Source organism: Streptomyces sp. NPDC107454 (assembly GCF_055582885.1).
In genome coordinates, this window is the sequence record NZ_JBVJPA010000001.1 from 11,826 (window position 1) to 69,116 (window position 57,291).

The window sequence follows — 57,291 nt, forward strand, 5'->3', positions numbered from 1 at the left end:
CCAGCCGTCCGGGGCTGTACCCATCGGCCGCCTCCGGCGGCGGGCCGGACTCCGTCCGGCGGATGGGGCGGTGTCGCGCTGATCGCCTGTCGGGGAGGCTGCCGGAGCGGGGGTCAGGGCTGCCAGGCCACCCGGTGCTCGGACCAGTGATCCCATGTGGACATCATTGCCTCCCAGCCGTCCGGGGCTGTACCCATCGGCCGCCTCCGGCGGCGGGCCGGACTCCGTCCGGCGGATGGGGCGGTGTCGCGCTGATCGCCTGTCGGGGCGGCTGCCGGAGCGGGGGTCAGGGCCGCCAGGCCACCCGGTGCTCGGACCAGTGATCCCATGTGGACATCATTGCCTCCCAGCCGTCCGGGAACTTCACCGTGACCCCCAGCTGCACCGGCTCCGTCGACGGATGGTCGTCCAGCAGATCCGTCACCCCCGCCCGGCACACCACGATGCACGCGTGCCGATGCCGCGAGGCGAGGACGCACAGCCGCCCCGTCTCCAGGTGGAACGCGGTCGCGTCGGGCCGCCCGGACAGCGGATGCAGCACCACGGTCACGTCGAACTCCCGCCCCTGAAGCCGGTTCGCCGTGTCGACGGTGACGTCCGCGACCCCGAGGTCGGCGAGCGTCGCCCGTACGGCCGCCGCCTGGTCCCGGTGCGCCGTGCCGACGGCGATCCGGTCGGCGGTCAGCGGCACCGGCTCGTCCGCCCGCTCCGAGGTGGCCGCACCGCCCCGGTCCAGCAGCCGTCGTACGACCTGGGCCACCGCCCGTACCGCCTCCGGGTCCGTACGCGGCGTATGCCGGGCGGGCAGCTCCAGCAGCCCCCAACCCGCCTCCGCCGCCTCGTCGATGACCCGGTCGGGACCCGAACCGTCCGACGCCACGGCGAACTTCAGCCGCCGGTCACCATGGCCGGTGCCGCTGCGGAACGGCGTGTACGGGTAGAACGCGTCCGAGACGAGCGGCGCCGCGGAGGCCGGCAGCCGCCAGGACACCGGAAGTCGGTGCTGCGGCAGTTCGGGGTTGTGGGCCAGCAGTGTCGTCACCGCGGACGCCGACGGGTCGTACGACAGCCCCGCCCACTGCTCCGAGCCGACGATCGCGAACGGGTCCAACTGTCCGGGGTCGCCCACGAACAGCGCCCGCTCGAAGAGCCCCGCCACGGCCAGCAGCGCGTCCGACCGCATCTGGTAGGCCTCGTCGACGATCGCGTGCCGCCACGGCTCGACCCCCTTGACGTGGGCCCACTTGGCGGCGGTCGAGATGACCACGTCCAGGCCGGCCAGATCGCCGGCCTTGGTGGACTTGCGTACGTTCGGCAGGTCGTCCAGCGCCTTGTCGTAGGGGTCGGGATCGCTGCTGTGCAAGCGCCCCACCGGCAGCTCCCCGTTCTTCTCGGCGAGCCGCAGCACCAGATCGTCGACCTGGGCGTTGGTCTGCGCGATGACCATCAACGGGCGCCCCGCGGAGGCGAGTTCGAGCGCCGCGCGGACGACGAGGGTGGATTTCCCTGCACCCGGGGGCGAGTCGACCACGATGCCGCGGTGCGTGCCGTGCAGGGTGTCGTCCAGGATCGCGTCGGTGGCGCGGCCGGCCGCGGCCGCGGGATCGAAGACCGTCGTCACAGGATGTCCTCCTCCGTCACCGGGTCCGGCCGCGGTACCGCGTCGGGCTCTCCCGGTGGTCCGCCGTGCGTCCACGGGGTCTCCTCCGGGTCGGGCAGCTTCGCGCCGCCTCGCTGCTCGTGCTCGAAGAGCGTGAAGCAGAGGAGGTCCCCCTTCTCCGGCACGGACCCGGTCTCGGGTTCCTTGCCGCGCCCCATCTTGTCGACGATCCGCAGGACCACCAGCCCGTCGCCCTCCGCCGACTCCTCGTACCCGACGAACTCGGCCGCCTGCGGCTTCCCGCCCAGCGACCGGTACACCTTCGTCCGCTCCCCGAGGTGCGGCCGGTCGTCCGTGCGCACGGTCACCAGGGGGCGGGGGCTCGGCCGCTTGCTCTCGCTGTACGCCATGACGACGTCCGTGACCTCACCCGCGAAGGCCTCCCCGACCAGCCGCCGCCCGGCCATGACGAGCGGATCGTCGAGGGCTTCCTGCGCGTCCAGGCGCGCCTGTTCGCGCTCGCGCGTGGCCAGCTTGTTCGCCGCGGTGACCGCGTCGTCACGGCGTGGCTGCGGGGGCTCGCCCGCGGTGACCCGGTCGCGGTGGCCGGTGAACGACCAGCGGTCACGGGTCCATCGGTCGGCCGCGTGGGTGCCCTCGGGGAGCGTCCGCAGCAGGTCGAGGCCGCGCCACACCGCGTCCCAGGTGGGCCGGGTGACCTGCTCGACGAGAGCGCGGATCTCCCGCTCGGCGGCGGTGAGTTCACCGAGCCGGTCGTCCGCCTCCAAGCCGTCCTCGGCGGCGGCCAGGGCGGTCCGCGCGCGGTCGTAGCGCTCGATGGCGGGAGCGAGCAGTTTGTTGTCGAAGGCGGGATCGGTGGCCGGGCCCGCGGGCGGGCACACGAGCTGTCCCCGGGCATCCCGCCGCAACTCGGCCCGCAGCGCGTCCGCCGCGCCCGACGCACCCTCCGGGGGGTCGATCCAGGCGAGCAGCGCCCCCAGGTGCTGGTCCTCCAGGCTGCTCTGGCCGGTCGCCCAGTGCCGGGACAGTACGTCGGTGAGGGCGAGCAGCAGGGCGGAGCCGGGCACCCGGGCCCGCTCCCCGAAGTGCGTCAGCCACCGCCCGAGCAACGGCACCCGAGGCGGCGCCGGATGGGGTGCCTCCGGCTCCTGCTCCGCGGTGCGCCGAAACCGCGTGGAGCGGCCGAGGAGCCGTACGAACTCCACGCCCGCGCGGCTCGGCACGATCAGCTGCGGGGCGTCCGCGCACAGTTCGACCTCGACCTTGACGCGTTTGCCGGTCTCGGGATCGGTCTCGCTGCGCTCGGCCGCCTCGACGACGTCCGCGTACGTGTCCACGTACGGCAGTACGACATCGGCCAGCTCCGCGAGGAATGCGAACCGCAGGTCGCGGTCCCGGGGCTGCGGCACGACCAGCAGGCGGGGTGCGTCCCGGTCCGTGCCCAGCAGCGCCCCGAGCGGGGCCCCGGCCTCACCCGCGGTGGTCAGCGGTACGAACACCAGGGGCCGGTCGGTGAGATGCCGGTGCCGCACGGTGGCGAGGGGCTGGGCCCGCCCGCTCTCGACGGCCTCCAGCCGGGCGAGGGTGGCGATCAGCGACAAGGGGCCACCTCCGGGAGGGCTTCGCCGGCCGGCTCCGGCCGGCCGGCGGGAGGCGTCGCGCGCCCCCGCAGGGCCTCCGCCCGCAGCGCCGCTGCCCTGCGCAGGGCCACGACCGCCGGGTCGTCGGGGTCCCCGGCCGCGCCGTGGGCCGCCGCCAGGACCTCACCGATCGTCGTCAGCCCGCCCAGTTCGGAGCGGAGCGAGCGCCCCAGGGCCGTCACCACGCCTTCGGCGCGGGAGCGGTCGCGGCAGTGGAAGGCGAGCTCGCAGGCGGCCAGGCACTCGGGGGCGTAGGTCGCGGGGACGGACTCGACGGCGGTCGTCAGGTCGGCGGACGGGAGGTCGGGGGCGAAGCAGGTGCCCTCGGGGAGGGCGTCCGCGATGTCCTCGACGCGTGTGAGGCGGTCCAGCTGGCGGCGGGTGACCGCGCGCTGCTTGCGGATGTCGACGGCGGAGGCGGTGGGCAGGTTGGAGAAGTCCTTGGGGCAGACCAGCAGGACCCGGTGGCGAACGTCGGGGACGGTGTCGCCGTCCTGGGCGCCCCGCCCCTGTGGCCCCGCGTCGAGGCGCGCGGCCACCTCCTCCAGGGCGAGCACGTAGACCGCGGACTGGCGGGCGGCGGCGCCCACCTTCGCCGGGTCCGCGGAGCCGTCCAGCATCGGGAAGGACTTGATCTCGACGACCGTCCAGCTTCCGTCGGGATGGACGACGACGGCGTCCGGCTCCAGGAAGGCGGGGGAGCCCGCGACGTCGAGGGCGAGCATGGGGTGGTCGAGCAGGGTCCAGGCGGCGGCCATGGTGGCCTCGCGCAGGGCGAGCGCCGTACGCGCCGCGCGCCCTTCCGGGCCGACCGCGCTCAGGTCAGGGACGACACCGGCCGCGGGCGGCTCGGCGCCCGGGTCCAGCTTCTCGTGCACCAGCCGCAGCAGCTCCGCGCCGCCGTCGGCCTTGACCCGCGCCTCGAACGCGTTCCCCCGCATGAAGGCGAACTGGGACTGGCCGAAGGCGGACGGCGAGCCCAGCGCGTCCGCCAGCTTCGCCTTGTCGACGCCCGCGCCGTCCAGCAGGGCGCGCCGGTCGCAGCCTGGGTTCGCGGCGAGCGCCGCGAGGGCCCGCGCGTCCAGCGCCTTGGGCGGTACGGCGGAACCGCGCAGCTCAGCGAGCCGCTGCCGCAGCACCTTCCCCGGCATCCTTGGGGGAGGCACCCGGCTCGGCTTCAGGCCCGGTTCGGGACTCGCGCTGTCGGGGAATTCGTTCACCCGTGGAAGTCTGGCATCCGCCACTGACAATCGAGGAACGTGCGCCGCGCGAGGCGCCCGCGACCCACGGGACGCGGGCACTGAGCAGCCCCCGCACGCGGTCCGCGAGCCGCAGTACGTACGGGGTCAGCAGCAGCCCGATCCCCATCACCGTGGCGCCCGCCGCAGCGTCGAGGAAGTAGTGGTTGGCGGTGCCCATCACGACGATCGTGGTCAGCAGCGGATAGGCGATGCCCGCGAGCCGGACGACGGGTGTGCGGCCGTAGCGCCACAGCATCACTCCGCACCACAGTGACCAGCCCACGTGCAGGCTGGGCATCGCCGCGTACTGGTTGGTCATGCCGCCGAGGCCGCGCGGCGCGCTCGCCTCGCCGCCCCACCAGCCGTACGAGCTGTACTGGGCCATCGTGTCGACGAAGCCGTGACCCGCGGAGAGCAGCCGGGGCGGGCAGGTCGGCATCAACGTGAAGCCGATCAGCCCGATCAGCGTGGATGTCATCAGCCAGGTGCGGGCGGCGCGGTAGCGCACGGCCCGGGAGCGGAAGAGCCAGATCAGGATCGCGGGCGTCACCAGGTAGTGCAGCGACGCGTACCAGAAGTCGGCGGGGACGCCGAGCCAGGCCTCGCGGGTGAACAGCCGGTTCAGCGGGTGCTCGGCGTTGAGGTGGAGGGCCTTCTCGATGCGCAGGATCTCCAGGCCGTGACCGACGGCGTCGTCGGTGTCGCCCCGGGCGAGCAGCCGGCCCGCCGAGTACGACGCGTACACCATCACGAGCAGCGGCAGCTCGGTCCACCAGCGCAGCCGGGTGTGCGATGCGGCGGTGCGCAGTTCGGTCCACCGGCGGAGCCGGGCGCGCGGTGCCGCCTCGGTTCGCCGTGCATCGGTCTGCGGCATCCGATCGTCCTCCCCCATCTGCTTGCGTGACCTGCGGTTGTTGCCTACGTGACCAGCCGATTGCGCTCCGATGACGCGGCCATCCGATTTTACGGTGTATGTGAACGGCTTAAGGAGGCGCCCCCTGGTCGTCAAAGACGCAGAGATCGCCCGCCGGGTTGCCCGAGGCGGGGGTGGGACATGATGGAAGGACCCATCTCTCAGGTCCGCGTGTCCTCCTCGTCCCGCACGTCCTCCACGCGCACCGGAAAGGCTTCTCTTCATGGCACCGCGCATCCTGCTGGCCCGGCACGGCCAGACGGAGTGGTCACTGTCCGGCAAGCACACCGGCAGGACCGACATCCCGCTCCTGGAAGAGGGCCGACGCGGCGCCAAGGTGCTGGGGGAGCGACTGCACCGGGCGCCCTTCGACGGGCTCTCGGGGGTCGAGGTGCGCACCAGTCCGCTGGCACGCGCGCGTGAGACGTGCGAACTGGCCGGCTTCGGCGAGCGTGCCACCACCTGGGACACGCTCATGGAGTGGGACTACGGCGCGTACGAGGGCATGACCCCGGCCGAGATCCAGGCGGTGCGCCCGGGCTGGTTCATCTGGCGCGACGGCGTTCCCGAGGGGGAGAGCCTGGAGCAGGTCACCGCGCGGGCGGACGAGGTCGTCGCCTGGGCCCGTGCGGAGGACCGGGACGTGCTGGTCTTCGCGCACGGGCACATCCTGCGCTCGATCGGCGCCCGCTGGCTCGGCCTCCCGCTCGACTTCGCGGCCCGTATCCGCCTCAGCCCGACCTCGCTGTCGGTGCTCGGCTGGGCCTACGGAGAGCCCGCGATCGAGGCGTGGAACGACTGCGGGCACCTGAGCGCGTAAGCACCGGCGGGCGGCCGGGATCACGGGATGCGCGGCAGACTCGCGTGGCGCTCGAGGAACGCCGACACACCCGAGGCCCGGCGGTGCGGCAGCAGTACGCGCGCGGTGCCCGCCAACATGGTCTGGATGCGCGACGACTGGACCTCGCCCAGCAGGTCGAGGACGCGCAGACCCGCGAGGGCGGCCTCGTCGGGGCGGCCGCCGCGCGCGAGGTCGTCGGCGAGCTCGGCCGTGTAGAGGGCGATGTTGCGAGTGAAGTGCGGGTCCTGGAGGTGCGCGGCGCGCCGGGCGTGCCGGGCCGCGCGGGTCCAGTCGCCCAGCGTCGACCAGCACTGCGCCTCCAGACCCTCCAGTTCGGCCTCTCCGTAGAAGGTCATCCACTCGGGATCGGTCTCCGAGGGGCCGCGTTCGAAGAGCGTCTGCGCGCGGACGAGCGCCTGCTCGCACCCCGGGCGGTCGGCGAGTCCGGCCCAGCCGCCCGCCTCGCGCAGCGCGAGCAGCGAGAGCAGCCGCGGGGAGCCGAGCGGGCGTGCCGCGCGCTGCGCCGCCTGCGCCGCGCGCACCGCCTCGCGCGGGCGCCCCGCGTCGCGTGCCAGGAACGCCGTGTTGCAGAAGGCGTGCGCCTCGAGGGCCGCGTCGCCGGACATTCTGGCGGTCGCCAGCGCCTCGGCGTAGTGCGAGCGCGCGTCCTCGAAGCGCCCGGAGTCGTGTGCCAACCAGCCCACCGAGATCGCCAGTTCGCCCGCCCCCGCGTACAGCCGGTCGGCGGTGGTCTGCCGGGTGGTGCCCGCGTCGAGCAGCTCGTAGGCCGTGCGCAGCGGCGCCGCGGCCCGCCGGTAGAGGCCGTCGGCCCCGTGCCGGTCGTCGAGCAGCCTGATCCGGCGGACGGCCTCTTCGAGGGCGCCCGCCTCGGACGTCCCCACCCGGTGGACCCGACGGTCCGCGGCCGCGGCCGGAGTGCCGAAGGCGACCCCGAAGGGGCCCAGTGAGGCCGCCGCCACGGTGGCGGTGCCTCCAGTCATGAATGCGCGACGTTGCACGTCGCTCTCCTCGTGGTTCTCGTGCGTGTCATACGGGTCCTGCGTGTCATACGTCTCGGGCGTCTCCTCCGTCTCACCGGTGGCGTACGTCGGGCTCGTGGTGTGGGGAGGGGGCGCCTCGTCCGTGTCGCGCGCCCCTCGGCCGCGCACGGACGAGCGGGGCGAGAAGCCCAGGTCGGTCAGCGTGCGGCCGGGGAACATGTGCAGGAACACCCGTTCGTACGCGTAGTTGGGGCAGCGGATCTCGCCTGCCTCGACCCGCCCGATGTAGCGCGCGTCACAGCTGACCCGCTCCCCGATCTCGCGCGCGGCCCTCCGTACCGTCGCGGCGAACTCGCCCGGCGAGCGCTGTCCGCGCAGCCGCCGGAAGGCGAGATTCGGCCGTGGTGGCCGGGGGGACTGGGACGAGGTCACCGCTGACGACGCCATGGCCGGGCCCTCTCTTGCGAACCGTCGAACCATGCCGGACTCAAGGCGAGTTGTCCGTGTTGCGGCGTGTGTCGCCTTGTCCCGGCGGAGCAAGAACGTACCTGCTGTGACGACGTCGCCACGCTGGGTTTGGCTACAAAACGGATATCTCATCCACGATCTGCCATGAACTGCCATCCTTTGCGGCTGTGTTGTGCCGTAGCCGTTGACGTTCTGACGCGTTGAACCCGGTGGACCGGGAGCGCACCCGAACTCCCGACCCACTCGTGCAGGAGGAGGGGTTCCGTGTTGGAGGCCGGGATGGAGAGCACCGAGTTTCGTACGCCGCTGCCGGCCGACGGGCACCGGCCGTCCCCCGAGTGCGACGCCCCACCGGAGCCGGTCGCCGACTGCGACCTCGTGACCGTTCCGGCGCGCCAGGGGCTGGAGGCGGCCGACATCCTCCGCCGCGGCTCCTGCGCCCTGGTCGGGCCCGTCCTGCTCGACGACGGCTGCGACACCCTCGGCTTCCTGGTGCCGCCCGGCACCGCGGACGCCTGGGACATGCCGGGCAGCACCTGCACCCAGACCAACGGCCGCGGCCTCGGCCTGGTGGCACCCGAGCCCCCGGTCGAGGGCTCGGACTGGCTGCTGCCGCCAGGCGACGCGGACCTCGCGACCGACCCGGCCGTGCTGCGGGCGGCGCTGGGCGAGGCGGCCCGGCTGATCGAGGCCGCGGACAACTGCCGCTGACGCCGAAGACACCGGGCGGCGCCCCCACGGGTTGCCGCTGCGCCGACCTCCCTGTACGCCCTGATAATGGCAGGATGGGAAGGTCGAGGAACAAGCGGTCCGACGACGCACAGGGCGCGGCGCGTGACGCGTCGCGCGGTTCGCGCCGCGGGCAGGCGTCGGCCGACGCCGTCGTCGAGACGGTCGAGGGCGGCCTCGCCGAGCTGATACCCGACCGGGACCGCCCGCGCGCCTGGACCCTCCTCATCGACGGCGCCCCCCAGTCCCACGTCGACCTCGACGACCCCGCCCATCTGAGCTTCGAGTACCAGCGCCGCCTCGGCCATGTCATCGACCTCGTGGCCCCGCCCGGCAAGCCCGTGCACGCCGTCCACCTCGGCGGCGGCGCACTCACCCTCGCCCGCTACACCGCCGCGACCCGCCCCCGCTCCACCCAGCAGGTCGTCGAACGCGACGGGGCCCTCGTCCAACTGGTCCGCCGCGAGCTCCCCCTGGACCCGAACGCCCGTATCCGCGTGCGCTCCCTGGACGCCCGCGAAGGCCTCGCCAAGGTCCCCGACGGCTGGGCGGACCTGGTGATAGCGGACGTGTTCAGCGGCGCCCGCACCCCCGCACACCTCACCTCGGTCGAGTTCCTCACCGACGTCCGCAGAACCGTCAGACCCGGTGGCCTGTACGCCGCCAACCTCGCCGACGGCCCCCCGCTGGCCCACCTGCGCGGCCAGATCGCCACCGCCGCGACCGTCTTCCCCGAGCTCGCCCTCATCGCCGACCCCACGGTCCTGCGCGGCAAACGCTTCGGCAACGCCGTCCTCGTGGCCTCCGGCCACCCCCTGCCCCTGGCCGAACTCACCCGCCGCGCAGCCTCGGACCCGCACCCGGCGAGACTCGAACACGGCAGACAGCTCACCGACTTCACCGGGGGAGCGCTGCCGGTGCTGGACGCGGCGGCGGTGGCATCCCCGGCCCCGCCGGCATCGGTGTTCCGCTGACAGAGGGCGACTTCGCGCCCCGGTTATTGGGCGCCCCGAAAGGGGCGCGAGGAACTGCGCGCCCAGCCACAACAAACCCGCACCCGAACCGCAAAGCCCGCGCAGCTAGTACGTGCCGATCTCCACCCGCGGCGGCCCGTCGTGCCACGTGCAGAACACCGACACCCGGTCCGCCCCCGAAGTGAACTCCACCCGAATCCACGACTCCGTCTTCCACACCTGCATCGACCACCCCGAACCAGGCGTCGCCGAGACGAGCGTCGCGGAGGTCGTGCCGAGATCGAAGACGGCCCGCCCCCCGGCGGTGTCGTAACTCTTGACCTGCCCCGCCGGTCCGGAGGCGCTCGGACCCGGGTCGGCGGAGGGCGATGCCGAGGCGACCGGCGTCGCGCTCGGCCGCGGACTCGCCGTCGGCTTCGAGGCGGCGGGGCTCGGGCTCGCCGAGGGTCGACTCGTCGACGAGGCAAGCGCCTTGGCCCCCTGCGTCGTCGCCCCGCCCGCCATGATGGGCAGCGCGCGCGGCGGATCGTAGGCCGTCCCCGTCATGACCGTGTGGACACCCCACCACGACAGCGTGACCGCCGCGCCCGTGGCGAGCGACCAAGCCAGTACGTGTACGAATCCTCGGAGCATCGCCAGCCATACTGCCTCACGCGCCCCATGGGTGTCTCCCGTCTCTCGGGACGGGACGGCGGCCCGAGTTGTCCACAGGCACCGGACCGGCATCGCACAGATGGCGTACGGTGCGGCGCATGGCAAGTGTGCTCGTGGTCGAGGACGACCAGTTCGTACGCAGCGCTCTCATCCGGCATCTGACCGAAGCCGCGCACACGGTGCGCAGTGTCGGCACCGCCCTTGAGGCGCTGCGCGAGGTTGCCCATTTCTCTTTCGACGTCGTCATCCTGGACCTCGGACTGCCCGATCTGGACGGCGCCGAGGCACTGAAGATGCTGCGCGGTATCACCGACGTCCCGGTGATCATCGCCACCGCGCGGGACGACGAGACGGAGATCGTCCGCCTGTTGAACGACGGGGCGGACGACTATCTGACCAAGCCGTTCTCGGTCGAGCACCTGTCCGCGCGGATGGCCGCCGTGCTGCGCCGCTCGCGGGCGACGGGGGACACACCCGCGTCGCCGGTCATCCGGGTCGGCGGTCTGTCCATCGACCCGCTGCGCCGCCAGGCCGAGCTGGACGGCGCCCGACTGGACCTCACCCGGCGCGAGTTCGACCTGCTCGCGTTTCTCGCCGGGCGGCCCGGTGTCGTCGTCGCGCGCAAGGAGCTGCTCGCCGAGGTGTGGCAGCAGTCGTACGGGGACGACCAGACCATCGACGTCCATCTGTCGTGGCTGCGCCGGAAGCTGGGCGAGACGGCGGCGCGGCCGCGCTATCTGCACACGCTCCGCGGGGTCGGCGTGAAGCTGGAACCACCGGGCTTGGAGCCGCCGCGATGAGGTGGGCACTGGTCAAGGTGTGCGTGGCGGTGACCACGATGGTCGTGGTGGCCTTCGCGGTCCCCCTGGGGCTCGTCATCAAGGAGATGGCCAGGGACCGCGCCTTCTCGAACGCCGAGCGGCAGGCCGCGGCCGTCGCGCCCGCGCTGTCCATCACCACCGACCGGGAGCAGCTGGAGCGGGTCGTCGCCTCCGCCGGCTCGGACGACGGGATGGCCGTGCACATACCGGCGAGCGACGGCGCCGAGGCGGTGAACATCGGGCGGCAGCGCGCCGCCGCCAAGGACATCGCGACCACACGCAGCATCGGCCGCGCCTCCACCACCGAGGTCCCCGGCGGCTCCACCCTGCTCCAGCCCACCGCGCTGAGCTCCGGCGAGATCGCGGTCGTCGAGGTGTACGTCCCCGAGTCCGAGGTCAGCAACGGGGTCGGCACCGCCTGGGCGGTGCTCGCCGCGGTCGGGGTCGCGCTCATCATCGGCTCGGTCGCGGTCGCCGACCGGCTGGGGGTACGGATGGTGCAGCCGGCACAGCGGCTGGTCGAGGGTGCGCACGAGCTGGGGGAGGGGAAGCTCGGCGCGAGGGTGCCCGAGGAGGGTCCGAACGAACTGCGGCTGGCGGCGGTGGCGTTCAACTCGATGGCGGATCAGGTCGTACAACTCCTGGCGAACGAGCGGGAGCTGGCCGCTGATCTCTCGCACCGCCTGCGTACCCCGCTGACCGTGCTGCGGCTCAACACGGCCTCGCTCGGTGACGGGCCGGCCGCCGAGCAGACGCGGGCGGCGGTGGCGCAGTTGGAGCGGGAGGTCGACACGATCATCCGGACGGCCCGGGAAGCCAAGCCGCAGACGGCGGCGACAGTCATCGGCGCGGGGTGCGACGCGTCCGAGGTCGTCCGCGAGCGGATGGACTTCTGGTCGGCGCTCGCCGAGGACGAGGGGCGCAAGGTGCGGGTCGCGGGAGTGGACCGTCCCGTACGGATACCCGTCGCCCGGGCCGACCTCGTCGCCGCCCTCGACGCACTCCTCGGGAACGTGTTCCGGCACACCCCCGAGGGCACGGCCTTCGCGGTCGACGTGCACAACAGCGAGGACGCGGTGATCGTGCTGGTGTCGGACGCGGGCCCGGGCATCGTGGACCCGGAGGCGGCGATGGCGCGCGGGAAGGGATCCGGGAGCGACGGTTCGACCGGCCTCGGCCTGGACATCGTCCGCCGGCTCGCGGAGACGACGGGCGGGGACGTGCGGATCGGTTCCTCGGTGCTGGGCGGCACCGAGGTGCGCATATGGATCCAGCTGGACGGGCGGGCTCCGGTGCGGCGCGGGCACAGGGGGTCCGTGCGGCGTCGTAGGCGGGGCGTGGGCGCGAGCCGGGTGTGAGGCGAATTGGTCTCTACCTTTAACCGTCCCCGATGCCTTCCTTAAGCGCACCATAAGATCGCCAACGGGCGTCCCGATCAGGCGTTTTGCCCGATCTCGGATCGCTAGCGTGCTGCCGCACCACACCCCCCCCGTGAACGGCGAAGGCAGGCACACGCGATGAGCACTACGCACCGGCGCAAGGTCAGTGGCAGGAACAAGGCGATAGGCGGGATCGTCGCCGCGGCCGTGGTCGGTGGTGGCGCCTTCCTGTTCTCCGGGACCGCGCTGGCGGCCGGCGTCGGTGCCGCGTACACCAAGACCAGTGACTGGTCGACGGGTTACACCGCGCAGTACGTCATCACCAACGACACCGGTCAGGCGAAGGGGGACTGGACGCTGGAGTTCGACCTGCCGTCGGGTGCCGGGCTCAGCTCGCTGTGGAACGGAACGTCGACGGTGAGCGGGCAGCACGTCACCGTCAAGCCGCCGTCCTGGGACAAGGACGGGCTGGCGGCCGGCGAGTCGGTCACCGTCGGCTTCGTCGTGAACGGCACTGCGGACCCGAAGGGCTGTGTCATCGACGGCGCCAAGTGCTCGGTGGACGACGGCGCGACGCCGGAGCCGAGCGGCCGCCCGACCCAGTCGCCGACGCCGACCCCGACACCCACCGCCACTCGGCCGCCCACGTCGACCCCCACCCCCACGTCCACCCCCACGCCCACCCCCACTCCCTCCGCCTCGCAGACCACCGGCAGTGGCACAACGACCGGCGCGGGCTTCGCGCCGTACGTCGACACCTCCCTCTACCCGGCCTTCGACCTGGTCGGCAGCGCCACGGCCACCGGTGTGAAGGACTACAACCTGGCCTTCATCACCGACGGCGGCGGCTGTACGCCGAAGTGGGGCGGGGTGACCGACCTCGCCAGTGACGGTGTGGCGTCGCAGATAGGCGCGCTGCGGGCGAAGGGCGGCGACGTCAGGGTGTCCTTCGGCGGCGCCTCGGGCTCGGAGCTGGCGACGACCTGCTCGTCGGCGGACGCGCTGGCGGCGGCGTACGGGAAGGCCGTGGACGCGTACGACCTGACCAAGGTCGACTTCGACGTCGAGGGTGGCGCGCTGCCGAACACGGCCGCGAACACGAAGCGGGCGAAGGCGATCGCGAAGCTCCAGCAGCAACACCCGAACCTGGACGTGTCCTTCACCCTCCCGGTCATGCCCGAGGGCCTGACCCAGGACGGCGTGAGCCTGCTCTCCGACGCCAGGTCGAACGGCGTGATGATCTCCGCGGTCAACATCATGGCGATGGACTACGGCCCCTCGTACAACGGTGACATGGGCACCTACGCCGAGCAGGCCGCCACCGCCACCCAGGCCCAGGTGAAGAGTGTCCTCGGGCTGTCGGACAGCGCGGCGTGGAAGTCCGTCGCCATCACCCCGATGATCGGGGTCAACGACGTCGCCGCCGAGATCTTCAAGGTCGACGACGCGACCCAACTGGTCGACTTCGCCAAGTCGAAGGGCCTCGGCTGGCTCTCCATGTGGTCCGCCGCCCGCGACAAGCAGTGCGCGGGCGGCGCGAAGAACTCCGCCGACGCGACCTGCAGCTCGATCGCGCAGGACGCGGGGGTGTTCTCGAAGGCGTTCGTCGCGTACAAGTAGCCGACACCGCCCCGGGGTTACCCGTCGTGGCGGAACAGGGCCGTCCAGAGGAAGGGCTCGCCGAAGAGCCCTGACTCGGGCGGCTCGTCGCGCATGCGGCGCAGTTCGACCTCGGTCAGGTCGGAGAAGACCCAGCGCAGAGACTCGGACGTGTAGGCGAGTCCGCCGTGCAGTGCGGACTGCTGGTAGAAGGCCTGGTCGGGGAGTTCGGAACCCATCTCGCCGGCGGCGAAGCAGGTGAGGGCGAGATGGCCGCCCGGGGCGAGGACGCGGTCGAGCAGGGCGAGGTAGCTGATGCGACGGTGCGGCGGCAGATGGTGGAAGCAGCCCGAGTCGTAGATCAGGTCGTAAGGGCCGTCCAGCTCGTCAGGGGTGAGCGCGAACGCGTCGCCGCAGTGGAAGCGGATCTCGGCCCCGGCCTCCCGCGCACGGTCCTCGGCCCAGGCGATGGCCGTCGGGGACACGTCGACCGCGTCCACCTGGAAGCCCGCGGCGGCCAGATGAAGGGCGTTGCGCCCCGGCCCGCAGCCCAGATCGAGGGCGCGGCCCGGGGCGATCAGCTTCTCGTCGAGGTATCCGGCCAGGTTCTCGTCCGGCTTCGCGACGAAGAACGGTACGGGCTTGGAGCGGTCTGCGTAGAAGCCGTCCCACCAGGCGGCGCCGCCCGCAGTCCACCGGTCGGCCTCCGGCGCGAACAGGCCGTCCAGCAGCTTCAGCACATCGTCGGTCGTGCGTATGTTCCGGTCCATCCGGTCCCCTTCCAGGATGGGGGAACGGTAGGCCAGGACTCCACGCAAGACCAGGTCAGGACAGCGGTGCGGAGGGTCGCAAAGACCTCTGTGGGAGGCGAGGGGGAGGGCATGCCCGTCCCGGCGCCGGGGCAACTTTCTGAAGGCATCGGCCCGGCTGCCCGGGAGAGATTCCTACTCGTTTGATAAATTGCTCGCATGAGTGACATCGGAGAGACGGAGACTCCGTACGGCGTCGGCGAGGGACCCGCTACCCGCGTCAGTCTTTCCCTCCCGGAGGGGACGGCCGAGGCGATCCGTCGGCGGGTCGGCAAGCGTGAGTTCTCCGCGTTCATCACCGAGGCCGTGGAGCGTGAACTGCGCGGCCAGATCCTGGATGAGTACCTGGCCGACTACGAGCGCCGCAACGGGCCGGTCTCCGAGCCCGAGCAGGAGCGGGCGCGCCGCGTCTTCGACGAGGTGTTCGCCGAGGAGGGGCAGTGGCCCGCCGCAAGCTGAGCCACGAAGGCACCCTCGTCCTCGACTGCGAAGGCCTGTCCAAGTTCGTCGGTGACCATGAGCCTGCCGTCGCGCTCATCGCCGAGGCGCGCAAGCGGGGCATGGAAGTGGTCATCAGCGCGCTCACCATCATCGAGGCGGTCCATCAGGGGACTGACAAGGCTCGGCTCGCCTGGGTGCTGTCAGGGGTTCGAGTCGTGCCTGTCGGTGACGAGGAAGCGAAGGCCGCCTCAGCCATGCTGATCAGCGCCGGGCTGCACGGCCATGAGTACGCGATCGACGCCGTAGTGGCCGAGATGGCGCTGCGGCAGCGCCGCCCGGTGGTCATGCTCACCTCGGACCTCGACGACATGGTCAAACTGTGCGGGGACAGGGTCCGCCTCGTCGCAGTGTGAGCCGACGCATTTCTGCGGGATGCCGGGCCGATATCAAGCACCTGGGGCTCAGTGACCGAGGTTTCCGGCCTTCACCGCGTGAAGCAGGTTCGCCAGGGCGTGGGATGTAGCGGTGGCGATGGTGGCGGGCGGCCGAAGACGGCCGCGGTATACAGCTCATCTCGTACGGCTCCGACGCCTGGGGCGGATGCACGCACGGGCCGGGGCCGGGCAAAGCCACCTGGTTCGAGCTCGGGCGTTGACCGGGCGGCACACGCACGCGATACGCGTCGGGGGCGCGGCACCCCCCCCAGGCGCCGCGCCCCTCCCCCCGCCCCCGGACAAAGGAACCGAATGACCTACTCGGCGTCGGCCGACGCCGCCGACGGCAGCGACCCCGTCCGTGCCACCTGCCCGTACCAGTGCGCGCTGGACTTGGGCGTACGGGCCAGGGTCGCGTAGTCGACGTACACCGCCCCGAACCGCTTGTCGTAGCCGTACGCCCACTCGAAGTTGTCCATCAGGGACCAGAGGTAGTAGCCCCGCACGTCCGCGCCGTCGGCGATCGCGCCGCGCACCGCCGCGAGATGGCCGTGCAGGTACGCGATGCGCTCGGGGTCGTGGACGCGGCCCTCCGGGTCGGGCTTGTCGTCGTAGGCCGCGCCGTTCTCCGTGATGTACAGCGGCAGACCCGGGGCCTCCCGCGAGTAGCGCATGATCAGGTCGTGCAGGCCGGTCGGGTCGATCGTCCAGCCCATCTCCGTACGCTCACCGGGGGTCTGGTGGAACGCGACATCGTCCGCACCCGGCCACGGCGAGTACGCGCTCGCCCCGTGCCCGTCCGCGCGCGGGCCGTCCGCCGACTTCTCCGCCGCCGACACCAGCGCCGGGGTGTAGTAGTTCAGACCGAGCGCGTCCAGCGGCTGCCTGATCACCGCGAGGTCGCCGTCCAGGACGTACGACCAGTCCGTGATCGAGGAGGTCTCCGCGAACAGGCCCTCCGGATAGGCGCCGTGCAGCATCGGGCCGTGGAAGACGCCGTTGGCCAGGTTGTCGATGCGCCGCACCGCCGCCAGGTCCGCCGGGGACGGGGAAAGGGGCCTGACCACCGACGAGTTCAGGCTGACCGCGACCGTGTTGCGGGCCGGCATCGCGGACCTCAGCGCGGTGGTGCCCAGGCCGTGCGCCAGGTTCAGGTGGTGGGCGGCCTTCAGCGAGGCCGCCGCGTCCGTACGTCCCGGCGCGTGCACACCCGAGCCGTAGCCCAGGAACGCGCTGCACCACGGCTCGTTCAGGGTGATCCACTGCTCCACACGGTCGCCCAGCGCCTCGCCCATGATCTGCGCGTACTCGGCGAAACGGAACGCCGTGTCGCGCTCCGGCCAGCCGCCCGCGTCCTCCAGCTCCTGCGGGAGGTCCCAGTGGTAGAGGGTGACGGCCGGCTTGATGCCGTGCGAGAGCAGCTCGTCGACGAGGTTGCGGTAGAAGTCCAGGCCGCGCTGGACCGCGGGACCACGGCCCGTCGGCTGCACCCGGGACCAGGAGACCGAGAAGCGGTACGCGGACAGGCCCAGCTCCGCCATCAGCGCCACGTCGTCCCGGTAGCGGTGGTAGTGGTCGACAGCGATGTCACCGGTCTCACCACCGGCCGTCTTGCCGGGCGTGTGGCTGAAGGTGTCCCAGATGGAGGGCGTACGGCCGTCCTCCCGTACCGCACCCTCGATCTGGTACGCGGAGGTCGCCGCGCCCCAGAGGAAGGCGGGGGGAAAGGTCACGGGCGATGCGGACTCAGGCATGGAAGCGCTCCCATAGGAGGTCGTGGAGACCGACAGTAAGAAGAAGAGGGGGAGGGGCGAGGGAGGGAGAAGAGGGGGGGAGGAGGGGCCGGGGCGGCGGTGGCCCGGCTCCCCTTCTCCCACCGGTCTCCCACCGGCGAACGAGGTCAGCCCTTGACGGCGCCCTGCATGATGCCGCCGACGATCTGCTTGCCGAACAGGGCGAAGACGAAGAGCAGCGGCAGCGTGCCGAGCAGCGCGCCCGCCATGATCAGGGACTGGTCGGGAGTGAAACCGCGGCCGAGTCCCGCGACCGCGACCTGCACGGTCGGGTTGCCGGTCTGGGTGAGCACCAGGAACGGCCACAGGAAGTCGTTCCACGTCTGCACGAACACCAGCATGCCGAGCACCGCCATGGCGGGCCGGGCGGCCGGGAACACCACGTGCCAGATCACCCGCCAGCTGCTCGCGCCGTCGACACGGGCCGCCTCGATCAGCTCGTCCGGCAGCGCCTGGATCAGGTACTGCCGCATGAAGAACACCCCGAACGCGCTCACCAGCGACGGGAAGATCACCGCCTGGAGCTGGTCCGTCCAGTCGAGCTTGGCGACCATCATGTAGAGCGGGATCACGCTGAGCTGCGGCGGCACCATCATCGTGCCGACGACGATCAGCATCAGGGCGCCCCGGCCCTTGAAGCGCAGCTTGGCGAAGGCGAACCCGGCGAGCGTCGACAGGAAGACGACGGTCACCGCGGAAACACCCGCCACGAGCGTGGTGTTGACGAAGGCCTTGCCCAGGTTGGCCTCCGTCCAGGCGACATCGAGATTGTGGAAGAGGTTCGAGCCGAACCAGAACGGCGGCGGGGACTGCGCCAGCCGGTTGGTGTCGCGGGAGGCGGCGATCGCGGTCCACACCAGCGGGCCCAGCGAGCCGATCGTGAACAGCGCGAGGATGACGTACGCGAGGGGTCCCGCGTGCATCTGCCCGCCCGCGCGCGCCGACTTGGTGCGCCGCAGACGCTTCGGCGGTTCGGGTACCGCGTCCGCCGGGGGTTTCGTCAGGGTCGTCGTCACGGCCGGTTCTCCTTAACTACTGGCGCGCAGCCGGCGCGAGATGACGTAATTGACGATCCCGATCACGATGAGGATCAGGAACATCGTCCAGGCGATCGCGGAGGCGCGGCCCAGGTGCTGGTTCACCCAGCCCTGCTCGTAGAGGTACAGGCCGAGTGTCTGGAACTGGTGCTCGGCGCCGCCGGACGCGCCCTTGTTGGCGTCGAACAGCAGCGGCTCGCCGAAGACCTGGCTCGCTCCGATGGTCGAGACGACGACGGTGAACAGGATCGTCGGCCGCAGCGACGGCAGGGTCACGTGGAAGAACTGCTGCCAGCGGTTGGCCCCGTCGAGGGCCGCCGACTCGTACAGGTCCTGCGGGATCGCCTGCATCGCCGCCAGGTAGATCAGCGCGTTGTAGCCGGTCCAGCGCCAGATGACGATCGTCGAGACGGCGATCTGCGAGGGCCACTTGTCGTTCTGCCAGTCGATCTTGTCGAAACCGATCGCGTGCAGCGCCCAGTTGATCATGCCGTAGTCGCGGCCGAACAGCAGCACGAACACGAGCGAGGCGGAGGCGATCGACGTCGCGTACGGCGCGAGCATCATGACCCGGTAGAAGATCGAGCCGCGCAGCTTGTAGTTGAGGATGTGGGCGAGGCCCATCGCCATCAGCAGCTGCGGGACGGTCGAGATGATCCCGATGGTCAGGGTGTTCTTCGCCGCGTTCCAGAAGAAGTCGTCGTCGAAGATGCGGGTGTAGTTGCGCAGGCCCGCCCACTGCATGTCGGTGGGTGCCGTCAGCTCCACCGTGTGCAGCGAGGCCCAGCCCGTGTAGATCAGCGGGAACAGGCCGAACGCGAGGAACAGCAGGAAGAACGGCGAGACGAACGCGTACGGGCTCCACCGTATGTCCCGCTGCCAGCGGCGGGACAGCCGGTTGCGGCGCCGCTGCTCCTTCTCGTCGGGTACGGCGGCGGGCGGACGGCCCGGGGCCGCGCCCCCCTCCTCGGTGGGGGGCGCGGCGGTGTCGTGCCGGGTGGCCATACCGGTCACTTCTCCAGGTTGTTGTCGATGGTCTTGGTGGCCGTCTTCCAGGCCTCAGCGGCCGACTTGCCCTTCGTGACGAGGATGACGCCGTTGTCGGTCAGACCCTGCTGGATGATCTGGTCCTTCGCGCCGATCACCTGCGTCGGGATGGCCTTGGCGGCCTCGGCGAAGACCGTGCCGATCGGGGTGTCACCGGTCATCGTGTTCTTCGCGCCGGTCACCAGGGGCAGGTTGTAGGCACCGGGTGCGCTCGGGAAGCTGCCCTGCACGCTGAAGAGCTTGGCCTGCTGGGCGGGCGCGGTCAGCCAGGTGACCAGCTTCTCGGCCTCCGTGACGTGCTTGCCGTTCTTGGGCACGGCCAGGAAGGTGCCGCCCCAGTTGCCGGACTTGGGTGGGGCGGCCACGTCCCACTTGCCGGCGGCGTCCGGCTTCGACTTGCCCTTGAGGTAGCCGAGCATCCACGGCGGGCAGGCCACCGCGGCGAACTTGCTGTTGGCGATCGTCGTGTCCCAGGCCGGCTGGAACTGCGTCTGGGCGCCGACCAGGCCCTCCGAGGCTGCCTTCGCGGTCAGGTCGAAGGCGGACTTGATGGCCGGGTTCGTCTTGTAGACGACCTTGCCGGAGGAGTCGTAGAACTTCTCCTGGTTGCTGCTGATGATCGCGTTGAGCAGACCACCGGGGGAGTCCATGAAGGTGGTGCCGCTGGGCGCCTTCTTCTTGTACGTCTCACCCGCGGCGACGAGCTTGTTCCAGTCGCCCGCCCACAGCTGCCCGACCTTGTCGCGGTCGGTGGGCAGGCCGGCCTGCTGGAAGAGGTCCTTTCGGTAGCAGATCGCCATCGGGCCGATGTCGGTGCCGAGTCCGATCGTCTGGCCGTCCTGGGTCGTGGCCTGCTGCCACTTCCAGTCCAGCCAGTTGGTCTTGCTCACACCCGAGACCTTGGACAGGTCGACGAGCTTGCTCGCCTGAGTCTGTACGACCTCGGCGATGTTGCCGACTTCGACGGCCTGCACGTCCTGCAGGCCGCTGTTGGTGGTGAGGTGGTTGACGAGCGCCGGGTAGTAGTTCTCGTTGCGCTCGACGACGTTCTCGGCGATCTTGATGTTCGGGTTGAGCTTCTCGTACTCGGCGTAGAGACCGGCCTCCTTGAATCCCTGCGTACCGAAGAGACCCAAGGTGATCGTGGTCTTGCCCTTGCCTCCGCCCGTGCCGCTGCTGCTCCCATCGCTGCTTCCACCACTGTCGTCGGCACAGCCGGCCAGCAGCCCTGTGGTCAGCGCGGCGACGGCCGCGAGGGCCCCCAGACTGCGGGACCGGCGGGTGATCGTGCGCATTGCGTCCTCCTGTTGCCTGACGTGCCGACCCCCCGGCCAACTGCACTGTTGGGCCCGTTGTTTCTCGCTGCGGCTCGGGCGGGGAACGTGCGGGATGTGTATGTGTCAGGTACCGTGGGAGCGCTCCCACAGGTGATGTGTTGAAGAGTCGTCGGTTCACGCGGGGGTGTCAAGGGAGCCGACGCGGAGAGATGCGTTCAGTTATCGGCCTGTTAGCTAACTCCGGGGGAGGGACGGGAGAGACATCGCGGACGGTTGAAGTGGCTCGTGTCAGTGGGGTATTGGCCCCGGCGGGACGGTCGGCCGGGGGTCCCTGGCCGGGATGGACGCAACCTCGTCCACGTACGGGTCGCCGAGGTCTGGGTGATGAACGGGACTGTTAGATTCCAGGCCAGTCGCGGAGCGCGCGACGTCGACGGGAGGCGGACCATGGCAAGCCACGGAGCGCGGGGCCGGGGAGGCGGCCGGCCGACCCTGGAAGAGGTCGCGGCGCGCGCGGGCGTGGGCCGCGGCACGGTGTCCCGGGTCATCAACGGCTCCCCGAGGGTCAGCGACGCGACCCGCGCGGCCGTCGAGGCGGCGGTCGACGAACTCGGCTACGTCCCGAACACGGCGGCACGCGCCCTCGCCGCCAACCGCACGGACGCGATCGCCCTCGTCGTCCCCGAGCCCGAGACCCGCTTCTTCGCGGAACCGTACTTCTCGGACATGCTGCGCGGCGTCGGCGCGGAGCTCTCCGAGACCGAGATGCAGCTGCTGCTGATCTTCGCGGGCAGCGACCGGGAGCGGCAGCGCCTCGCCCAGTACCTGGCCGCCCACCGCGTCGACGGCGTGCTCCTCGTCTCCGTCCACGCCGACGACCCGCTGCCCGACCTCCTCTCCCAGCTGGAGATCCCGGCCGTGATCAGCGGTCGCCGCTCGGCGGACGAGACACTGCCGTCCGTGGACTCCGACAACTACGGCGGCGGCCGCATGGCCGTCGAGCACCTGATCGCCGGGGGGCGTCGGCGGATCGTCCACCTGGCGGGGCGCCTCGACGTCTTCGGCGCCCAGCGCCGTGTCGACGGCTACCGCGAGGGCTTGCGCGCGGCCGGACACGAGGTGGACGACAGGCTGATCGTCCCGGGCGACTTCACCGAGGAGGGCGGCCGGCGCGCGATGACCGAGCTGCTGGCCCGCTGCCCGGACCTGGACGCGGTGTTCGCGGGCTCGGACGTGATGGCGGCGGGCGCCCGCCAGGTCCTGCGCGAGCTGGGCCGCCGCATACCTGACGACGTCGCCCTCGTCGGCTACGACGACTCCGCCATCGCCCGCCACATGGACCCGCCCCTGACGAGCGTGCGCCAGCCGATCGAGGAGATGGGCCGCGCCATGATCGATCTGTTGCTCGGGGAGATCGCCGACCGTCGCCCCGCGGTTTCGCGCGGTCTGGAGAAGCGGCAGGTCGTGCTGCCGTCCGAACTGGTGGTGCGGGCCTCGTCCTGACGCGCGGAAAGGCTTCGATAGTGCAATCTGATCGGTATGGTCCTCCATCCGTTGCTCGGAGTCGATGAAGTACCCGCCATGGAGCCCTACCTGGGCAGGGTGGGGGAGGTGTTCCAAGCGTTCCCGGAGCAGGACTCGGGGTGCGTGTCGTACGGTGTCCGTCTGCTCGACGGCGCGCGCTGGTTCGTCAAGGAGGCGGCGACCGACCGCGGCCGGCACTCGCTCGAACGCGCCTGGGCCTTCCACCGGGCCGTACGGCACCGGGCGATCGTCCCGCAGGTCCACCGCATCGCCGTGGGGCGCGGCGGCGCCGCGGTGGTGATGCCCTGGCGGGAGGGCGAGGTGCTGTACCCGGCCATGGTGGGTGGATGGCGCGACCGCAGGGGCCCCGGCAGCCCCATGGCCCGCTTCCGCGCCCTGCCGATCTCCCGCGTCCTCGCCGCCTTCGAACGCGTCCTCGACGCCCATCTCGCGGTGGAGGTCGCCGGGCATGTCGCGGTCGACTTCTACGACGGCGCGCTGCTCTACGACTTCGGGGGCGACGTCGTCCACCTGGTCGACCTCGACGAGTACCGGCCGGGCCCGTTCGTGGTCGAGGAGGAACGCCTGCCGGGTTCGCGCCGGTTCATGGCCCCCGAGGAGTTCGTGTGCGGGGCCGTGATCGACACCCGTACGACGGTCTTCACCCTGGGCCGCACCGCCCGGCTCCTGCTGGACGCGGGCGACGAGGAACGCGCCTGGCGCGGCACCCCGGCCCAGCAGGCGGTGATCGTCCGGGCGACCCGGTCCGACCCCGAGGAACGCTTCGAGGACGTCCACCGGTTCGCCGACGCGTGGCGGGCCGCCAATCGCCCGCACGAGGGCTGAGGTCACCGCCGTAGCGGCAAGGGGGCTGAGGTCACCGCCGCAGCGGCAGCTCCCACCGGACTTCGCCGTCCTGGTACCGGTCGGTCGGGCCCAGCCCGGCGGCCGCGGCGACGGCCGCGGAGGCCCGGTGGCCGGGGTGGACATGCGCGACGACCGTACGGACGCCGGGCTCCTCGCCCAACCGGCCGACCAGCCCCCGCGCCGCCTCCCCGGCGAACCCCCGCCCCTGCCAGGGTGTGCCCACCACCCAGGCGATCTCCGCGACCTCCCCGGTGACCGTCGCCTGGACCGTACCGACGAGACACCCCTCCTCGCGCAGCCGCAGTACCCAGTTGCACCAGACGACGGCCGGGTCGGGGGAGCCCGCGACGAGGCGTTCATAGCGTGAACGCAAGGCTTCCGGAGTGGCGGGTGCGCCGCCGATGAACGTGTGCAGCGCCGGGTCGGACAGCACCTCGGCCATGTCCCCGGCGTGTTCGACACGTAGGGGAAGGAGATCGAGACGGGCGGTGCGCAGGGTGTGGGCGGGGAGGTGGGGTGGAGGCATTGGGTGAGCCTAGGGCCTGTCCGGCGGATCATGCCGCAGACGCGGGGCTTGGCACGCCCATCTGCGGCGTTGTCGTCGGTTGCCGACGCTCCGCGTCGTCGCCCTCCTCCGCCTTGCAGCTGGACGCACCAAGCCCCGCTCACCAGCGTCGATGAAGCACCGCCGGTTTCCTGCGACTTGATCCGCCGGACAGGCCCTAGAGGGCGCGCCGGACGCGCACGGGCCCGACCGCACGGATCCACGGCAGGACCGCACGACTGAGGCCCGGTCCGCTTGTGCGGACCGGGCCTCAGTCGATCAGGGTGAGTGACGGGACTTGAACCTGTGCCCATGCCCGCCGCGTGCCGGATGGGGATCCGGAATTACCGGCGCCCGGCGCCCGGCGCCTGGCTTGAGAATGGCCGGAGTGCCGCACCCATGAGGCGGTCACGGCTTTGCCGTTGGAGGTGCGGAGGGTGCGCAGGCGCATCTCCTGAACCGGGTGTGAACAGCCGTGGCAGGCGTGGCGGAGGCTGCCCGTGTTCGGGGCGGCCTCCGCGACGGCACGTCGAACGGGGTCCCTGTCGGGGCTGTTCGCCGGCTACTCGTCAATGCTCGGTGGTGAGGTCGACGCTCACTTGGTGGCGTAGACGGCGGTGTAGCCGCCGATGAGGTGACGCGCCTCCACCTTGGCGAAGCCGGCGGCCCGGAGCCACTGGGTGGCATCCGCGACCGTGTACTCTGATCCGCCCTCGGTGTCGATGAGCATGTTGAGCGACAGCATCAGGCCGTAGGTGTTGTGGCGGCGCTCGTCGTCGATGATGGCGTCGTAGACGATGAGGGTGCCACCCTCGGGCAGGGCGTCGTAGGCCTTCTTGAGCAGGAACTGGCGCTGCTCCAGGTTCCAGTCGTGGAGGATCTGCCCCATGACGTAGACGTCGGCCTCGGGCAGCGGGTCGGAGAAGAAGTCCCCGCCGTGGAAGGTGAGGCGGTCGGTCAGGCCGTGGGCGGCGACGAACTCCTCGAACACCGGGCCGACGGGGGGAAGCTCGAAGACGGCTCCGGTGATGTCCGGGTGGGTGCGCAGGACGGCGGCGGGCACGGCGCCGAGGGCTCCGCCAAGGTCGATGACGTGGCGGCGGCCGGTCCAGTCGAAGTCGGCGGCCAGTGCGGCGGCGAGGGGCGTGCTGACTCCGTTCATGCCGTTGAGGAAGTTGCGCCAGGCGACCGGGTCCTGGCTGAGCGTCGCGAAGAACGGGGCGCCGCTGTGCGCGACCTCGTTCTGCGGGGCGCCGGTCCGCAGCGCGTCGGTGAGGTTGTTCCAGAAGCCGAAGAGACGCGTGTTGGCCATCTCGAGGATGCCGCCCACGTACGACGGCTTGGCCCGGTCCAGGAACACGTCCGCGGCGGGGGTGTTGCGGTAGGTGCCCTCCTCGTCGCGGGTCAGCACGTCGAGCGACACCAGGGCGTCGAGGAAGTCCGCGGAGGACCTGGGGTGCAGGCCCACCTCGGAGGCGATGGACTCACGGTCACGGCCGCCGTTGGCCAGCGCGGTGAAGACTCCCAGCTCCACTGCGCTCAGAAGAGTCTTGGAAGCCATGAAGCCCAGACCGAGTTGAAGAAGCGGCTCAGGGGTGATCGTGTCGTTGACCGACATTTCTCTCTCCACTTGATTGAAAGTTGAATGGTAAACAGTTTTTGGCCCATGGCCATCTGTGGGACTGGCGTGGGTGTGATGGCGGAGTGAATGGCGGGGGAGCGCCCTTCCGGCCGCCCGAGTCGCCCTTTCGGGCGCTGTCCTGCGGCCCGGGCCGGCCTCGTCGCGGTGCGGGGAGGCGCCGGCCGTCTCGTTCCCGGACGGCCGCCGATGGCGGGGCGGTCGCGGGTCGGCCGGCCGGAGGCTGGGTGGCGGCATCCGGCGTGATCGGTGATCGGGTCCGGTCCGGTCTGCTCCGGCCTGCTCCGGTCTGCTCCGGTCCGGTTTGCTCCGGTCCGGTCCAGTCCGGTCCGCTTCGTATCGCGGAGTGCGGCCCGTCTCCTGCCCGGCGGCCTTGAGGTGCGGGTGCCGTGCGTCGGCCTCAGAGCGTCTTGGTCTGGCCACCGTCGATGAGGGTCTCCGTTCCGGTGATGTTCGCGGCGAGGGGTGAGGCGAGGAACAGGGTGAGGTCGGCGACTTCGTGCGCCTCGCTGATGCGTCCGGACGTGATGCCCATGCTCTGCGGCACGAGGACGTCCAGCGCTTCCTGCGCGGTGGTCCCGGCGGCCGCGGCGGTGGCGTCGGCGAAACCGCCCGGTGCGGTCCAGAACGGCGTGCGGACCGGGCCCGGAGCGATGGCGTTGACGCGCACGCCCTGAGGTGCGAACTCCTCGGACAGGGACTTGTTGAGGTTGGTCAGTGCGGCCTTGGCCGCCGAGTAGTCGACCACCATGGGGAAGGGCAGCCGGGCGTTGATCGAGCTGATGTTCACGATGGCCGCGTCACCCGCTGCGATCAGATGGGGGAGGGCGGCGCGGCTGGCGCGGACGGCGCTGAAGAAGGTCAGGTCGAAGATCCGCCGCCAGTCGGCGTCGTCGACCTTGAGGAACGACTCGCGGGGTTCGGCGGCGCCGACGTTGTTGACCAGGATGTCCAGGCGCTGGTGTCGCTCCACGGCCTGCTGGATCAGGCTCTCCGCTCCCTCTCTGGTGGACAGGTCGACCGACACGACGGTGACGTCGTGGTCGGCTGCCAGGGCGTCCAGCTCGGGAGTGGAGGAGCGGCTGCCGGCCACGACCTTGACGCCCTCCCGGGCCAGCTTCTCGACCACGGCCAGGCCGATGCCCTTGCTGGCTCCGGTGACTACGGCGACCTTGTCCTTGAGGTGCAGTTCCATGACGGTTCCTTTCTGGATTGATCAATACATAATTAAGGTACGACGAACCGCGGATGCGGGCGCTGTGCGGGTTCTCCGCGGTGTGTCAGTCCAGTACGCGCATCGCCGTGGACAGGGCGTCCTCCATGAACTCCCTCCCCATGCGTGCTCCGCCGACGACGCGGATCCCCTGGATGAACGTGGTCAGGAACCTGGCCAATTCACTCGGGTTCTTCTCGGGGGAGATCTCCCCGCGTGCTTGTGCCCGCTCCAGGGCGCCGGCGAGCGAGGACTCGACCTGCCGGATCGCGGTGTTGACGCGGTCTGCCGCCAGGGGGTGGTCGCCGCACTCCGTGGCGGTGTTGACCACGAGACAGCCACGCGTGGGGTCGGCCAGGTCCGCCTCGATGAGGGAGGTGAGCACCCTGCGGACCGCCGGCCGGATCCCGGGCGTCTCGTCGAGGGTCGCCTCCAGGTCGCCGCCCTGGAGGGAGATGTACCGGTCGAGGGAGCGGACGTAGAGCTGCTCCTTCGAGCCGAAGGCCGCGTAGAAGCTGCCGCTGCCTATGGACAGTTCCTTCAGCAGGTCCTGCAGGGAGGTCTCGGCGTAGCCCTGGCGCCAGAACAGATCCATGGCGCGGTCTACCGCCTGGTCCGTGTCGAATTCCCTGATGCGTGCCATGGGGACAGCGTAGCGCGCTTTGTGGAATAGTCAATCCATAATCGGGGGCTTGGCTCGCTCAGCTGTATCCGTGCAGGTGAGGGCGGGTGCGCTGGGGACCTGCCGCCGTGTGCCACGCGAGAGGGGCGAGCCCTGGTCGCTTGTCGGCGATGGTGCCGGTCCGCTGCCGGAAGATCACGACGTCCACCGGTGACGGGCCGGCGCCCCGCTCAGGCGGGCACCGTGAGGTTCAGGTCCAGCACAGGAATGTCGACGCGGCCGTCGCCGTCGGTGTACCAGCGCCAGTGTGCGTCCTGCGTCTCCCCGTAGACGAGCCCGGTCCAGCCCGCACCGCCAGGACCGCACAGGGCTGCCAGTTCGGCGGCCTCCCGCCCGGTCGGTGTACCCGCCACCACGACCAGGCCCTTGACCGGCCGACGCGAGGCGGCGCCGCGCACCGTTCCTTGCGCGGGGACCGGAGTGGTCACGGGCTGGGGGGTGACCTGCGGCAATTGCTGGAGGCTCGGCGGTACGGCGAGCGGCGGAGCGTCGGCCGTTCCCCGCAGCACGGTCACCGGAGTGCCCGGGCGGGTACGGGCGATCTCCGCCAGCAGGTTCTGTACGACATCACGGGCCACCGCCTTCTCACCGGTCACGCTGAGGACGCCGTCCAGGCGGCTGAGGTCGACGAACACAGGCTTGCCGTCGGCGTTCGTGCCGGCCCGGACCAGGCAGGCCGTGGTGGGGACGGCGGGTGAGGCCATGCCGTCCCCGCCGGGGAACTGCCGGCCTGGCGCGGCAGCGGGACGACGCCAGCGCGTGCCGTCGATGCCCGTCCACGGTGCGCCGGCAGTATCGGACGCCGACAGCCACACCGTCACGCCGGCGTCGTCGACGCTCAGCGCATGCACCGGCCGCTCGGGCTCCCGGTCCGTGGCGGCGAACTCGCCGAGGGCGCCGTAGGCACGGCGCACCGAGTCGGCGTCCGCGTCGAACCTGCGGCTGGTCGCCTGCCGATGCGCCAGCCTGCGGCGACGGCGGGCGGGCTCGCCCAGCTTGTGAAGGCCCTGGCGGACGACGGCGATTCCGGCACGAACCTTCCGCCGGCCCACGATGCCCGCGGTGACCAGGGCGAGCAGGATCGCGCCGAGCAGCGCGATCGCGGCGGCCAGGGGGATGGTGAGCATGGTGGACTGCTCGCCGCCCGTGTCCGTGCCCGGCGGGGCCGTGGACCCGGAGGCCGGGGGAGTGGAGGCGCTGCCTTGGCCTCCGCTGTCCCTGGCCAGTTGTACGCCGGGTCCCGAGGCGTCCTTCGGCAGCCGCAGGATCCAGCCCGGGTGCAGTTGGTCACCGGGGCTGTCGAGGGCGCCTCCGTCCTTCTGCGTCAGACCGCGGTTGAGTTCGAAGATCTCTTCGGCCCGTGCCGCGTCTCCCAGTGTGGCCGCGGCGATCGACTGCAAGGTGGCGAGCTGTCCGCCGGTCTGCGTCGGGTCCGGGACCACGAACACCTTGATCAGGTCGTCGCCGAGAGGTGCTGCCTGTGCGGAACCGGCTGCGCCGAGTGCCATCAGGAACGCCGCCAGCAGGGCTGTCAGGGCGCACAGCAGTGCCTGCGATATGCCGTGTGCCGCGGCAGTTCTCGGCCGATGCTCGGGCACCTGGCCCGCGCCGTTGCTCATCGTGTCCACCCATGTCGTCCGGTGTTGCGTTGCACCGACTACACGGAGCCGCCGGGCCAAAACGTTCGAAGGTGAAGCGAAATTTATTGAACCTTCCATGAGCCCTGCCCCGTGTACCTCGCGATCGCACGCCTCAGACACCGGACCGGGGGAATCGCAATGGCACGTCGGCACTCGAGCCCCGAGGACTTCCAGCTTCTCGGGATGGACTCGGACCCGACGCCGGGCGACCCCGACCTCATCCAGGGCATCGTGACGCGCTACCGCGACATCGGCGACAACGCGGAGAGGGCGCTCAACCTCGTCAAGAAGGACGGGGGGATATCCACGGGCAAGGGTGCGGCGATGGACCGGCTCATCGCGAAGATCGGCGACGATCTGCCGGACAAGCTGACCAAGACGATGAGGTCGTACCACGACGCGGCGCAGGCCTACGCCGATTACATACCCCAACTGCGGGTGGCGCAGGGCGACTTCGACCAGGCCGTGGACCGGGCCCGAGCCGCCGCACCGCAGGCGAGCCAGCCCTCCCGGCAGTTGAGCGCCGACGCGACCGATGAGGAGCGGGCGCAGGCGCGCTCGACCCAGGACTCCATCGACGCCGGCCAGGCCGAGATGAGCAGGGCGCGGAGTCTGGCGGAGCAGGCGAAGACGCTGCGGGAGAGAGCGCAGCGCCGGTGCGCCGAGGTGCTGGACCGGGCGGCGGACGAGGCGATCCCGGAGCGGAACGTCTTCCAGAAGATCGCCGACTTCTTCAAGGACTTCCCCTTCGTGCAGATCCTGCTGGCCATCCTGGTGGCGGTGGTAGGGGTCTTCTTCCCCCTCGCCGGAGTCCTGCTCGGCGGCCTGCTGTTCGTCTTCAACCAAGTCGTGGCGAGTCAGACGGGCGGAATCAAGGCCGGTGACTTCGTCACCGGTCTGCTGGGCCTCATCCCCGGCGGCTCGCTGCTCAGGGTGGGCGGCCGAGCCGCGGAGGCCATCGGCTCCGCCGTGCTTCCGGCGGCGGTGAAGAACTCGGCTCTGATCGGTCGGGCCTCGGGCAGCATCAGCAGGATCGGCGAGACGCTCACCAACAGCAAGGTCGTCGGGGGCTTCCTCAGTCGTCCCATCGTCAAGAACACCGGGGAGTTCGCCGGGGAGGTCGTCGGTAACTTCGCCGCCAACACCGCCATCGAGGCGGCCTCCAAAGCCGCCAACCACGACAAGCTCACGCCTGAGGGCATCCTCGCGGGCGCCGCGGCCGGTGCCTTGGCCGGAGCGGCCTTCAAGCGCGTGGTGGGCGCTCTCGGCAAGGGCGAGAGCGGCCGGTTCGGCGACACCGCGGAGCCTGCGGTCGGTGATTCCCGCGGCAAGCAGGTGTCCGACCAGCTGGGCAGCTTCCTCGAAGAGGGCGCCACTCTCGGAACGAAGATCGGGGTCGGCGTCGCCCAGGGCGGCGACCCCAATGAGGTCGCCGCCGGCGAGATCGCCAACTCGGCTTCGAAACTCGCCGTAGGCGCGATCGGCAGAGCCGGCCTCGGCCGTGCCACCGGCAACCTCACCGACAAGATCCCCTTCAAGGGCCGCCCCCGCCCGGATGCCGAGCCGACGTCATCACCGGACGCGTCTCCGCCGCAGTCGCCGACGGGTTCCCCGCCGCGGTCGCCGATTGATGCGCGTCCTGGGTCGCCGGATGGTTCTGTGCCGCAGTCCCCGGTGGGTTCGCATCCCGCGACGCCGACGGGTTCTGTGCCGCAGTCGCCGGTGGATGTGCGTCCTGGGTCGCCGACGGGTTCTGTGCCGCAGTCGCCGGTCGATGGGCGTCCTGCGTCGCCGGATGCTCCTGTGCCGCAGTCCCCGGTGGGTTCGCATCCTGCGTCGCCGGATGCTCCTGTGCCGCAGTCCCCGGCGGGCTCGCATCCCACGTCGCCGATCGATGTGCATCCTGGGGTTTCGCCGGACGGTTCTTTGCCGGCGTCCCCGGTGGGTTCGCATCCCGCGACGCCGGTGGATGTGCGTCCCGCGTCGCCGGATGGTTCTGTGCCGCAGTCGCCGATTGATGGGCGTCCTGGGTCGCCGGGCGTTCCTGTGCCGCAGTCTCCGGTGGGTTCGCATCCCGGGGCGCCGGTGGATGGGTCTCCGCCGTCCCCGGTGGGTTCGCATCCTGGGTCGCCGGATGGTTCTGTGCCGCAGTCGCCGGTTGATGCGCGTCCTGGGACGCCGGGCGCTCCTGTGCCGCAGTCGCCGGTGGGTTCGCATTCTGGGGTGCCGGATGGTTCTGTGCCGCCGTCCCCGGTGGGTTCGCATCCTGGGTCGCCGGATGGTTCTGTGCCGCAGTCGCCGATTGATGCGCGTCCTGGGACGCCAGACGTTCCTGTGCCGCCGTCGCCGGTGGGCTCGCATCCCACGTCGCCGGTGGATGCGCATCCGGTGCCGTCGGATGTTTCCCCGCCGCAGGCCCCGGCGGGCTCGCATCCCGCGACGTCGGGCCTTTCTGTGCCGGACGATCTGGCGAGGCAGTCGGATCTGGTGGGGGCGACGAGATTCCCGAACGTCGATGAGGACAAAGTGCCCGTGTTGGGTGTGGCGATGAGGGACGCCGCGCCGGAGTCGCCGTCCTCGACAGGCTCGCATCCTGTGTCCCCGATCGACGTCCCCCCGCGTCCTCCGACACCGGTGGACCCAGGCCCCGCAGTCCCGCCGGCGGCCCCGCCCGACCCGGCTCCCGCACCGGCCGTGGCCGACGGCGAGGGCGGCTAGCCGCACACGCACACCCAGTTCTCCGTCCTCGAACGGATGGACGGAACCAACCGCACCAGCAAGGAGTACCTCCGTGCCCAACTACAGCGTGAACTCCGACACCACCTCGTCGACCTCGCAGGCGCTGCTCAACGACTTCTCCCAGCTTCAGGACAAGCTGAACGAGGTCAGGACCAAGATCTCCAGCCTGCTCGCCGACGGCTACAGCACCCCGGCCGCCCAGCAGAAGTTCTCGCCGTTCTTCGACGAGTTCGCCAAGGGCTTCGAGCAGGTCAACCAGGGCCTGCAGGGCATCGGCCAGTACGTGAAGTCCGTCGGTGAGGCCTTCGACCAGACCGACAACCAGCTCGGCTCCGCTCTGTCCTGACCCACCGGCCGTACCCACCGCTACCCGAGAAGGACGATGAGCAGTGCGACTGACCGTCAGCGTTCGTGACCCGCGGGCCGAGGGGGTGTCCACCACCGTCGCCGTGCAGACCGAACCGACCGCCACCGCGGGCAGGTTCGCGTCCGAACTCGCACGCGCCGTCGGGTACGCGGGGGCCGACGGCACCGCAGAGCCGGAGCCGGCCCTGTACCTCGGCCCGACGCTCGTCGACCCGAGCAGCACGCTGCAGGTGGCGGGCGTACGGGACGGCATGGATCTGGGGCTCGGCGCTCCCGTTCCGCGGGAGGCCGAGCCCGAGGGCCGTAGTGAGGTCCGCATCGTCTCCGGGCCGGGTGCGGGCACCACCTACCGCCTGGTTCCCGGCGACTACGACATCGGCAGTGCCCCGGGCTGCCGTATCCGCCTCGCCGAGGGCGCGCCCGCGCACGCGGCACGGGTACGGGTCCACCTCGACGGCCGCGCCGAACTCCTCGAGGCCGAGACGGCGCTGGTCGACGGCAAGCCCTCGCACCACCCGTCCCCATGGCGCGAGGGCAGCCAGCTCGCTGTCGGCAACATCCTGCTCGAACTCACCTCCAGGCGCGTGGCGCGCGCTCCGCTGGTCGCGGCGGAGGACGGGCTCGGTCTGGAGTTCAACCGGCCGCCGAGGTTCCTGCCGCCCGCGGCGGGAGCGAAGTTCCGGCTGCCCACTCCGCCCGTCAAACCCGACAAGCGGCCCATCCCGCTGCTGCCGATCCTGCTGCTGCCGGCCGGCAGCGCCGCGATCGCCATCTTCGTCACCCACCGGTGGTCGTTCGTCTTCATCGCCCTGCTCTCGCCGATCGCAGCCCTGGTCACCCAGTTCGGCGGGCGCAAGCAGGCGATGCTGAAGTACCTGGAGAAGAAGGAGGAGTACGACCGGGCGCTGGCCGGTGTCCGTGCGGACATCGACGCCGCCGTTCTGGACGAACAGCACAACCTCCGTCTCTCCCTGCCCGATCCGGCCGCGCTGCTGCAGATGGCGGTCCAGCCGTCGGAACGGCTGTGGGAACGCCGGTGGCAGGACCCCGACTTCCTCTCCGTCCGCGCGGGCACCACCGATCTGCCCTCGTCGGCCAGCGTCGACGACCCGGAGCAGGACGAGCACCGGCGTAACACCGTGCCGTGGCTGTACCAGGTGCCGGTGGCTCTGCCACTGCGCCGGGTGGGCGTCGCGGGTGTCGCCGGATCGGGCGCGACCCGGCTGGCGGGATGGCTGACCGCTCAGGCCGCCGCCCTGCACAGCCCCACCGACCTGCGCATCGTCGTCCTCGCCGGGCCGTCCGGCGAACGCGACTGGTCCTGGACCCGCTGGCTGCCGCACAGCCAGGCCCAGGGCGAGGACGCCTACGCCCTGATCGGCAGCACCGCGGACTCGCTGGCCCGCCGCATCGGCGAACTCGGCCAGATCGTCGCCGCCCGCGGCGCGGCCGGACCCGACATCACGCGGGGCGGCGCCAACGGTTACCCCGACATCCTCGTCGTCCTGGAGGAGGCCCGTCGGGCCCGCTCCCTGCCCGGCGTGATCGCCCTGCTGCGCGACGGCCCGGCGGTGGGCGTCCACACCATCTGCATCGACCGGGAGGAGCGGCTGCTTCCCGAGGAGTGCGGCGCCGTCGTCGTCACCGAGGCCGGCAGCGGGACCGCCAAGGTCCGCACCGGCTCCGCCGCCGCGCTGGAGAACGTGCGCGGCGATTCTCCCGAACCCGCCTGGTACGAGGACTTCGCGCGGGCTCTTGCCCCCTTGCGGGGTGTGGGCGACAGCGACGAGGGCGCGCTGCCAGGATCCGTACGGCTGCTGGACCTGCTGGGGATCGAGCCGCCCACCGCACAGGCGCTGGCGGCGGGCTGGTCCTTGGGCGGCCGTTCCACGAAGGCGGTCCTCGGCGTCGGCTACGACGGTGAGTTCGCCGTCGACCTGGTGCGCGACGGCCCGCACGCCCTCATCGCCGGCACCACCGGCTCCGGCAAGTCCGAGCTGCTGCAGACCCTCGTCGCCACCCTCGCCGTGGTCAACCGGCCCGACGAGATGACGTTCGTCCTCGTCGACTACAAGGGCGGCAGCGCCTTCGCCGAATGCGCCGACCTGCCGCACACCGTCGGCCTGGTCACCGACCTGGACACCCGGCTGGTGGAGCGGGCCCTGGTCTCGCTCGGTGCCGAACTGCGCCGTCGTGAAACACAGTTGGCGCACGCCGGTGCCAAGGACATCGAGGACTACCTCGACAAGCGCTCGCGGGGCGGCGACGTCCTGCCGCCGCTGCCGCGGCTGCTGCTCGTCATCGACGAGTTCGCCTCCATGGTGCGCGAGCTGCCCGACTTCATATCGGGCCTGGTGAACATCGCACAGCGTGGCCGGTCCCTCGGCATCCATCTCGTGCTGGCCACCCAGCGGCCGGGCGGCGCGGTCACCCCGGACATCCGGGCCAACACCAACCTGCGGATCGCGCTGCGCACCACCGACACCAGCGAGAGCCGCGACATCATCGACGCTCCCGACTCCGGTGACATCTCCCCGGCCAACCCCGGCCGCGCCTATGCCCGTCTCGGTCCGTCGGCGCTGCTGCCGTTCCAGTCCGGACGCGTCGGCGGCCGCCGTCCCGGCGGCCTGCCCGCCGCAGGGACGGAGGTGACCGTCAGCGCGATGCCGGTGTCCTGGAACGATCTCGGAGGCCCGCTGCCGGATCAGCGCGCACGCAGCGGTTCCCCGGCGGCGCAGACCGAGGCCGTCACCGACCTCGCCGTGCTCGCCGATGCCGTTGCCGTTGCCGCCACGCTCGCCGGGGTGCCGCGCCAGCCCAGTCCCTGGCTGCCGCCGCTGCCCGCGCTGCTGCCGTGGACCCCGGCGCCCGCGCCGAAGCCCGCCGCCGAACGTGAGGCCGAGCTGCCCGCGGTCGTGTACGGCATGGTCGACCTTCCCGCCCAGCAGAGCCGCGCGCCGCTGACGTTCGACCTCGACCGGACGGGCCATCTGCACATCATCGGCTCGCCGCGCAGCGGGCGCTCCCAGACCCTGCGCACCCTGGCCGCGGCGATCGGCCAGGCCCATGGGGCCGACGACGTGCATCTGTACGGCATCGACTGCGGCAACGGCGCGCTCAACGTGCTCACCGAACTGCCCCACTGCGGTGCGGTCGTCGACCGCACGCAGATCGAGCGGCTGGGCCGGCTGCTGGACCGGCTCGGCACCGAACTCACCGCACGCCAGGGCATCCTGGGCGCGCGCGGCACGGCGGACCTGACCGAACTGCGCCGCGGCCAGTCCCCGCACGAGCGGCTCGCGCACATCGTGCTGCTGGTCGACCGGTTCGAGGTCTTCGAGCGCGAGTTCACCTCGTACGACAACGGCAGCTACATGGAGCGCCTGCTGCGTCTGCTGCGCGACGGTGCGGGCGTCGGCATCCACGTCGTACTGGCAGGTGACCGAGTGCTCGGCAGCAGCCGTTTCTCCGGCACCACCGAGGACAAGATCGTCCTCAGGCTCAACGACCGCCAGGACTACTCCAGCGTCGGCATCCCCACCAAGTCCGCACCGTCCGACCCCGCGCCCGGCCGGGGCATCCGCACCCAGGACCTCAGCGAGGCGCAGATCGCCGTCCTCGGCGAGGACCTGGCGGGCACCGCGCAGGCCGAGGTCCTGGCGGCACTGGGCCGGCAGCTGACCGAGCGTGAGGCCGCGGTGCCCACCGTCCGCCGCGCGATCAGGCTGGACGTGCTGCCCGACCGGATCGCGTACGCCGACGCCCTCGCCCTGCACACCGGCGGAGGACCGATGCGGCCCCTGGTGGCCGTCGGCGGGGACACCCTCACCTCGCTCGGCCCCGACCTCACGGACGTGCCCACCTTCGTGATCGCCGGGCCGCCGCGCACCGGACGCAGCACCGCGCTGCTCATCGCGGCGGAGTCGCTGCTGGCGGCCGGCACGGGCCTGATCGTGCTGGCGCCGAGACGCTCACCCCTGCGCGATCTGCAAGGACGGCCGGGCGTGGTCTCCGTCATCACCGACGCGGAAGTGGCGGCGGGCGACTTCCGGCAGGCACTGGGCAGCGTCTCGCAGGAGTACGGGGTGATCGTCGTGGACGACGCCGAACTGTTCATGGGGGCCGAGATCGACTCCGACCTCGCACTGCTCGCCCGCGGCGGCGCCGGAACCGGCTGGGGAGTGCTCGCGGCCGGCAACGCCGAGTCGCTGTCGCTGAGCCTGGCCGGATGGATGGGGCAGGTGAAGCGCAACCGCACCGGCATGTTGCTCTCCCCGCAGGGGCTGAGCGACGGAGAGGTCATCGGTGTGAAGCTGACCCGTGGTGTCGTCGGCCAGGCCCCGCAGCCGGGGCGCGGTCTGCTGCACCTGGGCGACGGGGTGCTGCGGACCGTGCAGGTGCCGTTCCTGGAGGCGGACCGCTAGAAGCCGGGGTGCACCCTCACCTCCCACCGCGGGGCGGCCATCCGTACGACGGCCGCCCCGCGGTGACGTTCAGGGGCTTCAGCCCGAGGAGCTGTCCTGGGCGTCGACGGCTCCCACAGGGACCTGGACTCCGTCAGCGCTGATGAACCGGAAGGTGCTTGTGACGGCGTCGAAGAGGTCGTACACCTCGTTCTTCAACGGCAGGTTGGGGCTGGCGAGGGTGATCACGAGGAAGTCCTGGGTGGTGCCGGGCACCGGCATCATCGTGTGCATCGTCAGCAGCTTGACGTCGATGTCGCCGGTCAGCCGGGTCACCTCGGTGCCGGTGACGCGCGCCGCCGCACCGACATGAGGCACCTTCACCGAGGTGATCACCCGGTCCTTCGGCGCCACACTCGTGGCCGAGGAGACACCCACCTGCGCGGACAGCACGGGCAGCGTCAGCTCCTGACCCACGGGCGTGGTGACGGCGAAGACCATGCCATACGCCATGAACAGGCCGTCGGGATACATGGCCGCCGTGCCCACTGCCAGCAGTGCTCCGTGGCGGCGTGCCGCGCGGGTCACCTCACGGCCCTGCCGGAACATGTCGTTGATCTGAGCCTTCTCCCGTGGGTCGTCGGTCGAGGCGAGAGCCTGTGTGCGGACCCGCGCCAGTTCCTCGCCGCTCAGATCGATCTGCTGCCACCCATCGGGGATGTCCAGCAGGAATCGCTGTGCCGTGCTCATCGGTCACCCTTCACCATGTCCGTCGGGGAGGTCACTTACCGCCACCGTCGCCGAGATGTGCCACCGCGTCCTGGTCCGTCTTCGCGAAGGAGTCGAGGATGTTGTCGATGGCGTCGCGGATACCCTCCACCTGCTTCTGCAGTTGGTGCTTGCCGTCCTCCCACCTGTTCTCGAAGTTCTGGGCGGCTCCGCGGGACAGCTCGGGGCCGAACGCCGCATCGAAGTTGAACGTGTTGTGTCCGATGTCGATGTTCTCGTGCACGAAGCTCAGCACCTTCTTGGCCTCCCCGAGCTCGCCCGCGGGAATGTGGATGTCCGTTGCCACTGCCGGCTCCCGTTTCTGCGCGATGGCCAGTTGTCTCCGCGAGGAACACGAGGCCACACGGCCGGATCGTTCAACCAGGCGGCGTGCGAGGCGATTTGGGCACGGCATTGAACCCTCGGCGACCTCTGTCTCGTGTATTTCGCATGACCTCGTTCTTCAGCGGCCTGCTGTCCCCCGGCGCCGCCAAACGCCGTGCCACCGTCGCCACCGTCCTCGCGGTGTGCGGTGTGGCGAGCCTGACCGCCTGCGGCAAGACGATCCAGATCGGTGACAGCAAGGATCCGTCCACCCCGGCCACGTCCTCGGCATCCCCCACGACGGCCGCGCCCGGCCAGGGAGCCGGCAACTCGGCGCTGCAGGTGGTGGACTCCACGGCGCAGGACGCGGGCCTGAACGGCACCGGCGGCACGGTGGTCGGAGCGGCGGTGCAGGAGACCCCGCCCAAGTGGGTGCAGCTGTCGGCGGTGACCTCGCCGCAGCTGCCGGTGGCCCACCTGATCAACATCAACCAGGCGGCGCTCTACCGTTTCGACGGCGACACCGCGGAGCCCTCCCAGTCGAACTGCAAGGACGCCTGTGCCTCGAAGTGGCCGCCGGTGACGATCAAGGAGGGCGGCAACGTCTACCTGGCCGGCGTGAACCCGAAGGAGGTCGGTGCCATCCGCCGGCAGGACGGCCAGGTCCAGGTCACGGTCGGCGGTTGGCCCGTCTACCGCTTCTCCGGCGACGCCGGGGCGGGCGATCTGAACGGGCAGGGCGTCGACGGTAAGTGGTTCGCGGTCGGTCCCACGGGGCAGAAGGCGGTGCGCTGACACCGCTCACCGTTGGGCGGAACATCCCGGTGCGCCATGCGCTCCCGCGGGGAGAGGGGCCGGCGTTTGCCGCCTCACCGGCGCCGCTGTGTGAACCCGTGCCGTTGTGAGCCGCCGCCGGGCTGCTGGGCGGCTGCTCCCCGGCGGCCGAGCGGAAGAGCCATGTGGACACCGCCTGGACCTGGGGCCGAGGCGAAGCGAGAATCCATCGCGGCCTGGTTTACCGTTCAGACCGTCGGCCGCGGCGCAGTACCCTGACCTTCCAGACAGACCGAGTCCGAAGACCCGGCTGATGGGGGGAACGTGGAGCTCATCGGTCGGGACGATCAGCTGGGTCTGTTGCGCCGGCTGCTGGCCGAGCCGCGGAGCCACGGGAGCGCGGTGCTGGTCCGCGGGGCGCCCGGCATCGGGAAGACGGCGTTGCTCGCCGAGACCGCCGCCCTCGCCGAAGGGCTCGGCTACCGGGTCCTGCGCACCAGCGGTGTCGAGGCCGAGAGTGACATCCCCTATGCCGGTCTGCAGCTCGTCCTGCGCCCTTTGACCGCGGGAGCCGTTGAGCTCGCCGCGCCGCACCGGCAGGCCCTGGACACCGCGCTCGGGCACGCCGAGGCCGGTGTCCCCGACGTCTTCCTGGTCGGTCTGGCGGTTCTCAACCTCCTGGCCGACGCGGCCGCGGTCGCGCCGGTGCTGGTCCTGGTCGACGACGCCCAGTGGCTCGACGACGCCACCGCCAGTGTCCTGGCCTTCGTGGCGCGCAGGGTCGGCACGGAGCCGGTGGTCGTGGTGGGAGCCGCACGCGACGGCTACCGGTCGCGGCTGAACTCCGACGAACTCACCTCCGTGACCCTGGGCCCGCTCACGGACGGCCAGGCTACGGAACTCCTGGCGGACCGCGCCCCGGATCTGCGGCCGACCGCGCATCGCCGACTGCTGGCCGAGGCTGCCGGGAACCCCTTGGCCCTGACGGAACTCTCCCGCACCCTCGGCGCGTCGGCCGATCCGCACCTGTCCCAACTGCCGCTCACCGAACGGCTCGAACGGGCCTTCACCGACCGCCTGGAGACCCTGCCCGACATCACCCGCAGTCTGCTGCGGATCGCTGCCCTCGACGACAGCTCCTCGCTCCCCGAGATCTACCGCGCGACCCGGCAGTTCACCGGCGCGACGGCCGGAACCGCGGAGCTCGACCCGGCCGTGCGCGCCCGGCTCGTCCAAATCGTCGGTACCGAACTACGGTTCGGGCATCCGCTGATGCGGTCGGCGATCCACCAGACCATGCCCACCGGCGTCCGCCACGCCGCACACGCCGCACTCGCCGCCGTGCTCGACGAACACCCGGACCGGCAGCTGCGCCACCGGGCCGCCGCGGCCGACGACCCGGAGGAGACGGTCGCCGCCGCGTTGGAGGACGCCGCTCACCGGGCCGCACGCCGCGGCGGCATCGCGGCGGCCGTCACGGCCCTCGAACAGGCCGCCGCGCTCAGCGAGGACGCCGACCGCCGAGCGGAACGACTGTTGCGTGCCGCCGACTTCGCCGTCGAGCTCGGCCGGCCCGAGACCGTGACCCGGCTGCTGGACCAGGCGCTCACCGGGCCGCTGTCGCGGCGGCAGCACGCCACGGTCGTCTGGCTGCGCGGCCGCTTCGACGAGGGACTGCACAGCCACTCGTCCGGCGCCAACTCCCTGACGGCCCTCGCCGAGGAGATGGCCGCGGAGGACCGTGCGCTGGCGCTGCGGATCCTGTGGAGCGCCGCGCAGTTGTGCTTCTGGTCCGACCCGGGCCCGGCGGGCCGCCGCACGGTTCTGCAGGCCGTGGAGCGAATGGAGCTCGACGAACTCGATCCGTGGCGCCTGGCCATCTGCGCCTACGCCGCGCCGGTCGACCGCGGCGCCTTCGTCCTGGACCGTGCCCGGCACGTCGCCCTGAAGGAGGGCGACGACGGCCGCGCCTACCGCATGCTCAGCACCGCCGCGCTCCTCGTCGGCGGCTTCGACCTGGCGCGGGCGTTCTCGGCTGCCGGCGGTGCGCCGCTGCGTGCCCAGGGACGCCTGGGGCTGTTGGCCCGGACGGTCGGCGCGGACGCGTGGAGCGCTCTCGTGGTCGGCGACCTCGGCGCGGCGATCGCCGCGACCGAGGAGTCACGAAGGCTGGCACGCGAAACCAGCCAGACGATGATGTACGCGTTGATGACCGCCACCGCGGCCAAGCTGGCCGCGTTGCGCGGTGAGGTGGATTCCGCCCTGGAGCTGGCCGACGAGGCGGAGGAGATCGGGCTGCCGACCGGGGCACGTCCGGTGCTGGCCACCGCGTCGATGGCACGCGGACTGGCCGCGCTGGGCGCGGGGCGGTTCGAGGAGGCCTTCGGCCATTTCCGCCGGCTTCACGATCCGGCGGATCCCGCGTTCCAGGTCGCCCTGCGGCTGACGGCCGTGGGTGACCTCGTCGACGCGGCGGCGCACTGCGGGCGGCTGGAGGCCGTGCTTCCGATCGTGACGGAGCTGGAGGAGGTCGCCACGGTGACCACCGCACCGGTGCTGCACGCCGAACTGCGTCTGGTCCGGGCGCTGCTGGCCGCCGACGAGGACGCCGACCCGTTGTTCGCGGTCGCGTTGAGCGCCGACCTCAGTGCCTGGCCGCTGATCAGGGCCCGTACCCACCTGGCCCATGGCGAATGGCTGCGGCGTCGGCGGCGCAGTGTCGAGTCCCGCGACCACCTCCGTGCCGCTCGCGACATGTACGACGCGCTCGGCGCGATCCCGTGGGGGGAGAGGGCTCGCCGGGAACTGCGCGCCGCGGGCGAGACCAGCCGCCGCCGGGCCCCGGACGCCCGGGACCAGCTGACCGCCCACGAGCTGCAGATCGTCCAGCTCGCCGCCGACGGGCTGACCAACCGCGAGATAGGCCAGCGGCTCTACCTGTCGCACCGTACCGTCAGCTCGCATCTCCACCGGATCTTCCCCAAGCTGGGCGTGGTCTCGCGCGCCGAGCTGCGGACGGTGGTCAACGCAGTGCGCTGACCACCGTCACATGACGCTCGCTTCCGCCTGTGCGGCGCTCCTAGCGTCCCCCATGTCAGGACATCAACAAGTGGGGGAGCGGTCCCATGGTGTGGAACGGCATCCAGCATGCGTCCAGGCCGCCGATCGTCGGACGGCATACCGAACGCGAGGCCATCGGGCGACTGCTGGACGCGGTGCGCGACGGCCTCAGCGGAGCACTGGTCCTGACCGGCGAACCCGGGATCGGCAAGACCCGGCTGCTGGAGTACGCCGCGGCCCGGGCCGCGGAACTGCGCGTGGTCCGCCTGACCGCGGTCGAGTCCGAGACCGGTCTCGGCTTCGGTGCGTTGCACCGGCTGTTGCGGCCGTTCCTGAACCGGACGGGCCGGCTGCCCGGGCCGCAGCGGGCCGCGCTGGACGCGGCCCTGGGCCTGGTGCCGGGGCCGCCCGCCGACCGCTATCTGGTCGGCCTTGCGACGCTGACACTGCTGTCCGCGGCCGCCGCCGATCAGCCGCTGCTGTTCCTGCTTGACGATGCGCACTGGCTGGACCGGGAGTCGGCCGAGGCGCTCGCGTTCACCGCCCGCCGACTGCATGCCGACTCCCTGGGCCTGATCATCGCCGTCCGCGACGGGCTTGGGGACAACGGCCTGTTCGACGCGCTGAACGTGCACTCCGTGACCGGTCTGCCGGAGCCGGAGGCCAAGATTCTGCTTTCCTCCGTCCCCCGGCGGGTGGACGCGGACGTGGCCGGCCGGATCGTCACCGGCACCGGTGGCAATCCGCTCGCGCTGCTGGAGCTGACCGACGCCCTGGCCGCCGAGCAACTGTCCGGAGTCGCCCCGTTGCCCGATCCGCTGCCGGTGAGCCGGCTCCTTGAGGGCCACTTCCAGCGCCTGGTCCGAGCCCTGCCGCCCGAGACCAAAACCCTGTTGCTGCTGCTCGCGGCGGCCCCCTCGGACGACACCGGAATGATGTGGCGGGCCGCCGGGCGGCTGGGCCTGTCCGCCCGCGCCGTCCAGCCGGCGGTCGCCGCGGGCATCCTCGACCGGGACACGCCGGCGGCCTTCCGGCATCCCCTGATCCGCTCGACGGTCTACGCCGGAGCCCAACCCGGCGAGCGCCGCCGGGTGCACGCGGCACTGGCCGCCGTCTGTGACCCCGTACGCGATGCCGACCGTCGTGCCTGGCACCGGGCCGAGGCCGCCGAGGGCGTGGACGACGGCGTCGCCGACGACCTGGAGGCCGCCTCCGAGCGAGCCCGCTCCCGCGGCGGCTACTCCCAGCAGGCCCTGTTCCTGTCGCGCGCCGCCGATTTCACCGGCGACCCGGACAAACGGGCCGAGCGGCTGCTCGACGCGGCGCAGGCCCATCTGATGTCCGGTGACGCGCCGGCGGCAGGGACCGCGCTGGACCTGGCCGGCGCCGACATTCGTGGCCCGGTGATGCGCTCGCGCGAGCTGCGGATGCGGGCGACCGTGCTGATGTTCCAGATCGTCGTCGCCGACGTCCCGGCGATGCTGATGGACGCCGTGACCCGGCTCGACGCGCAGGACCCGCGACTGACCTGGGAGCTGCTCTGCGAGGCACTGCACGCCGCGCTGGTCGCCCACGACTGTACGCGGGGCACCTCGCTGACCGAGGTCGCGGCGGCCGCCGTCGTCGCGCGGCACCTCCCGGACTCCGCCGTGCGCGGCCGCGACCTGCTGATGGAGGGTCTGGCCCGTCGCGTGGCCGAGGGCTATGAGCGCGGCGCGCCCGTGCTGCGGACCGCCCTGGACGGGCTGCGGGGCGGCGACGCGATCGGGGACGCGAACAGTCCGTTCGCGGTGATGCTGTCCATGGCCTGCGACGATCTGTGGGACGTCCAGGCCGGGCGTGAACTCACCGACCGTCTGGCGGCGGCGGAGCGCGACACCGGCGCGCTGTACGCGCTGAGCATCACGCTGCTCGTCGAGGCGCGTTACGAACTCTGGGACGGGCGGTTCACGGAGGCGGAGGTCCGCTACGCCGAGTTCGACGACATCGTGGCCGCCACGGGGTTCCCCGGCGGCGGAGACATCAACCGGCTCCACCTGTTCGCCCTGACCGGCCGGGAGGCCGAGCTGCGGGCGGCTGCGCGGCGGACCGCGGAGATGAGGGGCATCGGCCTCGGCCTGCACGAGCTGCTGGCGCAGCACGCGCTGACCCTGTTCGAGCTGGGGCAGGGCCGCTACCGGCAGGCGATGAAGCACGCGCGGGCGGTTTTCGAGGAGGACCCCCCGGCCTGCGGCAACCTCGTTCTGCCGCTGCTCATCGAGGCCGCTGTGCGCACCGGCGACCGAGCCGGCGTGGCCGGAGCCCTGGCCCGGCTGGAGGAACGCGCCCCGCTCGCCGGTACTCCCTGGGCGCTGGGCTCCCTGGCCCTCGGCCGGGCGCTGACGGCCGACGGCGACGATGCCGAGAAGTTCTACGAGGAGTCGGTCGACCTGCTGGGGCAGGCTCCGCTGGGTCTGGAGCAGGCCCGGTCCCGGCTGTTGTTCGGCGAGTGGCTGCGCCGCCGCAAGCGGCGTTCCGACGCCAGGAGGCAGTTGCGCGCCGCGTACGAGAGCTTCGACGCCTTCGGCGCGGTGCCGTACGCCGAGCGGGCCCGGATCGAGCTGCTGGCCACCGGCGAGACAGCCCGCAGGCGGACGGAGGAGACCAGGTTCGATCTCACACCGCGGGAACGGCAGGTGGCCGCCATGGCCGCCTCGGGGCTGACCAACGGGGAGATCGCGACGCGGTTGTTCGTCACCGCCTCGACCGTCGAGTTCCATCTGAACAAGGTGTTCCGCAAGCTCGGCATCACCTCCCGGAAGCAGATCCCGCGCGCGATCGGCGAACCGGGCCCGGGGGCCGAGCACTGATCCTCGATCGCCCGCCGATCCCCCCGGCCGCCCGCTGCCCTTCGCGGCGGCCGAGCCGGACGCGGACGCCGAGCCCACCGGCCGCTACGGTCGCGATCGCACTCGGGCCCAGCGACAGCGTCCCCGTTCGATGCCCCGGATGACCGTCCGAGGACCAGGCGCCGAAGCCGGTCAGCCCCAGGGCCGCGGATGCGACCACGAGATGGCCGGGGAGCTCGTAGCTGTCCCGCTGCCTCCACAACCCGTTCGGCCGGGATCGCCAAGGCTGTAGGACAAGGTGCTCGGGGGTGCGGCAGCGGATTCAGGCGGCGGCCGTCTCGGCTGTCAGGTGTGTGCGGATCCGGTTGCGGAGCTGGCGCAGCGCGTAGTGCTGCCGGGATTTGACGGTGCCGGCGGGGATGCCCAGGATCCGGGCGGTCTCCTGCACGGTCCTGTCGTGCAGGTAGGTGTGCACGAGGACCTCTTGGTGCTCCTGTGACAGGTGCCGCAGCAGGGCCATGGTGTCGACCGAGGTTGCCACTGTGTCGGCGTGGTCGCTCTGGAGCATGCCCGGGTGGTCCGTGCCCGGGGACTCGTGGCGGAAGCAGGCGCTGCGTATGCGGTCGATGGCGAGGTTGCGGGCCACGGTGAGCAGCCAGCCGCGTACGGAGCCGTCGTTGGCACAGAGCCGGTCGGAGTGGTGCCAGGCGCGTATCAGGGTCTCCTGCACGATGTCCTCTGCCGTGTGGCGATCGCCCAGCATGCGTTCGACGTAGGCGAGAAGCGGCTTGGCGTGGTCGGCCGCCAGTGTCTGCGGGAGGTGTTCGCAAGGTGCGGCCGGCGGCTCACTCGGTACAGCTGCGCAAATCATGTCGATCCCATTCAGGCCGGGTTCTGCCCGTCGACGCTGCTCGCACGGGCGGTTCCGGCTGCATGGGGGCAGGGCGGGTGCGGGATCGCCGAACGACGGGGCAAGGCGGTACGCCGGCCGAGCCGGGTGTGCAGCCGGCAGCCGACGGGCACGACGCATTTCGTGCCTGCTTCGGCGAAGTTCCTGTCGGAAGCAGCGCGTTCGGGGATCGTAGGCAGTTGCCGAAGCCCAAAAGCTGACGAGATTCTGACGGAGGGCATGCCACAGCGGCGGTCGGCGTGGCGAGGGTGGACCCGTCGTCCGGCGCCTTTGCAGCCGCCCGGTCACCGAACGGGCTCTCTGCCTCCGAACCCCCGATCCGTCACCGTGCTCCTGCGCACAACACGCTCCTGCGCACAACACGGTCCTGAGCTGCTCCGGGGTTCAGTCGCTCTGGAGAAGTTTCGTGCGGACGCCCTCGGCGTCGGGGTGACCGATGTCCTCAAGGATGTCCAGCGCCTGCCGCAGAGCCTCTGCCGCTTTGTCCGTCCGGTCCGCGGCGAGGTGCGTGTCCGCGATGTGGATCAGGGTGTCCGCCACCAGATAGGAGTCGCGGAGCTGCCGGTACATGTCGAGAGCGCGGCGGAAACTGTCGAGAGCCTGGTCGTGGTGGCCCAGATGCCGGTAGGCGACCCCCAGGCTGTCCCACGCCGCGGCCTCGCCGTTGCGGTCGCCGGTCTCCCGGTGGATCGCGAGGGAGCGGCTGCACTCGTCGACGGCCTTGTCGTACTCGCCGAGCAGCAGGTACGTCCACCCCACTTCGTTGTGCACGCTTGCCTCGCCGTTGGGATGTCCGGCCGCGCGGTACAACTCACCGGCGAGGCGGTAGTGCTCCAACGCCTCGGTATGGCGGCTGTGCTGGTTGGCGATGAAGGCTCCGTAGCGATGGACGCACGCCTGGCCGCGCCTGTCGCCAAGCTCCTTGAACAACCGCAGGGCGCGCTCGAGGTGTTCGTTGGCGCCTTCCCACTGCCCGAGCCGACTCAGGGCGAAGCCCAGGGCGCGGTGCCCGTGCGCCTGCCCCAGCAGGTCGCCTCCCCGCCGCGCCGCCGTGATGGCTGTGGTCTGTACCGTCTGCTGCTGCTGCCAGCGCCCGTTGCGGTCCAGGTACAGCTCGAGCACGGAGGCCAGCTGCCAGCTGAAGGCGCCGTCACCGTGCCGGCCGCCCTGCGCGACGGCGGCCAGCAGCACGGGCCGTTCACACTCGAACCAGTCGGCCGCGCCGCGCTGGTCGGAAAACCGCTCGGGCAGGGTGTGTGCGGCCGGACGGCGCAGGGTGATCCGTTCGCGGTGGGGCGCGAGGACGGATTCCGCGGCGTGGGCGCTGTGCAGGTAGTGGTCGAGAACGCGAGTGGTGGCCGCCTCCACGTCGTGCGCGGTCTCGAACTCGCCGACCAGCTCCGCGGCATAGGCCCGGAGCAGACTGTGGGAGGTGAACCGGCCGGGCTCGTTCTCGAAGAGCAGATGAGCCCTGACCAGCTCGGTGAGGCAGGACCGGATCTCCCTGGTGCTGGTGGCCGCCAGGCTCGCCGCGTCGGCGAAGGAGTAGTGGGGGCCGGGGTGCAGGGCGAGCAGCCGGAACAGCTCGGCCGCTCGTGGTGTCAGTGCCTGGTAGGACCAGGAGAAGACGCAGCGTGCGTCGGCGAGCGGAGGCTCGCCCATGAAGGCGTCGAGGCTGCCGTGGCTCGCCCGCAGTTCGTCGGCGATGGCGGCCAGCGCGTAGCCGGGGTTGAGTGCGGCCCGCGCGCTGACGATGGCCAGTGCCAGCGGAAGCCGCCCGCACAGGGCGACGATCTCGGCTGCCGCAGCGGCCTCCCGGGTGACTCTCGCGCTGCCGAGCCGACGGGAGAGGAGCGCGAGGGCCTCGTCCTCGTCGAGCGGACTCAAGGTGACCGAATGCGCGCCCTCGACAGTCATGAGCCCCTGCAGTTGGTGGCGGCTGGTGACGATGGCGAGACAGCCGGGCGGGGCGGGAAGCAGGGGACGCACCTGCTCGGAGTCGCGGGCGTTGTCCAGGACGACCACGACCCGGCGACCGGCCAGGAGGCTGCGATACAGCGTGGTCTGTGCCTGCAGCCCCGCCGGGATGCGGCTGACGGGTACGCCGAAGGCGTCGAGCAGCGCACGCATTGCCTCGGGGCCGCTCATGGCAGGCCCTGTCAGGGAGAAGCCCCGAAGGTCGACGTAGAGCTGTCCGTCGGGGAAGCGGTCGGCGAGCCGGTTCGCCCAGTGCACGGCCAGGGTGGTCTTGCCGACTCCGGCCATACCGCTGATGACGACGGCCTGGGCGGGACCTTCAGGCTCGGGCACCAGCGTGTCCAAGAGGCCGAGCTCGCTGCTGCGGCCGGTGAAGGCGCCCAGGTCCCGGGGAAGTTGCGCGGGACTCGGAGTGCCGGTGGTCGCCGCCGGGTCAGGGCCGGGCTCCGCGGGTGCCTGCGCATGGGGCTGCCGAGGCCGGTTCAGCGCGGTGAGTTGTGCCTCCCGCAGCTCGGGACCGGGGTCGAGGCCGATCTCGTCGGCGATCCGCGCCCGTACGGCCTGGTAGGTCTCCAGAGCCTCGGCCTGACGGCCCGCGGCGGCGAGTACCTCGATGAGCCGGGCCTGCAGCCTTTCGTCGAGCGGGTGGTGGGAGGCGGCCTGGCGGAGGGTGATCAGGACGTGCTCGGTGAGTACGGCACCCGCGGTGGGCACGTACCCGGCCGCCTCCTTGACGGCGGCGACGTGCTCGTCGTCCACGGCGGTGAAGACGGGGAGGGCCCGGACCTCGGGCGCAATGCCGGAGCCCGCCGGGCCTCGCCACAGATCCAGTGCTTCGACCAGCAACTCCACGGCCTTCGCCCGGTCGCCCTGCTGCGCCGAAAGGCGCGCGTCCTGGCGCAGCGCTCTGAAGCGCAGCAGGTCCAGTTCGTGCGGTGCTGTGTCGACGCGGTAGCCACCGGAATCGCGGACCAGACGGCGCGAGGCGGTGCCGGAGAGCAGTCCGGGTTCGAACAGCCGGCGCAGCGCCGCGACGTGACGGTGGATCACGTTCACGGCGGTGGCCGGTGGATCCTCGTGCCACAGTGCGTCCACGATCCCGTGTAAGGGGACGGGTTGGCCCGCGTGCGCAAGGAGCAGGGCCAACAGCGCCCGCTGTTTGGGCGGGCCCAGCTTCAACTCGGTGGTGCCCTGCCAGGCCCGGACGGGTCCAAGGATCTGAAAACGCATAGCCAGCTGATTCCATTGGTCTTCGGGCGCCGGGCACGGATCCGGCGCTTTTGGTACAGGGGCTGTGCAGGGGAGGGCTGTCCGGAGGGACGAGGCCGGTCCGCTCCGGAAACGGCGGGACACCCTCCATGTCCGATGACATCGCCGAGTGCGTCCCCGCGGGGCCGCGCGGACGGCCTGCTCCCTCCGTAACAAAGACCCGCCGACCGGTGGATTCCTTGATCTCCGGAACGGAAGAACGCGCGGCCCGATGCTTCCGGCGGGTCGCGAGAGGTGCGGCCGGCTGCGGTTTCGTGTGGAAGGCCGGGTCGCACCGGCCGCCGGCGGAGTGGTGGGCCGGGAGGTGGGGCTGTGCGCGCAGCGGGAGTCGGTCAACCGTCGTCCACGACCGGATCGAGGTGACGCGGTGACCGTCATCGGCGCAGCGCTACGACGGAACTTGCTGAACTGTCATTCTTCCGCGGTCGCGAAGAAATCGAGGTAGTGGCGCGCGAGTTCGACGGGTGCCTCCAACGGGATGTTGTGCCCGGCTTGCTCGATCACTACAGGTGTGACGTTCACCGCGACCTGAGTCATCTGTTCCCCGGGTTCCGCAGCGAGGTAGGCGCGGCCACCGACGGCCAGCACCGGGCATTCCAGCGGGATGGCGAACTGCGGTCGGTTCTGGCCGGCGTCGATCTCGGTGGCCCGGTACAGCTCGAACACCGCGTGGTTGCCGCCCGGTTCTTCGAGCCCTCGGGTGTACTCGTCCTCGTCGACGTCCGTGTACGCACTCGGGTCCCACATGATCCGCCGCATGAAGTACGTCCAGAAGGCGCGCTCCCTGCCGGAGATCAGCAATTCGGGGTAGTGCGGCAGGCCGAACAACGAGCGATGCCAGCCGGTGCGGGGATCGTCGGCGGCGAGCGGCCCGAGGTCGGGGACCCGGAGGCCGGGCAGTCTCGTCTCCTGGAAGACGAGTTGGACGACCTTCGGGCGGTGGAAGGCCGCCACGGCGTAGGCGACGGCCGCACCCCAGTCCTCGCCCACCACGCGGTACCGGTCGTATCCCAGCGCTGTCATGAGCGCGGCGATGTCGGCGGCCAGGGTCCGCGTGTCGTACCCGGTCGCCGGACGTCCGGAGCCGCCGAATCCCCGCAGATCCACCGCGACGACCGTGTAGTGCGGTGTGAGCAGCGGGATGACGTGGCGCCAGAAGAACATGGTCTTCGGCACACCGTGGATCAGGACGACCGGGTCGCCACCGCCGCCCATCGCGTAATGCAGATCGACCCCGTTGACCCGTGGCCGGCCGTGGGTCAACGGGACGCCGGCGTGATCCGTCATCCTCAGCGCTCCGGATCTCGTCATCGCCGCCTCCTCGTAGCCGGTTCCCGCCGGCACCGATGGCGCCGAGCGGTCGTATTCCACACCGGCCGGCCTTCCGCTCGCACTGGGGAGCCACCCCGGTTCGAGGGCGAGCCGACCGGCGCTGAGCCGATCCGCGCAGAAGGGGTCGGACGATAAGGAGGCGTGGCCGCACGGCTCCGCCGACGCCGTCCCCGGCTGCCCCGATGGTGAGCCGACCCGCGCGACCTGGCCGAGCGCCGGTGGTCCGGTCCCGGTGCAGGCCACCGGCGGGACGAGCCGCGAGGACCTGCACCGAGTCACCGACCTGGCACTCGGTGCGTGGCCGAGCCGGGAGACTACTTGCCCAGGAAGGCCAGCAGCGCGGCGTTCACCTCCTCGGCGTGCGTCCACAGCAGACCGTGCGGGGCGCCCTCGATCTCGACGTACTCGGCCGAGGGCAGCAGCGCGTGGAAGGGCCGCCCGGTTGCGTCGATCGGCAGGATCCGGTCGGCCGTGCCGTGCAGGATCAGCGTCGGTACGTCGATCTTGGCGACGTCGGCGCGGAAGTCGGTGATCCAGGTGGGCACACAGGCCACCGACGCGTACGCCGACGCGCCCGCCGCCACGTTCCAGCCGGCCCGCACGGTCTCTTCGCTGATCCGGCGGCCGAGCGTCTCGTCGAGGTTGTAGAACGCCTCGTAGAAGCCGGTGAAGTAGGCGTAGCGGTCCTTCGTGACCGCCTCCAGGATGCCGTCGAAGACGGACTGGTCGACGCCGCCCGGGTTGTCGTCGGTCTTGACCAGGAAGGGTTCCAGGGAGGCAAGGAAGGCGGCCTTGGCGACGCGCTGCGAGCCGTACGTGCCCAGGTAACGGCCGACTTCCCCCGTGCCCATGGAGAACCCGACGAGTACCGCGTCGGTGAGGTCCAGTTCGGTCAGCAGTGTGTCGAGATCGGCGGCGAAGCTGTCGTAGTCGTAGCCCGTGGTCGGCTGCGACGACCGGCCGAAGCCGCGCCGGTCGTACGTGATGACGCGGTGGCCCGCGTCGAGCAGGGCCGGGAGTTGCTTCTCCCAGGAGTGGCCGTCCAGCGGGTAGCCGTGGATCAGCACGACGGGCTGCCCGCTCCCGTGGTCCTCGTAGTACAGCTCGACGTCGGCGGAGTTCTCCTGGCCGACGGTGATGTACGGCATGTCGGTTTCCCTTCGTGAGATTGGTGGAGCAGCGCGTGGTGACGGCGCCGGGGCGGGTGAGGCGGACGGCGCACGGGCGCCGTGGACGTGATGGTGGAGTAGGCGGTCGCAGCCCGATCAGCCCCAGCTCTCAGCCGCATCGCGCCGTCGCAGCCGGTCGGCCGCCACCGCGCACACCGCGTGAACGGCCGCGGCGGCCCACAACGGAGCCGCGATCCGGCCGTGGCGTAGCAGCAGACCGCCGACCAGAGCCCCCGTCATCATCGACAGGATCGACGCGACGCGCCGCAGCCGCACCTGGTTCGAGGTCCGGTCCGCGAACAGTCCCGCGGTCGTCAGAGTCAGAACCGTCGTGGTCAGGTCGGGGACTGCCAGTCGGCGGACCACGGCGTTCTGCGCGCCCATCGCGACGGCCAGCAGTGCGACCATGGCCAGCTGTGTGCCGCGCCGCGCCGGATCGGCGAAAGCGGCCAGACCGGCCGACACGGCGACCAGCACGCACTGGGCCCCGCACGTGGCGGCCAGCAGCCGGCCGCGGTGGGTCTTGCGGGCGCTGCCGTAGCGACCGCCGACGAACGCGCCGGCCCCGAAGCAGCCGACCGCAAGAAGCGTCGCGCTCCAGGAGACGCCGCCGGCTCCGACGACCGCGAATCCGAAGAAGACGACGTTGCCCGTCATGTTCGCGACGAAGACGTGGCCCAGCGTCAGATAGCTGACGGCGTCGACCAGGCCGGTCCCGACGGTCAGGGCGAGAAGCAGGCCCGGCAATGGACCGTGGTCGCGGGAGTCGGTCATCTCTGTCGTTGCCGGTCGGTGGCGTGGCCGCTGCGGGGACATGTGCGGACCGGGTCGGACGGTGCTGGCATGCTCATTCCTTTCGCGGATCGCCGGGCCGCGTAGGTGGTGCGGCCCCGCCGGGGCATGGCGGATGGGTGTGGTTCAAGGCGAGTGGGGCTCAGGCGTTCCACTGGTGGGTCTTTGATCGACTCGGGCTGGCGTGGGCCGAGCCACCGCTGTTCGCGCTGGTCGAGGAGCATCACTCAACTGAAGCCACACCCACCACGGATGACGCTGGGTCAGGAGGTGGCGCGGGCGGCGGCCTCGATGACGTGCGCGGTGGCGTCGGGATGCGAGACGAGGACCGCGTGCGAGGCGCCTCGGACCACCTCGGTGCGGGAACCCGCACGAAGCGCCATGGCCTGTTCGGCAGCCGGTGGGATGGCGCGGTCGGCGCCTGCGACCAGGAACCAGGAGGGAATGGTCTTCCACGCCGGCGTGCTGCTGGGTTCCGCGAACGCGGCCAGCGCCACCGGCCGTTGCCCGGCCGCCATCAGCCGGGCCTTGCCGGCCGGCACGTCGGCGGCGAAGACCTGCCGGAAATCCGCGGGGTTGACGTAGGCGTCCTGACCGCCCGGGAACGGCCGGACCGTCAGCGCCGGCGAGAGCCGGCTGCCCGGGTATTTTCCGAGGATCGCCAGGCCGGACTCGCCCTGGTCGGGAGCGAACGCGGCGATGTACACCAGGGCCTTGACGTTGGGGTGGCCCACCGCGGCGTCGGTGATGACGGCGCCGCCGTAGGAATGGCCGACCAGGATGACCGGCCCGGGAATGGTGTCCAGGACACTGGACACGTAGGCCGCGTCGCCGGCCAGGCCACGGAGCGGGTTCGCGACGCCGATCACGGAATACCCCCGGCGCTCGAGCCGCGATATCACCGCGTCCCAGCTCGACGAGTCCGCGAACGCACCGTGGACCAGGACCACGGTCGGCCTCGGTGTGCTCGGTGTGCTCGGTGTGGCCGACGCCGTCGTGGCGTTCGCGGCGGACGCCGGGCCGGCGGGCGTGGCGGCGGACAGAGCCGGGACCGCGAGCAGTGTCCCGACCACCATCGCCGAAAGCATCAGCTTTCTGCGGCGTTGCCCGCCCTCGCGGAATCGGACGAGTTCGATGCCTGTCATGGCTGTTCTCCTCTGTCTTTCCCGCCCTTTCAGGCGGTCTGACTCACAAGGACGGCGGCGGTCCGGTGACGCGCAGATGGAAGGCCTCGGCGGAGGCCAGGACCGCCGCGAGATCGAACTCCGGCGGCAGGTCCCCGGCCTCGGCCACCGGGGTGCCGTTGGCCCTGAAGTACTCCTCGATGCAGGCCGGGCTGAACAGCGCCGCTATCCGCGCCCCCTCGGGCGAGCGCACCAGATAGCTGTGCGGAACCCCGCGCGGCCCGTACGCGACCTGTCCGGGCACCAGGTCGTGGCGCTGGTCGCCGACGAAGAACGTCACCTCGCCGTCGAGGACGAACCAGACCTCCTCCTCGTCCTCGTGGACGTGGTGCGGGGGCGCGTGGCCGGCCGGGTCGGTGAACTCCATCAGACTGAGCCGGTTGTCGGTCGCGGCGCCGGGAAGCAGAATCCTGGCCTGGCCGCCGAGGAACCAGAAGGGTTCGCGCTCGGCCGTCGGGCCGAAGGTCGGGAAGAACCGGGTCATCCCCGCTCCTGACGTCATCGTCGGCTGCCCAGGAAGTGCAGCAGCATGTCGGTCATCTCTTTCGGGTGCTCCTCGTAGATCCAGTGGCCGGAGTCGGGGACGACGGCCGGGGTGACGTGGGTGGCGTAGTGGCGTACCTGCTTCGCGACCGACGAACCGAGGCTGCCGGAGGCGCCGATCGCGAGCACCGGCATGGTCAAGGGCCTCTTCTGGAACCGCGCGTTGTCAGCGATGTCCTGCGGGAACGTCCTGAACCACGCGAAGCTCGCTTCCAGGTGTGCGTAGTCGCGCAGGTAGGAGGCGAAGACCTGCAGCTCGTCCGGGGTCAGGGCGTCCTTGTGCACCGCGATGCCCCGCATGAAGCCGGTCGTCCAGGTCAGCTCGCGGCCCCGGATCAGGCTCTCCGGGAGGCCGGTCTGCAAGGCGAAGAATCCGAAGTGCCACGCCCCGGGGCCCTGGGCCGTCAGCGCCGGGTGCTGGTAGATGCCCTGGTCCGGGATCGGGGCTTCGCTGAGCACCAGTTTCCTGACGCTGTGCGGGTACTGCGCGGCGTAGGAGTAGGCGACCATCGTGCCGATGTCGTGGCCGACGACGTTCACGTCGCGGTCCTTGCCGAGCGACACCAGGAGCGCGTGCAGCTTGGCGGCCATGGTCTTCTTGTCGTAGCCGGACGCCGGGGTGTCGCTGTGGCCCGCGCCGGGCAGGTCCGGCGCGATGACGGTGTAGTGCTTGGCGAGCTCGGGCATGATGCCGTGCCACTCGTACCAGGTCTGGGGGTAGCCGTGGATCAGGACCAGGGTCGGGCCGTGGCCGCCGATCACGTAGTTGATGCCGATCCCGGCGACCCGGGTCTTGTGTTCGCTGAAACCGGCGGGTATTCGCTCGCCGGCCGGTGATGCCGGCTTGGCGGAGGCCGCGGCCGTGACGGTGACCGAGCCGAGGCCGACGGCCAGGGCGAAGACCGCGGTCACCAGGCGGCGGGATCTGGGCAGGCGGAATCTCACTGATCTCTCCAAAGGATGCGAGGGGGAGCGAGGCACGGCAGGCCGGCGCCCGCCGTGCCGTGACGGTCGGTCAGAGGGATTCGACGAGGCCGCCGTCGATGACGAAGTCGGCGCCGGTGATGTTCGCCGCCTGGGGACCGGCGAGGTAGAGCACGAGACCGGCCACTTCGGACGGCCGGGTGAAGCGGCCGGTCACCGACTGGTCCGCCGCCCCGCGGGCCACCTCCCGGGGATCGACGCCCCGGGACTGGCCGACCGTGGCGGCGACACCGCCGGCACCCTGCCACAGCGCCGTCTCCACCGGGCCGGGGCCGATGGTGTTCACCCGCACGCCGCGTGGCCCGACCTCCTTGGACAGGGCCTTGCAGAAGTTGGTCAGCGCCGCCTTCGCCGCGCCGTAGTCGATGACCAGCGGGTCCGGCAGCCGGGCGTTGACCGAGGAGACGGTGACGATCCGTCCCGCGCCGGTGGCGAGCAGGTGCGGCAGAGCGGCCCGGGTGGCGCGGACGGCAGCCATGAAGTTGACCGTGAAAGTCCAGTCCCAGTCCTCGTCCGTCACGCCGAGGAAGCCGTCCACCCGTGGCCGCACCGCCCCGACGTTGTTCACCAGGACATCGACACCGCCATGGACCGCGACGGCCTCGGCGATCAGCGCGGCCGGACCGTCGGACGCCGCGAGGTCGACCTCCACGACGGTGAGCTCAGCACCCTGCTTCACGTGCTCGTCGAGGGCTTCGGTGCGTTCCCTCGACCCCGCGACGACGCGGGAGCCGGCCGCGAGGAAGGCCTCGACGACGGCCAGCCCGATGCCGCGCCCGGCGCCGGTGACCACGACGGTCCGTCCGGCCAGGCCCACGTCGGCACCGGACGTTCCGGCGGTCTGGGGACGGGAGTTCATCGCCCGGCCTCCAGGCTCTGCTGCCGCAGCCAGGTGAGAACGGTGTCCGCGACCTCGCGCCAGCCGCCGTCGATCGTCAGGGAGTGCCCGCGGTCGGGGAAGTTGATGATGTCGGTGACGGCCTCGGAGTGCCGGTACTGCTTGAGGGTGGCCCGGGTGACGACCTCGGGCACCGTGTGATCCTTGCCGCCGGAGATGAGCAGCAGAGGGCCGCGTCCGCTGTTGTCCGTGTCGACCTTCGCCGGCGAGTGGGGGTTGAAGTTGGCAGAGGCGGCCTCGTACAACGGCTTGCCCGGCGCGGGGATGGTCCAGCGCTCGTACAGGGCTGCCGATTCCTCCTCCGCAATGGCGTTGCCGAACGCGAACCGGAACTGCTCTGCGCTCAGGGAGACCGACCGGCGCTTGTTGGTCGGGTTCTTGAAGACCGGGAACGTCGCCTTCAGCGCGGACAGCGGCAGGGGCAGTACGCCCTTGATCTGTGCGGCGTCGATCGCGACCGCCGCGGCGGCGCGGTCCTGGCCGAGCAGCTTCTGCGCGATCATCCCACCGAACGAGTGACCGATCACGATGGGCCGCACGGGCAGTGCCGCGATCAGGGCCGCGTAGTGCTCGACGACGTCGTCGATGCCGTACCCGGCGACGCTCTCAGGGTTCTGGCGCGCCTCCTCGACGGTGCCGGGGTCACCCGGCCACCCGGGCGCGGACGGGTCGTAGCCCTCTTCACGGAACAGATCGGTCCACGGCTGCCAGGAGGTGCTGTGCAGCCAGAGTCCGTGGACGAAAACCACGGGAAGCGGGACGGTCATGGCTGGACCTCTCTTGTCTGAGTGTGCTGACCCGGCATGTGGACACGAAACCGGGAACCGCGGTGCTCTCGCACCGGGGTGGCACCCCAGCGGCTCAGGGGTGGACGCCGAACGGCCCGAGGACACCCGCGTCGATCCGCAGGGACTCCAGCAGCGTCCACGCGTTGTCCCGCGTGAAGACGTCGGCGGCGGCGAGGACTCCGGTGTACTTCGCGGCCACGGGAGCGGCCGCGGCGTCCGCGACCGCGTCGAGGAAGGTCTTGAAGATCGCCCACGAGTTCCCCTGCGCGCCGTACTTGGCGAAGAACGGGCTCGGGTCGACGGAGGCGATGGCGGACCGGGTGCTGGCCTCCAGATCGTCCACGTACTGGATCTGCAGGGCGCCGTCCGCGCGGACTCCGAGCCGCCCGAGATGGCCGCCGACGAACGTCTGCCACGGGTAATCCATCGCGATGCTCTGGGCCCTGATCCAGTCGGGGATGTCCTGGGAGACGGCGAGGCCCTTGAACGGCACCCAGCCCGGGTACAGGACGTCGACCAGCATCAGGGTGGCGTATTCGGGCGCGTAGACGAAGATGTTGTCGGGGGAGTGGTTGGGGCCGTGGTACGCCAGGCGCAGGGTTTCTCCGCCGACCTTGAGCTGGTACTTGTCGTGGAACGTGACCGTCGGCAGTGGACGGTTGGGGTCCGCCGCGCGGGCCAGCAGGCCGGCCGTCGCGGCGTGCGAGATCCGGACGACGTCGTTTCCGAACAGACCGGCGGCACCGATGTGGTCGGCGTGCGAGTGCGAGTAGACCAGGTGTGTGACCTTGCTGGGTCGGCCGTTGGCCCGGGTGACGTCGTCGATCGCGCGGAGCAGGTTGTGCCCGATGGTCGGCGGGGCGTCGACGAGGACGACGCCCCGCGGGGTCGTCAGGAACATGGCCTGGTAGTAGGAGTCCGTGACCCAGTGGAGGTTTCCGGCGATCTGGCCCACGTAGTAGCCGTCCGAGTTCGGCTTGGGCCCGACCGAGGCGGCCGGGATCGGTGCGAAGTCGGGCAGGCCGGTGCCGTCGGCGTGGGCGGGTTCGGCCGGCGCGCCGACGAGGGTGGCGGCGGCCGGGATGGTGAGCGCACCGGCAGCGCCCTTGAGGAATCTGCGGCGGCCGGTCGGAGGCTGGAGTTCGGAAGGCATGGGAATCTGGTCACCTTTCGGTTCGGGGACAGAGGTGTTCAGCTGAAGCACGGATCGAAGGCGTCGATCACCCGGGTCTGCGGACCGGCCAGTGGAGCGACCTCCCGATCCCCGCCGACGACGGTCACCGAACCGTTGCGCACGGCGAGCGCGGTCGCGGCCGGCTGCTTCGGGTCGCCGGTGAAGATCTTCGCGTTGCGCA

The 57,291-nt window shown here is 71.4% G+C and carries 46 protein-coding genes (1 of these 46 cut by a window edge); 16 read left to right on the forward strand and 30 right to left on the reverse strand.

Features of this window, described 5'->3' with window-relative positions; genetic code table 11:
- Positions 1-286: 286 nt before the first annotated feature.
- The 4 genes from ACZ69M_RS00060 to ACZ69M_RS00075 are packed head-to-tail and all read right to left on the reverse strand — an operon-like array spanning position 287 to position 5,376.
- Positions 287-1,621, reverse strand: coding sequence for an AAA domain-containing protein (locus ACZ69M_RS00060; protein ID WP_470045691.1), 1,335 nt, complete (start codon positions 1,619-1,621; stop codon positions 287-289).
- Complete coding sequence (locus tag ACZ69M_RS00065; protein ID WP_470045692.1) at positions 1,618-3,222, reverse strand: hypothetical protein; 1,605 nt, start codon at positions 3,220-3,222, stop codon at positions 1,618-1,620. The genes ACZ69M_RS00060 and ACZ69M_RS00065 overlap by 4 nt, the downstream gene beginning before the upstream one ends.
- Positions 3,213-4,427, reverse strand: coding sequence for a hypothetical protein (locus ACZ69M_RS00070; RefSeq protein ID WP_470045693.1), 1,215 nt, complete (start codon positions 4,425-4,427; stop codon positions 3,213-3,215). The genes ACZ69M_RS00065 and ACZ69M_RS00070 overlap by 10 nt, the downstream gene beginning before the upstream one ends.
- Positions 4,378-5,376 (reverse strand): phosphatase PAP2 family protein, encoded by a 999-nt coding sequence (locus ACZ69M_RS00075; RefSeq protein WP_470045694.1) that lies wholly within the window; start codon positions 5,374-5,376, stop codon positions 4,378-4,380. The genes ACZ69M_RS00070 and ACZ69M_RS00075 overlap by 50 nt, the downstream gene beginning before the upstream one ends.
- 262 nt (positions 5,377-5,638) lie before the next feature.
- On the opposite strand from ACZ69M_RS00075, the gene ACZ69M_RS00080 reads away from it, so the two are divergent.
- Complete coding sequence (locus ACZ69M_RS00080; RefSeq protein ID WP_470045695.1) at positions 5,639-6,235, forward strand: histidine phosphatase family protein; 597 nt, start codon at positions 5,639-5,641, stop codon at positions 6,233-6,235.
- Positions 6,236-6,255: 20 nt separating this feature from the next.
- Here ACZ69M_RS00080 and ACZ69M_RS00085 read toward each other — a convergent pair whose 3' ends face one another.
- A complete protein-coding gene (locus ACZ69M_RS00085; RefSeq protein WP_470045696.1) occupies positions 6,256-7,704 on the reverse strand; it encodes a hypothetical protein in 1,449 nt (482 codons plus the stop codon).
- A gap of 300 nt (positions 7,705-8,004) precedes the next feature.
- On the opposite strand from ACZ69M_RS00085, the gene ACZ69M_RS00090 reads away from it, so the two are divergent.
- Positions 8,005-8,436 carry a hypothetical protein gene (locus tag ACZ69M_RS00090; protein ID WP_470045697.1) on the forward strand — a complete coding sequence of 144 codons (432 nt, stop codon included), beginning with the start codon at positions 8,005-8,007 and terminating at the stop codon, positions 8,434-8,436.
- Positions 8,437-8,510: 74 nt separating this feature from the next.
- Positions 8,511-9,428, forward strand: a complete 918-nt coding sequence (locus ACZ69M_RS00095) for a spermidine synthase (protein ID WP_470045698.1) — start codon at positions 8,511-8,513, stop codon at positions 9,426-9,428.
- 105 nt (positions 9,429-9,533) lie between these two features.
- Here the strand turns inward: ACZ69M_RS00095 and ACZ69M_RS00100 are convergent, their stop codons facing one another.
- Positions 9,534-10,061 carry a hypothetical protein gene (locus tag ACZ69M_RS00100; protein WP_470045699.1) on the reverse strand — a complete coding sequence of 176 codons (528 nt, stop codon included), beginning with the start codon at positions 10,059-10,061 and terminating at the stop codon, positions 9,534-9,536.
- A 119-nt stretch (positions 10,062-10,180) separates the two neighbouring features.
- Between ACZ69M_RS00100 and ACZ69M_RS00105 the strand changes: the two genes are divergently transcribed.
- The 3 genes from ACZ69M_RS00105 to ACZ69M_RS00115 all read left to right on the forward strand — a co-directional run bounded on the left by ACZ69M_RS00105 (position 10,181) and on the right by ACZ69M_RS00115 (position 13,902).
- Complete coding sequence (locus tag ACZ69M_RS00105; RefSeq protein ID WP_319747852.1) at positions 10,181-10,882, forward strand: response regulator transcription factor; 702 nt, start codon at positions 10,181-10,183, stop codon at positions 10,880-10,882.
- A complete protein-coding gene (locus tag ACZ69M_RS00110; protein ID WP_470045700.1) occupies positions 10,879-12,261 on the forward strand; it encodes a sensor histidine kinase in 1,383 nt (460 codons plus the stop codon). The genes ACZ69M_RS00105 and ACZ69M_RS00110 overlap by 4 nt, the downstream gene beginning before the upstream one ends.
- 159 nt (positions 12,262-12,420) lie before the next feature.
- The gene (locus ACZ69M_RS00115; protein ID WP_470045701.1) at positions 12,421-13,902 is read left to right on the forward strand and encodes a glycoside hydrolase family 18 protein; all 1,482 of its coding nucleotides are present in this window, start codon (positions 12,421-12,423) and stop codon (positions 13,900-13,902) included.
- Positions 13,903-13,919: 17 nt separating this feature from the next.
- Here ACZ69M_RS00115 and ACZ69M_RS00120 read toward each other — a convergent pair whose 3' ends face one another.
- Positions 13,920-14,651: a class I SAM-dependent methyltransferase gene (locus ACZ69M_RS00120; RefSeq protein WP_470045702.1), complete on the reverse strand. Its 732-nt coding sequence runs from the start codon at positions 14,649-14,651 to the stop codon at positions 13,920-13,922.
- Positions 14,652-14,849: 198 nt separating this feature from the next.
- Here ACZ69M_RS00120 and ACZ69M_RS00125 point away from each other — a divergent pair, with 198 nt between their 5' ends.
- Complete coding sequence (locus ACZ69M_RS00125; protein WP_470045703.1) at positions 14,850-15,149, forward strand: hypothetical protein; 300 nt, start codon at positions 14,850-14,852, stop codon at positions 15,147-15,149.
- Positions 15,131-15,544: a DNA-binding protein gene (locus tag ACZ69M_RS00130; RefSeq protein WP_470045704.1), complete on the forward strand. Its 414-nt coding sequence runs from the start codon at positions 15,131-15,133 to the stop codon at positions 15,542-15,544. Before ACZ69M_RS00125 ends, ACZ69M_RS00130 begins: the two co-directional genes overlap by 19 nt.
- A 338-nt stretch (positions 15,545-15,882) precedes the next feature.
- Here the strand turns inward: ACZ69M_RS00130 and ACZ69M_RS00135 are convergent, their stop codons facing one another.
- The 4 genes from ACZ69M_RS00135 to ACZ69M_RS00150 form a co-directional block, all read right to left on the reverse strand.
- Positions 15,883-17,319 (reverse strand): GH1 family beta-glucosidase, encoded by a 1,437-nt coding sequence (locus ACZ69M_RS00135; RefSeq protein ID WP_470045705.1) that lies wholly within the window; start codon positions 17,317-17,319, stop codon positions 15,883-15,885.
- A gap of 146 nt (positions 17,320-17,465) precedes the next feature.
- A complete protein-coding gene (locus ACZ69M_RS00140) occupies positions 17,466-18,374 on the reverse strand; it encodes a carbohydrate ABC transporter permease (RefSeq protein ID WP_470045706.1) in 909 nt (302 codons plus the stop codon).
- A 12-nt stretch (positions 18,375-18,386) separates the two neighbouring features.
- A complete protein-coding gene (locus ACZ69M_RS00145) occupies positions 18,387-19,400 on the reverse strand; it encodes a carbohydrate ABC transporter permease (protein ID WP_168491858.1) in 1,014 nt (337 codons plus the stop codon).
- A gap of 5 nt (positions 19,401-19,405) precedes the next feature.
- Positions 19,406-20,737 (reverse strand): ABC transporter substrate-binding protein, encoded by a 1,332-nt coding sequence (locus ACZ69M_RS00150; RefSeq protein ID WP_470045707.1) that lies wholly within the window; start codon positions 20,735-20,737, stop codon positions 19,406-19,408.
- 429 nt (positions 20,738-21,166) lie between these two features.
- On the opposite strand from ACZ69M_RS00150, the gene ACZ69M_RS00155 reads away from it, so the two are divergent.
- Both ACZ69M_RS00155 and ACZ69M_RS00160 read left to right on the forward strand, forming a co-directional pair.
- The gene (locus tag ACZ69M_RS00155) at positions 21,167-22,222 is read left to right on the forward strand and encodes a LacI family DNA-binding transcriptional regulator (RefSeq protein WP_470045708.1); all 1,056 of its coding nucleotides are present in this window, start codon (positions 21,167-21,169) and stop codon (positions 22,220-22,222) included.
- Between the two features lie 36 nt (positions 22,223-22,258).
- Positions 22,259-23,089 (forward strand): serine/threonine-protein kinase, encoded by an 831-nt coding sequence (locus ACZ69M_RS00160; protein ID WP_470045709.1) that lies wholly within the window; start codon positions 22,259-22,261, stop codon positions 23,087-23,089.
- Positions 23,090-23,120: 31 nt separating this feature from the next.
- Here ACZ69M_RS00160 and ACZ69M_RS00165 read toward each other — a convergent pair whose 3' ends face one another.
- The 5 genes from ACZ69M_RS00165 to ACZ69M_RS00185 form a co-directional block, all read right to left on the reverse strand.
- On the reverse strand, positions 23,121-23,636 hold the full coding sequence (locus ACZ69M_RS00165; protein WP_470045710.1) for a GNAT family N-acetyltransferase: 516 nt from the start codon (positions 23,634-23,636) through the stop codon (positions 23,121-23,123).
- A gap of 613 nt (positions 23,637-24,249) precedes the next feature.
- Positions 24,250-25,272: a methyltransferase gene (locus ACZ69M_RS00170; RefSeq protein WP_470045711.1), complete on the reverse strand. Its 1,023-nt coding sequence runs from the start codon at positions 25,270-25,272 to the stop codon at positions 24,250-24,252.
- 421 nt (positions 25,273-25,693) lie between these two features.
- On the reverse strand, positions 25,694-26,488 hold the full coding sequence (locus ACZ69M_RS00175; RefSeq protein WP_470045712.1) for an SDR family NAD(P)-dependent oxidoreductase: 795 nt from the start codon (positions 26,486-26,488) through the stop codon (positions 25,694-25,696).
- Between the two features lie 85 nt (positions 26,489-26,573).
- Positions 26,574-27,149, reverse strand: coding sequence for a TetR/AcrR family transcriptional regulator (locus tag ACZ69M_RS00180; RefSeq protein ID WP_470045713.1), 576 nt, complete (start codon positions 27,147-27,149; stop codon positions 26,574-26,576).
- Positions 27,150-27,358: 209 nt separating this feature from the next.
- Positions 27,359-28,807 (reverse strand): hypothetical protein, encoded by a 1,449-nt coding sequence (locus ACZ69M_RS00185; RefSeq protein WP_470045714.1) that lies wholly within the window; start codon positions 28,805-28,807, stop codon positions 27,359-27,361.
- 345 nt (positions 28,808-29,152) lie between these two features.
- On the opposite strand from ACZ69M_RS00185, the gene ACZ69M_RS00190 reads away from it, so the two are divergent.
- The 3 genes from ACZ69M_RS00190 (at position 29,153) to ACZ69M_RS00200 (ending at position 36,357) form a co-directional block, all read left to right on the forward strand.
- Positions 29,153-31,546: a hypothetical protein gene (locus tag ACZ69M_RS00190; RefSeq protein ID WP_470045715.1), complete on the forward strand. Its 2,394-nt coding sequence runs from the start codon at positions 29,153-29,155 to the stop codon at positions 31,544-31,546.
- A 73-nt stretch (positions 31,547-31,619) separates the two neighbouring features.
- Positions 31,620-31,913 carry a WXG100 family type VII secretion target gene (locus tag ACZ69M_RS00195; RefSeq protein ID WP_466676168.1) on the forward strand — a complete coding sequence of 98 codons (294 nt, stop codon included), beginning with the start codon at positions 31,620-31,622 and terminating at the stop codon, positions 31,911-31,913.
- Between the two features lie 43 nt (positions 31,914-31,956).
- On the forward strand, positions 31,957-36,357 hold the full coding sequence (locus tag ACZ69M_RS00200) for an FtsK/SpoIIIE domain-containing protein (RefSeq protein ID WP_470045716.1): 4,401 nt from the start codon (positions 31,957-31,959) through the stop codon (positions 36,355-36,357).
- Between the two features lie 78 nt (positions 36,358-36,435).
- On the opposite strand, the gene ACZ69M_RS00205 is transcribed toward ACZ69M_RS00200, so the two are convergent.
- Together ACZ69M_RS00205 and ACZ69M_RS00210 are read right to left on the reverse strand one after the other, a co-directional pair.
- The gene (locus tag ACZ69M_RS00205) at positions 36,436-37,086 is read right to left on the reverse strand and encodes a hypothetical protein (RefSeq protein ID WP_470045717.1); all 651 of its coding nucleotides are present in this window, start codon (positions 37,084-37,086) and stop codon (positions 36,436-36,438) included.
- Positions 37,087-37,117: 31 nt separating this feature from the next.
- Positions 37,118-37,411, reverse strand: coding sequence for a hypothetical protein (locus ACZ69M_RS00210; protein ID WP_470045718.1), 294 nt, complete (start codon positions 37,409-37,411; stop codon positions 37,118-37,120).
- A gap of 143 nt (positions 37,412-37,554) precedes the next feature.
- Between ACZ69M_RS00210 and ACZ69M_RS00215 the strand changes: the two genes are divergently transcribed.
- The 3 genes from ACZ69M_RS00215 (at position 37,555) to ACZ69M_RS00225 (ending at position 44,111) form a co-directional block, all read left to right on the forward strand.
- Positions 37,555-38,223 (forward strand): hypothetical protein, encoded by a 669-nt coding sequence (locus tag ACZ69M_RS00215; protein WP_470045719.1) that lies wholly within the window; start codon positions 37,555-37,557, stop codon positions 38,221-38,223.
- A 303-nt stretch (positions 38,224-38,526) separates the two neighbouring features.
- Positions 38,527-41,241 carry an ATP-binding protein gene (locus ACZ69M_RS00220; protein ID WP_470045720.1) on the forward strand — a complete coding sequence of 905 codons (2,715 nt, stop codon included), beginning with the start codon at positions 38,527-38,529 and terminating at the stop codon, positions 41,239-41,241.
- Positions 41,242-41,327: 86 nt separating this feature from the next.
- Complete coding sequence (locus ACZ69M_RS00225; protein WP_470045721.1) at positions 41,328-44,111, forward strand: helix-turn-helix transcriptional regulator; 2,784 nt, start codon at positions 41,328-41,330, stop codon at positions 44,109-44,111.
- Between the two features lie 301 nt (positions 44,112-44,412).
- On the opposite strand, the gene ACZ69M_RS00230 is transcribed toward ACZ69M_RS00225, so the two are convergent.
- The 12 genes from ACZ69M_RS00230 to ACZ69M_RS00285 form a co-directional block, all read right to left on the reverse strand.
- A complete protein-coding gene (locus tag ACZ69M_RS00230) occupies positions 44,413-44,961 on the reverse strand; it encodes a sigma-70 family RNA polymerase sigma factor (RefSeq protein ID WP_470045722.1) in 549 nt (182 codons plus the stop codon).
- A 423-nt stretch (positions 44,962-45,384) separates the two neighbouring features.
- A complete protein-coding gene (locus tag ACZ69M_RS00235) occupies positions 45,385-48,207 on the reverse strand; it encodes an AfsR/SARP family transcriptional regulator (protein WP_470045723.1) in 2,823 nt (940 codons plus the stop codon).
- Positions 48,208-48,657: 450 nt separating this feature from the next.
- Positions 48,658-49,557, reverse strand: coding sequence for an alpha/beta fold hydrolase (locus ACZ69M_RS00240; RefSeq protein WP_470045724.1), 900 nt, complete (start codon positions 49,555-49,557; stop codon positions 48,658-48,660).
- Between the two features lie 335 nt (positions 49,558-49,892).
- Positions 49,893-50,726: an alpha/beta fold hydrolase gene (locus tag ACZ69M_RS00245; RefSeq protein WP_470045725.1), complete on the reverse strand. Its 834-nt coding sequence runs from the start codon at positions 50,724-50,726 to the stop codon at positions 49,893-49,895.
- Between the two features lie 117 nt (positions 50,727-50,843).
- Positions 50,844-51,521, reverse strand: coding sequence for a YoaK family protein (locus ACZ69M_RS00250; protein WP_470045726.1), 678 nt, complete (start codon positions 51,519-51,521; stop codon positions 50,844-50,846).
- A gap of 281 nt (positions 51,522-51,802) precedes the next feature.
- Positions 51,803-52,615: an alpha/beta fold hydrolase gene (locus ACZ69M_RS00255; protein ID WP_470046313.1), complete on the reverse strand. Its 813-nt coding sequence runs from the start codon at positions 52,613-52,615 to the stop codon at positions 51,803-51,805.
- A 112-nt stretch (positions 52,616-52,727) separates the two neighbouring features.
- The gene (locus ACZ69M_RS00260) at positions 52,728-53,207 is read right to left on the reverse strand and encodes a cupin domain-containing protein (RefSeq protein WP_470045727.1); all 480 of its coding nucleotides are present in this window, start codon (positions 53,205-53,207) and stop codon (positions 52,728-52,730) included.
- Between the two features lie 14 nt (positions 53,208-53,221).
- On the reverse strand, positions 53,222-54,211 hold the full coding sequence (locus ACZ69M_RS00265) for an alpha/beta fold hydrolase (RefSeq protein WP_470045728.1): 990 nt from the start codon (positions 54,209-54,211) through the stop codon (positions 53,222-53,224).
- Positions 54,212-54,281: 70 nt separating this feature from the next.
- Positions 54,282-55,109, reverse strand: coding sequence for an SDR family NAD(P)-dependent oxidoreductase (locus ACZ69M_RS00270; protein WP_470045729.1), 828 nt, complete (start codon positions 55,107-55,109; stop codon positions 54,282-54,284).
- The gene (locus tag ACZ69M_RS00275) at positions 55,106-55,915 is read right to left on the reverse strand and encodes an alpha/beta hydrolase (protein ID WP_470045730.1); all 810 of its coding nucleotides are present in this window, start codon (positions 55,913-55,915) and stop codon (positions 55,106-55,108) included. Before ACZ69M_RS00275 ends, ACZ69M_RS00270 begins: the two co-directional genes overlap by 4 nt.
- A gap of 94 nt (positions 55,916-56,009) precedes the next feature.
- Positions 56,010-57,089: an MBL fold metallo-hydrolase gene (locus ACZ69M_RS00280; RefSeq protein ID WP_470045731.1), complete on the reverse strand. Its 1,080-nt coding sequence runs from the start codon at positions 57,087-57,089 to the stop codon at positions 56,010-56,012.
- 38 nt (positions 57,090-57,127) lie between these two features.
- On the reverse strand, positions 57,128-57,291 hold the 3' portion of the coding sequence (locus ACZ69M_RS00285; protein WP_470045732.1) for a hypothetical protein. The gene runs 64 nt beyond the window's last position; only the last 164 of its 228 coding nucleotides appear in the window; its start codon lies off the right edge, out of view; it ends in the stop codon at positions 57,128-57,130.

Excerpts from the sequence above, each read along its gene's own strand:
- ACZ69M_RS00075 (WP_470045694.1), bottom strand. The coding sequence starts at position 5,376 with ATGCCGCAGACCGATGCACGGCGAACCGAGGCGGCACCGCGCGCCCGG.
- ACZ69M_RS00080 (WP_470045695.1), top strand. The coding sequence starts at position 5,639 with ATGGCACCGCGCATCCTGCTGGCCCGGCACGGCCAGACGGAGTGGTCA.
- ACZ69M_RS00085 (WP_470045696.1), bottom strand. The coding sequence starts at position 7,704 with ATGGCGTCGTCAGCGGTGACCTCGTCCCAGTCCCCCCGGCCACCACGG.
- ACZ69M_RS00090 (WP_470045697.1), top strand. The coding sequence starts at position 8,005 with ATGGAGAGCACCGAGTTTCGTACGCCGCTGCCGGCCGACGGGCACCGG.
- ACZ69M_RS00095 (WP_470045698.1), top strand. The coding sequence starts at position 8,511 with ATGGGAAGGTCGAGGAACAAGCGGTCCGACGACGCACAGGGCGCGGCG.
- ACZ69M_RS00100 (WP_470045699.1), bottom strand. The coding sequence starts at position 10,061 with ATGCTCCGAGGATTCGTACACGTACTGGCTTGGTCGCTCGCCACGGGC.
- ACZ69M_RS00105 (WP_319747852.1), top strand. The coding sequence starts at position 10,181 with ATGGCAAGTGTGCTCGTGGTCGAGGACGACCAGTTCGTACGCAGCGCT.
- ACZ69M_RS00110 (WP_470045700.1), top strand. The coding sequence starts at position 10,879 with ATGAGGTGGGCACTGGTCAAGGTGTGCGTGGCGGTGACCACGATGGTC.
- ACZ69M_RS00115 (WP_470045701.1), top strand. The coding sequence starts at position 12,421 with ATGAGCACTACGCACCGGCGCAAGGTCAGTGGCAGGAACAAGGCGATA.
- ACZ69M_RS00120 (WP_470045702.1), bottom strand. The coding sequence starts at position 14,651 with ATGGACCGGAACATACGCACGACCGACGATGTGCTGAAGCTGCTGGAC.
- ACZ69M_RS00125 (WP_470045703.1), top strand. The coding sequence starts at position 14,850 with ATGAGTGACATCGGAGAGACGGAGACTCCGTACGGCGTCGGCGAGGGA.
- ACZ69M_RS00135 (WP_470045705.1), bottom strand. The coding sequence starts at position 17,319 with ATGCCTGAGTCCGCATCGCCCGTGACCTTTCCCCCCGCCTTCCTCTGG.
- ACZ69M_RS00145 (WP_168491858.1), bottom strand. The coding sequence starts at position 19,400 with ATGGCCACCCGGCACGACACCGCCGCGCCCCCCACCGAGGAGGGGGGC.
- ACZ69M_RS00150 (WP_470045707.1), bottom strand. The coding sequence starts at position 20,737 with ATGCGCACGATCACCCGCCGGTCCCGCAGTCTGGGGGCCCTCGCGGCC.
- ACZ69M_RS00155 (WP_470045708.1), top strand. The coding sequence starts at position 21,167 with ATGGCAAGCCACGGAGCGCGGGGCCGGGGAGGCGGCCGGCCGACCCTG.
- ACZ69M_RS00160 (WP_470045709.1), top strand. The coding sequence starts at position 22,259 with ATGGTCCTCCATCCGTTGCTCGGAGTCGATGAAGTACCCGCCATGGAG.
- ACZ69M_RS00165 (WP_470045710.1), bottom strand. The coding sequence starts at position 23,636 with ATGCCTCCACCCCACCTCCCCGCCCACACCCTGCGCACCGCCCGTCTC.
- ACZ69M_RS00170 (WP_470045711.1), bottom strand. The coding sequence starts at position 25,272 with ATGTCGGTCAACGACACGATCACCCCTGAGCCGCTTCTTCAACTCGGT.
- ACZ69M_RS00175 (WP_470045712.1), bottom strand. The coding sequence starts at position 26,488 with ATGGAACTGCACCTCAAGGACAAGGTCGCCGTAGTCACCGGAGCCAGC.
- ACZ69M_RS00180 (WP_470045713.1), bottom strand. The coding sequence starts at position 27,149 with ATGGCACGCATCAGGGAATTCGACACGGACCAGGCGGTAGACCGCGCC.
- ACZ69M_RS00185 (WP_470045714.1), bottom strand. The coding sequence starts at position 28,807 with ATGAGCAACGGCGCGGGCCAGGTGCCCGAGCATCGGCCGAGAACTGCC.
- ACZ69M_RS00190 (WP_470045715.1), top strand. The coding sequence starts at position 29,153 with ATGGACCGGCTCATCGCGAAGATCGGCGACGATCTGCCGGACAAGCTG.
- ACZ69M_RS00205 (WP_470045717.1), bottom strand. The coding sequence starts at position 37,086 with ATGAGCACGGCACAGCGATTCCTGCTGGACATCCCCGATGGGTGGCAG.
- ACZ69M_RS00215 (WP_470045719.1), top strand. The coding sequence starts at position 37,555 with ATGACCTCGTTCTTCAGCGGCCTGCTGTCCCCCGGCGCCGCCAAACGC.
- ACZ69M_RS00225 (WP_470045721.1), top strand. The coding sequence starts at position 41,328 with ATGGTGTGGAACGGCATCCAGCATGCGTCCAGGCCGCCGATCGTCGGA.
- ACZ69M_RS00230 (WP_470045722.1), bottom strand. The coding sequence starts at position 44,961 with ATGATTTGCGCAGCTGTACCGAGTGAGCCGCCGGCCGCACCTTGCGAA.
- ACZ69M_RS00235 (WP_470045723.1), bottom strand. The coding sequence starts at position 48,207 with ATGCGTTTTCAGATCCTTGGACCCGTCCGGGCCTGGCAGGGCACCACC.
- ACZ69M_RS00240 (WP_470045724.1), bottom strand. The coding sequence starts at position 49,557 with ATGACGAGATCCGGAGCGCTGAGGATGACGGATCACGCCGGCGTCCCG.
- ACZ69M_RS00245 (WP_470045725.1), bottom strand. The coding sequence starts at position 50,726 with ATGCCGTACATCACCGTCGGCCAGGAGAACTCCGCCGACGTCGAGCTG.
- ACZ69M_RS00250 (WP_470045726.1), bottom strand. The coding sequence starts at position 51,521 with ATGACCGACTCCCGCGACCACGGTCCATTGCCGGGCCTGCTTCTCGCC.
- ACZ69M_RS00255 (WP_470046313.1), bottom strand. The coding sequence starts at position 52,615 with ATGGTGGTCGGGACACTGCTCGCGGTCCCGGCTCTGTCCGCCGCCACG.
- ACZ69M_RS00260 (WP_470045727.1), bottom strand. The coding sequence starts at position 53,207 with ATGACCCGGTTCTTCCCGACCTTCGGCCCGACGGCCGAGCGCGAACCC.
- ACZ69M_RS00270 (WP_470045729.1), bottom strand. The coding sequence starts at position 55,109 with ATGAACTCCCGTCCCCAGACCGCCGGAACGTCCGGTGCCGACGTGGGC.
- ACZ69M_RS00275 (WP_470045730.1), bottom strand. The coding sequence starts at position 55,915 with ATGACCGTCCCGCTTCCCGTGGTTTTCGTCCACGGACTCTGGCTGCAC.
- ACZ69M_RS00280 (WP_470045731.1), bottom strand. The coding sequence starts at position 57,089 with ATGCCTTCCGAACTCCAGCCTCCGACCGGCCGCCGCAGATTCCTCAAG.